The following is a 56,087-nucleotide window of genomic DNA, read 5'->3' as shown; positions in this document are numbered from 1 at the left end:
CGCCTGCCAGAGCACCGGCCTGCCGGCGCTGGCCGACGACTCCGGCCTGATCGTGGACGCGCTCGACGGCGCGCCCGGCCTGTACAGCGCGCGCTATGCCGGCAGCCCGACCAACGATGCGGCCAACAACGCCAAACTGCTCGAGGCGATGCGCGAGGTGCCGGCCGAACGCCGCACGGCCCGCTTCTACGCAGTGATCGTGCTGCTGCGCCATGCCGATGATCCGCAGCCGCTGATCTGCGAAGGCAGCTGGGAAGGCGTGATCCTCGACGAACTGCGTGGCAGCCACGGCTTCGGCTACAACCCGCTGTTCCTGGACCCGGTGCTGGCCCAGACCGCGGCCGAAATGGCGCCGGACCTGAAGAACGCGATGAGCCACCGCGCCAAGGCCCTGCAGCTGCTCAAGCAGAAACTGCCCGCCCTGCTCTGATGTCACACGACCACTGCTCCCACCTGCCCGGCGAAGCCTGCGCCGGCGATCACGATCACGCCCCGCGGCTGGTGACGCCGCCGCTGGCGCTGTACGTGCATCTGCCGTGGTGCGTGCGCAAATGCCCGTACTGCGATTTCAACTCGCACGCGGCCAAGGGCGAACTTCCGTTCGATGCCTACATCGACGCACTGATCCGCGACCTGGACCAGGATCTGCCGCTGGTCTGGGGACGGGTGGTGAGCAGCGTGTTCTTCGGTGGCGGGACGCCGAGCCTGTTCCCGCCCGAAGCGATCGACCGCTTCCTGCAGGCCGCCTCGGCCCGGCTGCGCTTCGCGCCGAACCTGGAAGTGACCCTGGAGACCAACCCGGGCACCGCCGAGCATGGCCGTTTCGATCGTTACCGCGCCGCCGGGGTGAACCGGATCAGCTTCGGGATCCAGACGTTCAACGACGAGGCGCTCAAGCGCCTGGGCCGCATCCACGACAGTGGCGAGGCCGAGCGCGCAGTGAAACTGGCGCAGGACGCCGGCTACGACAACTTCAACATCGACCTGATGTACGCGCTGCCGCAGCAGACGCTGGCCCAGGCCGAGCATGATCTGGAGCGCGCCTTCGCGCTGCAGCCCACGCACCTGTCGCATTACCAGCTCACGCTGGAGCCGAACACCGTGTTCTTCGCGCGGCCGCCGCAGGGGATTCCCGACGAAGATTCAGCGTGGGACATCCAGGAGCACTGCCAGCGCCTGCTGGCCGAGGCCGGCTACGCACAGTACGAAGTCAGCGCCTACGCCAAGCCGGGCCGGCAGAGCCAGCACAACCTCAACTACTGGCGCTTCGGCGATTACCTGGGCATCGGCGCCGGTGCGCACGGCAAGATCAGCAGCGGTGCCGAACAGCACGTGCTGCGCCGATGGAAGCACAAGCATCCGCAGGCCTTCATGGACACTGCCGGCACCCTGGCCTCGATCGGTGGCGACGATGTGATCAGCGCCGAACGCCTGCCGTTCGAGTACATGCTCAACCTGCTGCGCCTGCACGAGGGTTTCGGGCTGAAGGATTTCGAATCGCGCACCGGCCTGGACCGCGCGCAGATCGCCGCGCCGCTGGGCGTGGCCGTGGCCAACGGCTGGATGACCGTCAGCGGCGATCGCGCCACCCCGACCGAACTGGGCCGGCGCTTCACCAACGATGTCGTCGAGCTGTTCCTGCCCTGAAGGCACGACGCCCCCCTGTAGTGCCGGCCGCTGGCCGGCTCCCCACATCCCCCTGTAATGCCGGCTGCTGGCCGGCTCCCCACACGCCCCGGTAGTGCCGGCCGCTGGCCGGCGCCAGACCTCCCGACGGGCCGTTATGGCAGGCATCCGGCGAAACCGTTAGATTCCCTGTTCTCAGGGGAGCTGGAAGCACATCGGATGTCTGCGCCCGCACTTTCGTCGTCCCAGCCCGACATGACGCGCTTTGCGGACGTGGCCGCACCACCGCGCGTGCGCCGCCTGCTGGCCGCGTTGCACGCGCTGGCGGTACAGACCCTCACCACACCGCTCAGACTGACCATCGTGGAACTGGAGCGCGAGCTGTTCCGCGACGCCGAGCGCGCGCGCAACAGCCAGATCCAGGCCGACATCTTCGCCCAGGCCCGCCAGCTGCACGAGGTCAACGCGCAGTTCGGCCCGCGCTTCCTGGACGCCCTCGGTGACCGCCTGGCCACCCTGCGCGGGCCGCGCCATACCCAGCGCATCGTGCCAACCGAGGTGCCCGTGTCGGCGACCGCGCTGACCCTGGTCAACGACACCGACGTGGACCGCGACATCGTGCTGGTGGACATCATCCGCCGCGAGGCCCAGCGCTCGGCCACCGCCCTGCAGCTGCTGGGCCAGCGCTTCGGCGTGCTTGCCGCCGGCCCGGCCTTCGATGTCGATGACCTGCCGTTTGGCCCGCAGGCCTTGTGCCGGATCGTGCGCGAGCTGGGCGAGCAGTTCGCGCTCGGGCTGGAAACACAGCTGGCGCTGTACCGCGTGTTCGACCGCCAACTGCTGGAGCGGCTGGGCGAACTGCTGGAGCGCGCCAACATCCTGCTCGCGCACGAAGGCGTGCTGCCCGGGCTTGTCTACACCCCGTACCTGGCGCGCTCGGCCACCACCCGCCGGATCATCACCGGGCCCGAGCGCGGCCTGCCTGGCGCGCGCGGCGGCGCCGCTGCCGCGCGGCCCTTGACCGCCTGGAACGGCAGCGCCCCCAGCGCGGGCTGGGCCGCGATGACCCAGGCGGCAATGGCGCCGCCGGCCGCGGGGCCGGCCCATGGCATGTCCAACGGCGACGCAGCAGCGCCAGGTCCAGCAGCCGCCGCGTCTGCATCGGCGCCAGCCACCAGTGCCCCGCCTGCGGCGACCGATCTCGGCGCACCGGCGATGTCGGCCCTGCACCAGATGCTCGGTGCCGCCCGCCAGGCGCACGCCGCGGGCACCGTGCCGGGCGGCGATGCCATGGCCGCTCAGGCTGTCGCCGCGACGACCGGCGCGCCCACGCCCGCCGCCGACAACGCGTTTCTCGCCCCGGACGCCCCCCCGGCATTGGCGGTTCCCGCCGAAGCGGTGCATGCCACGCTGGCGCGCCTGCAGAGCCAGGCCATTCCCCCCGGCGGCGGCCGCCGCAGCATGGCCGACCTGCACAACGCCCTGCTCGCCCAGGTCCGCGCCGACCATGGCGCGCACGCGGCCCTGACCGTCAAGGACAGCGACACCTTCGACCTGCTCGACATGCTGTACGGGCAGATCCAGCGCGAGGTGCGGCCCGAGGCCGTGGCCGCCGACCTGCTGACCCGCCTGCAGGTACCGGTCGCCCGCGCGGCCCTGACCGATCCGGCCTTCTTCGTGCGCGACCAGCACCCGGCGCGGGAACTGCTCAACGCCGTGGCCGAGGCCGGTGCCAACTGGCTGGGCGAGGAGGATGTGGACCCGCTGCTGGTGCAGAAGCTCGGCCACGCGGTCGACCAGGTGGTGAACGACTATGACGGCGATGTGGCGGTGTTCGACACCGCCAACGAAGAGATCCAGCAACACTTTCGCGCGCTGGCCCACAAGGCCGAACTGGCCGAGCGTCGTCATGTCGAAGCCGCCCGCGGCAAGGAGCGACTGGAGGCGGCCAAACAGCAGGCCAGCGCCAGCATCGAGCAGCTGTGCACGCAGGCCGCGCCCCCGCGCTTCGTGCAGGCGCTGCTCAAGCAGGCGTGGTCGGATGTGCTGACCTTGACCCTGCTGCGCAACGGCGAAACCTCGCCGCAGTGGCAACAGCGCCAGCAGGAAACCACCCGGATCGCCGAGGTCACCTGCCTGGCCCCGGGCGCAGGCGCGCGCGATGACGCGCTGGGCAACGAGGTCGAGGCCGCCCTGCTGCAGGTCGGCTATCACCAGGATGAAGCGGCCGCGATCGCGCGTCGCCTGTCCACGCCGGGCGGCGAGGACGACAGCAGCTCGCGCACCGAACTCACCGCGCGCCTGCGCGCGCGCACCCGGCTGGGCGAACAGGCCGACGCCGGCGACCCGCGCAAGGTCGCCCCGCTCGCGCGCAGCACCGCAGAAGACGATTGTTACCGCCAGTTGCGCACACTGCCGTTCGGTACCTGGTTCGAGTTCACCACCAACCAGCAGGGCGACGTCCGCCGCCAGCGGCTCTCGTGGTACAGCCTGATCACCGACAACGCCCTGTTCGTCAATCAGCGCGGGCAGAAGGTTGGCGAGCATTCGCTGGACGCACTGGCCCGGCTGATGGCACACGGCCAGGTGCGGATCGTCACCGAAGACAAGGGCCGGCTGATCGACCGCGCCTGGCAGGCCACCCTGCGCACATTGCGCTCGCTGGCCGGCAGCCCCGTGGAGAACGCTGGATGACCACGCCCGATACCCGCCGCGCACCGCGCCGCCAGGTGACCGAGCTGGTGCCCGTCACCGACCTGATGGCCGAGACCGTGATCGGCCGGCTCGGCAATATCTCCGAAACCGGGATGTTGATGCTGGCCTCGGTACCGATGCACGAAGACGCGCTGTACCAGCTGCACTTCGCCATTCCCGGCCCGCAGGGAGAGCCACTGCGGATCGACGTGGGCGTGCACCTGCTGTGGAGCGAGCAGACCCATGCGCCGGGCCAGGCCTGGGTAGGTTTCCGCTTCCTGACCCTGGCACGCGACGCACGCGAACAGCTGCGCCACTGGATCGCCGAGGAAACTTCGGCAGTCTGAGCGCCGGTTCCGGCACAGCGCCCGCGGGCGGATTGCGGCAGAATCCAAGGCTGCATTCCGCACTGCCAGCGAGCTTCATGCCATGAACCAGCCAGACCTCGGCGCCCTGTATTCCCACCACGCCAGCGTCATGCGCCAGCGCGCCGACGAAGCGCTTGCGCGTGGCGGCTTCGATCATCTGGTGATTCCCAGCGGCACCCAGCATTACCAGGCCTTCGATGATCGCGACTACCCGTACGCGGTGAATCCGAACTTCAAGGCGTGGCTGCCGCTGACCAAGCTGCCCAACAGCTGGCTGGTGTACACCCCGGGCCAGCGCCCGAAAGTGATCTTCTACCAGCCGTTCGACTACTGGCACGTAGTGCCGGATGCGCCGAACGGCTGGTGGGTCGAGCATGTCGATATCGAGATCATCCGCAAACCCGACGATGCGCTGGCGCTGCTGCCCAAGGACGCGGCCCGCTGCGCGATTCTCGGCGAGCCGCAGAGCGCGCTGGGCGCGTTCGTGCCGAACAACCCGGCGCCGGTCATCGATTACCTGGACTGGCAGCGCGGCTACAAGACCCCCTATGAAATCGCCTTGATGCGCGAAGCGCAGCGGTTGGGCGTGCGCGGTCATCGTGCCGCCGAGGCGGCCTTCCGCGCCGGCGCCAGCGAATTCGAGATCCACATGGCCTACTGCCGGGCGGTCGGCCAGGACGCCAATGAGCTGCCGTACGGCAACATCATCGGCCTCAACGAGCATGCCGCAGTGCTGCACTACACCGACCTGGGCCGCAGCGCGCCGACCCCGCTGCGCAGCTTCCTGATCGACGCCGGCGCCAGTGCCTACGGGTACGCCAGTGACATCACCCGCACCTATGCGGCCGGCGGCCACGACGAATTCCAGGCCCTCATCGACGCGGTGGACGCGGCCCAGCAGACGATGGGCGCGGGCGTACGCGCCGGGGTGGATTACAAGCAGCTGCACATCGATGCGCACCTGTCGCTGATGGGCATCCTCAAGGACTTCGGGGTGCTCAACGTCTCGCCGGAAGCAGCGTTGGCCACCGGCGTGAGCGCGGCCTTCTTCCCGCACGGCCTGGGCCATCTGATCGGCCTGCAGGTGCACGACGTGGCGGGTTTCGCGGCCAGCGACCGCGGTGGCCGCATCGAGCGCCCGCAGGGTCACCCGTACCTGCGCATGACCCGCGCGCTGGAGCCGGGCATGGTGGTCACCATCGAACCGGGCGTGTATTTCATCGACATGCTGCTGGACGAAGTGAAGCAGGCCGGCCACGGGGCCAGCATCAACTGGGACCGCGTGGACTTCTTCCGCCCGTACGGCGGCGTGCGCATCGAGGATGAAGTGCTGTGCACCGAAGGCGATGCCGACAACCTGACCCGCCCGGTGTTCGCGGCCGCCAGCTGATCCGACATACAGGTGCCGACCCACGGTCGGCACCTGCGCGACATCGCGGTAGTGCCGGCCCCTGAAGCGGATCAGCGCTTGGCCATTTCGTCTTCAATCTCATCGGCACTGCGCGCCAACGCAGCGGTGAGCACCTGATGGCCGTCCTCGGTGATCAGCACATCATCTTCGGTACGAATGCCGATACCGCGCCAGCGCGCTTCCACGCTGCGGTCGTCCGGTGAGACATACAGGCCCGGCTCGATGGTGAACACCATGCCCGGCTCCAACATCCGCGAATCGCCCGCCAACCGGTAATCGCCGACGTCGTGCACGTCCAGGCCGAGCCAGTGCCCGGTCTTGTGCCGATAGAAACGCTGGTAATGCGCTTCGGCGATGTTTTCTTCCAGCGTGCCCTTGAGCAGGCCCAGCCGCAGCAGCCCCTCGGTCAGGGTTTCCACCGCAGCCAGATGACCGGCCTCATAGGCATTGCCCGGGCGCGCCTGCGCCAGTGCCGCGGCCTGCGCTGCGCCGACCAGGTCATGCAGCGCGCGCTGCTCGGCACTGAAACGGCCGTTGACCGGGAAGGTACGGGTGATGTCGCTGGCGTACCCGCGGTACTCGGCACCGGCATCGATCAGGACCAGCTCGCCGTCCTGCGCGCGCGCGTTGTTGTCGCGGTAATGCAGGATGCAGCCGTTGGCACCGGCACCGACGATGCTGCTGTACGCCGCACACGCATCATTGGCGCGGAACACCCGCTCCAGGTCGGCCTGCAGCTCGTACTCGTGGATGCCCGGCCGCGCCGCGTGCATCGCGGCGCGATGCGCCTGCACGCTGATATCGGCAGCGCGCTGCATCACGGCGATTTCCGCCGTGGATTTGAACAGCCGCTGTTCGTGCAGCAGGTGGCCCAGTTCCAGGAATTCATGCGGCGGCTGCGCGCCATGCCGCACCTGCGAACGCACGCGGTTGACCCAGCCGATCAGCTTGAGATCGAACTCGGCATCGCGGCCGAAGTGGTAGTACACCCGCGAGCGCCCTTCCAGCAGGCCGGGCAGGATGTCGTCCAGATCGTCGATCGGGTACGCATCGTCCATGCCGTAGTGCGAGACCGCCCCTTCCTGGCCGGCGCGCGCGCCATCCCAGGCTTCACGGTCGGCGTCGCGCTCGCGGCAGAACAGGATCACCTCGCCATGGCGACGGCCCGGGATCAGCACCAGCACGGCCTCCGGTTCCGGGAAGCCGCTCAGGTACCAGAAATCGGAGTCCTGCCGGAACGGGTAATGCGTATCCAGGCTGCGCACCCGCTCGGCGGCGGCCGGCAGCACCAGGATCGCGTCGTCGCCGGCCATCTCCATCAACTGCTGGCGGCGACGCGTGTATTCGGCGGCGGAGATGCCGGTCAGCTGCCGGATATCCATCTCAGTTCAGGCGCTGCCGATGGCGCGCCGCCATGACGCAGTCGCCGTGCAGGAGCAACACCGCCACGCGGATGAACTCTTCGATCTCGGCCAGCGCGTCTTCGTCATCGTCGTTGCCGCTTTCGAAGTCTTCGCTGGAGGCCTGCGCCAGTTTGGCCAGATCGGTCAGCGCCTCGTCACCCTCTTCGGACAACGCCGGGCGGTTCTGCCCCGAGCCCAGCCCGAACCCGCCCAGGAACGCACGCGCCCAGGTGAACAGGGCATCGGCCTGGGTGGCGGTATCGCTGGCATCGCTGAGCAGCAGTTCAAACGCGAAATCGCGGTCTTCCAGCTGCGCCACGCTGGCATCGAGCAGGCGTGCCAAGGCATCGCCCTCGGCCGGGGTCGGCAGGTTGTCATCGGCCAGCACGCGGGCGGGCCATTCACGCACCGGCGCACCGCCGGCAGACAGCCAGCCGCACAGGCCACCGTGCAGTTCAGCGGCGCTGGCGCCCAGGCCCAGGGCCTGGCTGGCCTGGTTTACGTCGTCGACACTCGGGAGTTCGGTCATCTTGGGGCTACGGTTTGTGAGCGCCACAGTGTACCAATCCACCCGTGTCCGCCGGGTTGCGATGGCCGTCCCCGCGGCCGGCCCCGGCACCCCGGGGGCGACCGCCCCCAGGCCCCGTCATTATTCGCTTGACCGCCCCGTCCGCCCTTGCCTATCGTGCCGGTCATGGAACCCGCCGACGCCATCGCCCAGTTGCAGGCCTTCGCTGCCCGCGTGGAGGCGTTGCTTGAGCGCAACCAGCGCCTGGCCGACGAGAACCGCAGCCTGCGCCATCAGCAGGAACAACTGGTGGCCGAGCGCTCCCAGCTGCTGGCCAAGAACGAGCAGGCCCGCTCCCGGGTCGAAGCGATGATCACCCGCCTCAAATCCCTGGAGCAGCACACATGAGCCAGACCGAACCGGTCAGTGTCCGCATCCTGGACCGTGAATACACGGTGGGCGTGGGCGCGGAGGAACGGGAGAGCCTGACCGCCGCCGCCCGGCTGCTGGACGCCAAGATGCGCGAGATCCGGGGCAGCAACCGGATGGCCGCGGTGGACCGCGTCGCGGTGCTGGCCGCGCTGAACCTGGCCCACGAGCTGCAGCAGCTGCGCGATGAGCACGCCCGCCAGGCGATCGCGCTGCAGCAGACGCTGAGCGATCTCAACCGCCGCCTGGATCGGGCGTTCGACAGCGCCGGGTGATCCACGGGCGTGGTTCCACGCCATTCGATTGCACACCTGCATCGCGTGGTCTTCATCGATCTGAATTGATGTGCAATTCGACCGACGAACGGACTGGTCGAATTGCCCAGGAAGGCTATAATCCTCGTCGCGTTCTCTGCTGTGAACGACGGCGTGTGCAAACATTCGCCTTGTCCCTTAATTACGACCACGGGTGCGCGACGGCGCCGGGAGTGCAAGTCCGCCTTGTAGCGGGAAGCCCGATGGAACCCCAGCGTACCCACTTGAACCCCGGGTTCAAGGTCGTTTCGCATGCATCGTCACGGCGGAGAATGCAATATTCCAGCAAGAGCGGCGTTCCCCTGGGACGTCGCTCTTGTTTTATCCGCTTCCCCCGCACGCTCCGGACCCAGGCATGACCGACCCGCGCTCCGCACTGCGCCAGCAGCTGCGCCAACGCCGCCGCGATCTCCCCGCCGCCGTGCGCCTGGCCGCCGCCGAGCAGTTGGCCGATGCCCTGCTCGCCCTGCCGTTCGCGCCTGCCCAGGGGCATGTTGCCGGGTACTGGGCGATGGATGGCGAGATCGCACTGCACCGCTGGCAGATGCAGTTGCCCGCCGGCCTGACCTACTGCCTGCCGGTGCTGCACGAGCAGACGCTGCGCTTCGCGCCATGGCGCCCGGGGCAGGCGCTGACCGCCAACCGCTTCGGCATTCCCGAACCCGACCTTTCGCTGGACGACACCCTCGCGCCGGAACAGATGGCGCTGGTCGTCGCGCCGCTGGTCGGTTTCGACGCGCAGGGCCGCCGGCTGGGGATGGGAGGCGGCTGGTATGATCGCAGCTTCGCATTCCGCCACCAGCGCCCGGCGCCGCCGTGGCTGGTCGGGGTCGGCTTCTCGGTCCAGCAGGTCGATGACCTGCCGGTACAACCGTGGGACGTCGCGGTGGATGCGATCTGCACCGACGTCTCCACCCTTGTCTGCGTACCGACCAACGGTCGGCACCGACCGTAATCAAAGACTCCGCATGACCGCACGCAAGCGCTACTGGCTGATGAAGTCCGAACCGGACGCCTTTTCCATCGATGATCTGCAGCGCGTGGGCCGCGAGCCCTGGAACGGCGTCCGCAACTACCAGGCGCGCAATTTCATGCGCGATGGCATGAAGGTCGGCGACGGGGTGATGTTCTACCACTCCAACACCAAGGTGCCGGGCATTGTCGGGCTGGCCACGGTAGCCAGCGAGGCCTACCCGGACGACACCCAGTTCGACCCCGGATCCGATTACTACGACCCCAAGGCGACCCGCGAAGAACCGCGCTGGATGCTGGTGGACGTGGCGTTCGAGCGCAAGCTGCGCGACACCATTTCGCTGGACGAGATCAAGCTGCACGCCGATGCGCTGGGCGAAGGGTTCCCGCTGACCGCGCGCGGCAACCGCCTCTCCATCCTCCCGGTGACCGCCGCGCAGTGGAAGCTGCTGCTGTCGCTGGAAAAGCACTGATTCCCTTTCCTCCAAGAGTTGCCCGCCATGTCCGAAGCCAAACGCCTGGCCGCTGAAAAAGCCATCGAATACGTCGAAGACGGCATGATCGTCGGCGTCGGTACCGGCTCCACCGTTGCCTACTTCATCGACGCCCTGGCCAGGATCCAGCACCGCATCAAGGGCGCCGTCTCCAGCTCGGACCAGAGCACCGCGCGCCTGAAGCAGCACGGCATCGAGGTGCTCGAGCTCAACCACACCGGCAACCTCTCGCTGTACGTGGACGGTGCCGACGAATGCGACGGAAACAAGAACCTGATCAAGGGCGGCGGCGCCGCGCTGACGCGCGAGAAGATCATCGCCGAGGCCAGCGAGCGCTTCGTGTGCATCATCGACCCGAGCAAGCAGGTCAAGGTGCTGGGCAGGTTCCCGCTGCCGGTGGAGGTGATCCCGATGGCACGCAGCCTGGTCGCCCGCCGCATCCTGGACATGACCGGCGGCCAGCCGGCCTGGCGTGAGGGCGTGGTCACCGACAACGGCAACGTGATCCTGGACATCCACCACCTGGAGATCACCGATCCGGTCAAGCTGGAGCGCGAGCTCAACCAGCTGCCCGGCGTGGTCAGCGTCGGCCTGTTCGCGCGCCGCCCGGCCGATGTGGTGATCATCGGCGGCGAGCCGCCGGTCGTGATCTGACCCCCGTGGCCGGCGCCCGCGCCGGCTGCCCCCAACGAGGCAATCCCATGTCCCTGTCGCGCCTGCTGCCCCTGCTTCTGCTGCTCACCCTGGCCGGCTGTGCCAGCACCAACGCCCGTCACTGGGTGGAGCTGGACGGCAACCGCTACCACGTTGAACTGGCCACCAATGACGACACCCGCGCCCGCGGGCTGATGTTCCGCGACCAGATGCCGGAGGACCACGGCATGCTGTTCATCCATGAACGCGAAGAGCTGCAGGCGTACTGGATGAAGAACACCAAGATCGCCCTGGACATCCTGTACTTCGATGCACAGCGCCGCCTGGTCAGCCAGCAGCGTGACGTGCCACCGTGCTCGGCCGGTGACCGTTGCCCGCCCTACCCCAGCAGCGAGCCGGCCCGTTACGTGCTGGAACTCAATGCCGGGCAGGCCGAAAAGATGAAGCTCAAGGACGGTACCGAACTGAAGTTCGGCCCCGGCATCGCCGACGGTAAATAAAAGGGACCCGATAAACGCGCCGCGCCCTTGAATCGCGGCGCGTTTGTCGCCAGTCTTGTCCCATGCAGGGGCAGATCACATTGCCGACGTGGGAATCGCTGGCCGAGCTGGATGACGAGGCGCTGCCTTTGTTGCCGACCGCGCTGCTGATCGCCCGGGACGAATACCCGGACCTGGACCCTGCCGTCTACGACGCGGTCCTGCAGAGCCACGCCGACCACCTGCGCACCGAGATCGCCACGATCGACATGTGGCCGCTGAAGATCGCCGCGGTCAACCGCCATCTGTTCGACGAGCTCGGCTACAGCGGCGACCATGGCGAATACTATGACCCGCGCAACAGCTATCTGAACCAGGTCTTCGAGCGCCGCCTGGGCAACCCGATTTCACTGGCGCTGGTGCAGATGGAAGTCTCGCGCCGGCTCGGCATCCCGCTGGACGGGGTGTCCTTCCCCGGCCATTTCCTGGTGCGCCTGCCGCTCAACGACGGCGTGCTGGTGATGGACCCGTTCAACGGCGGCCGCCCGCTCGGCGTGGAAGAACTGCGCGAACGCGCCCGCTCGCACCTGGGCGGTGAAGTGCCCGACGACGATGTGCTGGCACAGATCCTGGACCCGGCCCCGGCGCGCGCGATCCTGATGCGGATGCTGCGCAACCTGCATGGGGTCTATGTGGAACGCGGTGAATGGGACCGTGCCGCGCGCAGTGCCGACCGCCTGCTCAAGCTCGCTCCGGAACAGGACGATGCCCTGCGCGACCGCGGCATGGCCTACCTGCAGCTGGACTACGAGGCGGGCGCGCGCAACGACCTGGGGCTGTACCTCAAGCGCAATGCCAAGGCCAGCGACGCCCAGTACGTGCGCGAGAAGCTGGTCAGCCTGGGTGGCGCGGTGCCGCGCCTGCATTGAAAGGCGCCATGACGCGGCGCCGGCCCGGCCTCAGTCGACTTCGACCATCTCGAAATCGTCCTTGGTCACGCCACAGTCCGGGCACGTCCAGGTATCGGGAATGTCTTCCCAGCGCGTGCCCGGGGCGATGCCCTCTTCCGGCAACCCGTCTTCTTCCCGGTACAGGAAGCCGCAGACAACGCACATCCAGGTGCGGGAGGTGGTGGCGGTAGCGTCGGTCATCGGATAATCACGGCAGGACAAGAGCTGACAGCGCTCATTGTCCCACTCCCGTCGCGCTACCGGTAGCCATTGATGAATCACGCTTCAGCCCCCACGCCGCCCCGCGGCGTCTACCTCATCACCCCCGACGAACCCGATACCGCACGATTGCTGGCGCGCACCGCGCCGCTGTTGGCGGCCGGCGCCACCTGGCTGCAGTACCGCAACAAGACCGCCGATGCCGCCCTGCGCCTGCAGCAGGCGACCGCGCTGCAGGCGCTGTGCGCGCCGCACGGCGTGCCATTGATCATCAATGACGACCCGGCGCTGGCCCATGCCGTGGGCGCCGCTGGCGTACACCTGGGCGGCACCGACGGCGACATCGGCGCGGCGCGCGCCCTGCTGGGCCCCGACGCCATCATCGGCGCGTCCTGCTACGACCAGCTGGCCAATGCGGCACGTGCCGTGGCCGAAGGGGCCAGTTATGTGGCCTTCGGCGCGTTCTTCCCCACCACCACCAAGGTCACCGCCAGCCGTGCCACGCCGGACCTGCTGCGGCAAAGCGCCGCACTGGGCGTGCCGCGGGTGGCGATCGGCGGGCTCAGCCCGGACAATGTGGGTCCCATCATCGCGGCCGGCGCCGACCTGGTGGCCGTGGTCAGCGGCATTTTCGCCGCCCCCGACCCGGTTGCCACCCAGCGCGCCTTCCTCGCCCAGTTTCCGTAAGACCCAGGACACCCCATGAACCACGACCAGTCCCACGCCCTGTTCACCCGCGCCCAGAAACTGCTGCCGGGCGGCGTCAACTCGCCCGTGCGCGCGTTCAAGTCGGTCGGCGGCGAGCCGTTCTTCGTGCAGCGTGCCGATGGCGCGTACCTGTACGACGTGGACGGCAACCGCTACATCGATTACGTCGGCTCCTGGGGCCCGATGATCGTCGGCCACAACCACACCGCGGTGCGCCAGGCGGTCAAGCAGGCGATCGGCAACGGCCTGTCCTTCGGTGCGCCGTGCGAAGCGGAAGTGACCATGGCCGAAACGCTGACCCGGCTGGTGCCGTCCTGCGAGATGGTGCGCATGGTCAACTCCGGTACCGAGGCCACGCTGTCGGCGATCCGGCTGGCGCGCGGCGCCACCGGCCGCACCCGCATCGTCAAGTTCGAAGGCTGCTATCACGGCCACGGCGATTCGTTCCTGGTCAAGGCCGGCAGCGGCATGCTGACCCTGGGCGTGCCGACCTCGCCGGGTGTCCCGGCTGGCCTGAGCGAACTCACCCTGACCCTGCCCTACAACGATTTCGAGGCCGCCACCGCGCTGTTCGCCGAACAGGGCGAGCACATCGCCGGCCTGATCATCGAGCCGGTGGTCGGCAACGCCAACTGCATCCCGCCGCGCGAGGGCTACCTGCAGCACCTGCGCGCGCTGTGCACGCAGTACGGCACGGTGCTGATCTTCGATGAAGTGATGACCGGCTTCCGCGTGGCCCTCGGCGGCGCGCAGGCGCACTACGGCGTCACCCCGGACCTGACCACCTTCGGCAAGATCATCGGCGGCGGCATGCCGGTGGGGGCCTATGGCGGCCGCCGCGAGCTGATGTCGCAGATTTCCCCGGCTGGCCCGATCTACCAGGCGGGCACGCTCAGCGGCAATCCGGTGGCGATGGCCGCGGGCCTGGCGATGCTGGAACTGGTGCAGGAACCGGGCTTCCATGATCGCCTGAGTGCCGCCGCTGCGCGCCTCTGCGCCGGGCTGGAAGCCGCGGCGGCCGAGGCCGGCGTGGCGGTGACGACCACCCAGGTCGGCGCCATGTTCGGCCTGTTCTTCACCGACCAGAAGGTGGAAACCTACGCCCAGGCGACGGCGTGCGACATCACCGCGTTCAACACCTTCTTCCACGCGATGCTGGAGCGCGGTGTGTTCCTGGCCCCCTCGGCCTACGAGGCCGGCTTCCTGTCCAGCGCCCACGACGACAGCATCATCGATGCGACCATCGAGGCCGCGCGCGAAGCCTTCAAGCTCGTCAAAGGCTGATGGGAGGCGGTAGGTGACGACCGTTGGTCGTCACGCCGTCCACCGGCCGGCATCGGCGCTCAGCCGAACAGAAAACGGCCTTTCATCATCGCGAAGTGCCCCGGGAACGAGCAGAAGAACGTGTAGTCGCCGCCCTTGGCCAGCTTCGCGGTCGAGAAGGTGACGCTGGTGGTCTGCCCGCCCCCGATCACCGGGGTATGCGCCAGCACACGCGCATCGCCCTTGGGCAGGTAGCTGTCGGCCAGGGTCGTGCGCATGCCGGCCATCGCCACCGGCTGGTAATCCGCGGTGCGGGTCAGCACCCAGTTGTGGCCCATCGCGGTCGCGGCAAGCTTGCCGGTGTGGCGCAGGGTCAGCTTCACCTGGGTGCAGTCCGCCGCAACCTTGATCTCCTTCTGGCTGAAGCTCATCTGGTCGGTGCTGTCGATGGCGATCGCGCAGACGCGCGCATGGGCGGCCGGGGCCAGCATCAGGCCGGCAAGCAACACGGGGGCAAGCAGTTTCACGGCGATCTCCATCGAACAGTCCACGCGATTCTAGAGTCCGTGCCCACGCCCGGCCTGCGACGCGATGTCGCAGCAAGCGCCCCGACTGCGGTACGGTCAGCGTTGGACCCGGACAAGAGTGCGCGATGACCGATGCCGTGGAGGGGCTGCTGCTGGATTTCGATGGCGTGCTGGTGCGCCATGCGCGGCATTTGCGCGTGCGTCACCTGGCCGCCAGCACCGGCTGCAGCGTCGCACAGGTGCACGCCGCCCTGTTCGATAGCGGCCTGGAGCAGCAGCATGACGCCGGCCTGGACAGCACGCTGTACCTGCAACAGTTGGGCGCGGCGTTGGGCAGCACGGTGAGCATCACGCAGTGGCAGGACGCCCGCATCGCCGCGTCCATGCCACAGGCCGGGGTCATCGAACGCATCGAACAGGTTGCACGCCGCATGCCGATCGCGATCCTGACCAACAACGGCGCGCTGATGGTGGACACCATCCCGCGCATCCTGCCCACCCTGGCCGCAGCGCTGCGCGGGCGCATCCTGTGCAGCGGCGCGCTGGGCGCTCGCAAGCCGGACCCGGCCGTATTCGTGCAGGCGATGGCGCTGTTGGGCGCACGCGCCGGGCGCACGCTGTTCGTCGATGACCTGTTCACCAACGTGCGCGGTGCGCGTCAGGCAGGATTGCGGGCGGAAACCGCCACCGACAGTCGCAGCATCGGCAAGGTGTTGAAGCGGTGCGCCCTGGCGTAGAGCCGACCAACGGTCGGCTCTACCGCTGTTGGTTATCGCGTGGCGATGAAGGACTGCACCGCCGCGCGCAGGCGCTTGAGGCCTTCGGCGATTTCTTCATCGGTGATGTTCAGCGACGGCACGAAACGCAGCACGTCCGGGCCGGCCTGCAGGGTCAGCAGGCCGTGTTCGGCGGCGTGGTCGAGGATGGGACCGGCCTGGCCGGCAAAATCCTTGTCCAGCACCGCGCCCAGCATCAGGCCGCGGCCGCGGACCTGGCTGAACACCTTGAACTCGTCGTTGATCCTGCCCAGCCCATCGCGCAGCGCCTGCGACTGACGGCTGACGTTGTGTGCGATCTCCGGCGAGGACAGCTTGCGCAGCGCCACGCGCGCGACGGCCGCGGCCAGCGGGTTGCCGCCGAAGGTGGTGCCGTGGGCACCGAACTGCATCACCTCGGCCACCTTCGGGCCGGCCAGCATCGCGCCGATCGGGAAGCCGCCGCCCAGCGCCTTGGCCAGGGTGACGATGTCCGGCTTGATGTTGTCCTGCCAATGCGCGAACAACGTGCCGGTACGGCCCATGCCCGCCTGGATCTCATCGAGCACCACCAGCGCGTTGTGCTGGTCGCACAGCTCGCGCACGCGCTGCAGGAAGCCCGGCTTGGCCGGCATCACGCCACCCTCGCCCTGGATCGGCTCGAGCATCACCGCGGCCACATCGCCGGCGGCCATCGCGGTTTCCAGCTGGACCTCGTCGTTGAAGTCGACATAGCGGAAGCCACCGGGCAGCGGCTCGTAGCCTTCCTGGTACTTCGGCTGGGCGGTGGCGGTGACCGCGGCCAGCGTGCGGCCGTGGAAGCTGCCGCGGAAGGTCACGATCACGCGCTGGTGCGCCGGGCGGCCCAGCGAAGAGGCCCACTTGCGGACCAGCTTGATCGCCACCTCATTGGCTTCGGCGCCGGAGTTGCACAGGAACACGCGCTCGGCGAAGCGCGAGGCGGTGACCAGCTCCTCGGCCAGGCGCAGCGGCGGCCCGCTGTAGAACACGTTGCTGGTGTGCCAGAGCTTGCCGGCCTGCTCGATCAGCGCCGCCTTCAGGTCCGGATCGTTGTGGCCCAGGCCGCACACGGCGATGCCGGCGGCCAGATCGATGAACTCGCGGCCCTGGTTGTCCCAGACGCGCGCACCCTGGCCGCGCTCGAGCACCACCTGGCGCGGTTTGTAGACCGGCAGGTAGTAATGCGACAGGGACAACAGCGGATCGGTGGCAGCGGCGGTCATGGCAGTCAGGGGCTCAGGAAAGATCCCATTCTCGCGCTTTGGGCCGGTGGGGCACAATGCGGCCCATGCGACCGTTCACCGCCCCCCAGCTCAACCCCGCCACCGAGACCGGCTGGCGCCGCCAGTGGTTCGACATCATCTACCGCCACGACACCCAGCCCTCGCGCAATTTCGACCTGCTGCTGGTCTACGCGATCATCGCCAGCGTGGTGGTGGTCATGTTCGACAGCGTGCAGCGCTTCCATGCGGCCTACGCCGACTGGCTGTACGTACTGGAATGGGGCTTCACGATCGTGTTCACCGCCGAGTACCTGCTGCGGCTGGTGGTGGTCAAACGCCCACTGCGCTACGCATTCAGCATCTGGGGCATCATCGATCTGGCCTCGATCCTGCCCACCTACCTGTCGCTGTTCATCCCCGGCGCGCAGAGCCTGCTGGTGGTGCGCGCGCTGCGCATCCTGCGGGTGTTCCGGATCCTCAAGCTGACCCGCTACATCGAAGAAAGCGGCGTGCTGATGGAATCGCTGTGGCGCAGCCGCCGCAAGGTGCTGCTGTTCCTGTTCACGGTCATCACCATCACCATCATCGCCGGGACGATGATGTACGTGATCGAAGGCCCCAACCACGGCTTCACCAGCATCCCCAGCAGCATGTACTGGGCGGTGGTGACCATGGCCACGGTGGGCTTCGGCGACATCGTGCCGCAGACCGTGCTCGGCCGCTTCGTCACCTCGGTGCTGATCCTGATCGGCTACAGCATCATCGCCGTGCCGACCGGCATCTACACCGCCGAACTGGCCAACACCATGCGCGATGCCGAGCATGCCGCGCGCCGTGATGCGCGCGGCTGCCCGCATTGCGGGCTGGAAGGCCACGAACCGGACGCCGTGCATTGCCGCCATTGCGGCGAAAAACTGCCACCGGTCTTCAACGTCTGATGCGTGCGGCGGGCCGCCTCGCAGCCCGCCGCGCGATCACTCAACGCGCGCCGCTGGTCCGCGCCAGGCGGTTGCTCATGTCGACCAGGTCGTTGTAACTGACCAGCAAGGCTTCGGCCGAGCCCTGCGGGTTGCTGATCCGCCCACCGCTCTCCATCAGCATCTGCTCGCTGCGGGTATACGGCTTCTTTGACTCGACGCGCTCGATGCGGCGGCCGGCATCGCGGGCCAGTGCATCGGCGGCGCGCTCCACGTGGCCCCACATCGCATCGCCCTTGCCGATCTTGTCATCCTGCGCCTGCTGCAGCAGCGCCTGGAACGCCGCGAGCTGGGTGCGTGCCACCGCCAGATCGGGCGTCTCGCTGTTGAGCAGCTGCGTGAGCTGCTTGCCATCACCGAGGATCTTGATCTGGTAGTACGCCATCGAGCGGCCTTCGGAAGCTTCAATCTCCTTGAGCTGTTCCGCACGCCGTTCGTCTTCGCGCTTTTCCAGCGCGGCATCCAGCGCGGTGCCTGCGTCGAAGAAGGCCATGTAGGCCTTCATCAGCGGGGCATGCTGGCTGCGCATCCCGGCATGGTCATCGCGCAGGTAGTCCTCGCGGCTGTAGTAACGGTCGGCCTGCTCGATCAGGGCGTACAGGTCGACGAACGTCTTCTGGTAAGCGCTCGCCGCCGGATCCAGCTCGGGCTCGGCCGGCGTCATCGCCAGCGCGGCGACCATCGGCGCATTGCACACTTCCACGCGATGCGAGAGCACCGTGCCCGGCCCACGCACCTGCTTCTCATTGCCGGTCGGGCCAGCCTCCGGATCCTGCATCCAGCCGATGTACTGCTGGAAGCCTTCGTGGATCGGCTGTTCAACGGCGTTGAAGCAGGCGATGTAGGCGTTCACCTTTTCCACGCCCTGGGTATCGGCAACGCTGCCCGGGCCCTTGCTGCAGGCGCCGAGCAGGCTGATCAAGGCGATGGCGGCGGCGAGCGGTGCGGTCCGTGTGCGGAATGACATGCATGTGTCCATACGATTTGGGGCCCGCACCATAGCAGCCCGGCCTGTGCAGCGTTTGTCATCGCGCACGCGGCGCGCACCGCGCACGCGTCAATCCAGGAACAGATCGGGCATCAACGGACGCGACGGATCGACGGCATAGCCACTCAGATCGGTGATGCCGGCCTGCGCCAGCACCTCGTCATCGAGCAGGAACTGCCCACTGAAGCCGGCCGCCTCGCGGGTCAGCACTGCGTGTGCGGCATCGGCAAGGATGGCAGGCGTGCGGCAGCCGCCGATGTCCACGCCGGGAATCATGTTGATCGCGTCAGTGGCGATCACGGTACGCGGCCACAACGCATTGACCGCCACGCCCTGTGGGCCGAACTCCGCGGCCAGGCCAAGCGTGACGAAGCTCATGCCCATCTTCGCCAGCGTGTAGCCGGTATGCGGCGCCCACCACTTCGGGTCCAGGCTTGGCGGCGGCGCGAGGGTGAGAATGTGTGGATTGGGTGCCTGCAGCAGGTGCGGCAAGCAGGCCTGCGCGCACAGGAAGCTGCCGCGTGCGTTGACCTGCTGCATCAGGTCGAAACGTTTCATCGGCGTGTCCAGCGTGCCGCGCAGCCAGATCGCGCTCGCGTTGTTGACCAGGATGTCGATGCCACCGAAGGTATCCACGGTGGCGGCGACGGCCGCACGCACCTGGTCTTCCTCGCGGATGTCGCACTTCAGCGCCAGTCCCTGGCCGCCGGCGGCGGTGACCGCCTCCGCTGCGCTGTGGATGGTGCCGGGCAGCTTGGGATTGGGCACCGAGGACTTGGCCGCGATGGCGATGTTGGCCCCGTCCCGTGCAGCACGCAGTGCGATGGCCAGGCCGATGCCGCGCGAGGCGCCGGTGATGAACAGGGTCTTGCCTTGCAGACTGGCCATGCGCGGATTCCTTCGATGCGATTGCAGTGAACCGGCATTATGCCGCCCCGGCGCACACACCGGATTCATGCGCCGCGTCGATACTGGGCGTTCACGTTCTGCATGGAATGAGCGACATGACGGCGATCCGCCTTCCCCTGACCGCGCTGGCGCTGGTACTGGCCATGGCTGCCTGCCAGCCCGCCGGCGACCCGTCCACCGCCCCTGTGCAGGCGGCCGCCACCGTTCCCGGTACGGCCGGCGGCACCTCCCCCTTCAGCGAAGCGGCGATCTGGGACGGCGAGGTGGACGCCTGCCGTGGCCAGGCGCCGGTTGCCGATGATTGCCTGTCCAAGGCGATGCAGGCGGCCAAGGCCAGCCCGCAGGCGATCGCCGCGGCCCATCAGCTGGGCGCGCAGGGGAATCCCGGCTACGTCAGCGCATGGCGCGAGCAGGACGGCGTGGGCATTGCCACCATCGAGTACCCGTTCCGTGCCAATACCAATGAAGGCACGCTGCTGGTCGACAGTGCCGGGCATACCGTGGATGTGGATGCGGATGTCCTGCCGGAGATGTCGCGCGCCGATGCAACGGTCAAGCCCTTCCTTGATGCGCACCCGGACGCCTCACCGTTCGCCCCCGCCGAGGCCAGCGGCAGTGAAGCGCTGCCCAACGGCGGGCTGCGCCTGATCTACAGCACGCCGCTGCGCACCTGCCATGCCTGCGCGGACGAGGGCATGCTGCGGGTCGCCTACGAGTTCGACGCGCAACGCCGCTTCACCGGCAAGCAGATCATCGACCTGCGCTGAGCGCCAGGCATCGGCCCCTGCTACGGCTTGGGGCCCTGCCCTTCGTTGTCTTCCCAGTGCAGGATCCTGCGGGTGACGAAGCGGTAGACCGGCTTGCCGGTGCGGAACCAGAGGTCACGCACCCACGAGGTGCGCTTGAGCAGCCGCTTCTCCACCGGCGTCAGCGACGGCCGGCAGTACATGCGCTTGTGCTTGAGCAGGTGGCGCAGGTCCTCGCGGGCCAGCAGGCGCATCCAGCGCGAGCGCGGATTGCCGATCACCGCCAGCTGGAAATCGATCAGGGCCGGCGAGCCGTCTTCGCGCACCAGCCAGTTGGCTTCCTTGGCCAGGTCGTTGTGCGCGATGCCGTGGCGATGGACCTGCTGCAGCAGACGGCGCGCCGCACGGAAATAGGCCAGGTCGCCATGCGGCGGACGCTGGTACATCGCATCGCCGGCCATGAAGCTGCGGTCCAGCCAGCGCCCGTTCCAGCCCAGCAACCGCGGCGTGGCGGGCATCCCATCCAGATGCGCCAGCGCGCGCGCCTCGCGCCGGGCCAGCCACCATGCCGGCAGGCGCAGCCACCACGGGGTGGCCTCCAGATCACGGCGCACGAAGCGCTGGCCGTCCTGCTCCATCAGCAGGATGCGGCCGAAGCTGTCGGCTTTGAGGGCGGTCGGGGCGGGATCGGCAGGGCGTGTCATGGCGCCATTCTAGGCGGCTGATCGCGTTCATTCACTGCAGATGCCGCACATTGCCCGCCGCTGGCCGGCAGTCAGTCACTTTGCCCCCCCTATAATCCTCCGATGGACTCGTCATGGATCGATGCCACGCTTGCGTGGATCTCAGCTCACCCCGTGCTTGCCGGTGCGGTCATTTTCCTCATTGCCTTCTGCGATGCGGTCATCGTGCTGGGCGCGATCGTGCCCGCGTTGCCGCTGCTGTTCGCCGTGGGTGTGTTCATCGGCCTGGGCCAGATCTCCGGGCCGTACGCGGTGGCCTGCGCAGCGCTGGGCGCGTTTGCCGGCGACGGCATCAGCTACTGGGTAGGCCGGCGCTGGGGGGATCGCCTGCGCGGCTTCTGGCCCTTCAGCAAGTATCCGCAGCTGCTCGACCGCGGCGAGACGATGTTCCGCCGCAACGCGTTCAAGAGCATCCTGGTGGCGCGCTATGTCGGTGCGATCCGCCCGTTCGTGCCGGCCATCGCCGGCATGATGAAGATGCCGCTCTCGCGCTACTTCCAGGCCAGTGGCATCGCCAGCCTGTCCTGGGCGGTGCTGTTCCTGGCCCCCGGCTGGGTGCTCGGCGAGGCGTATGACGCGGTCGCCGCCGTTGCAGGCCGGCTGGTGATGGTGCTGGGCCTGCTCGGCGTGATCATGGGCCTGGTCTGGGCGATCGTGCTGTACGGCTACCGCTGGTCGGCCTCGCGCATGGACAGCTGGCTGGCCATGCTGTTGAACTGGTCGCAGCGCCATCCAACGCTGGGCCGTTACTCGGTGGCGGTGTTCGATCCCCAGCGGCGTGAATCGGTGCCGCTGGCGATGCTGGCGGTGATGCTGCTGCTGCTTGGCTGGGGCTGGTTCGCCCTGTTGATGGCGGTGGTCGCGCATGGCGAACCGCTGCGGGTCGATCTGGCCGTGCACCACGCCATGCTGGCGCTGCGCAATCCGCTGGCCGATTACCCGATGGCCGCGCTGGCCTCGCTGGGCGCCTGGCAGGTCCTGTTGCCGGCCACGGCCGCCGGCATGGGCTACCTGGTCTGGCGCCGGCGCTGGATGGCGGCCGGTCACTGGCTGGCCGCGCTGGCCTTCGGCCTGGCCCTGTGCAAGCTGCTCGGCGCAACCGTGGATGTGGTCCGGCCGCCGGATGCGAGCAGCGGCTTCGGCTTCCCGTCGGTCTCGGTAACGATGGCCACGATCACCTTCGGCTTCTTCGCCGTGCTGATCGCGCGCGAACTGCCCGGCCGCACCCGCGTGTGGCCGTACCTGCTGTCGGGCATCATCGTCAGCCTGATCGGCTTCGCCCGCATCTACCTCGGCGCCCATTGGCTGAGCGATGTGATCGGCGGCATGCTGTTCGGCCTGTTCTGGCTGCTGGTGCTCGGCATTGCGTACCGCCGCCGCTTCAACCGCTCGTTCTGGGTCAAGCCGGTGGCGTGGCTGTTCTACGGTACCTTCGCCGTGGCCGCGCTCTGGTACGCCCCGCGCAACATCCCGGTGAAACTGGCGCGCTTCGAACCGGCGCAGCCGAGCCCGGCGCCGCTGGATGCCCAGGCCTGGTGGACGACCGAGTGGCAGCACCTGCCCTCGCGCCGCAATGAATTCGATGATGACCAGCGCTGGCCGCTGGATGTGCAGGTGGCCGGCCCGCTGGCACCGCTGCAGCGCCGCCTGGAAAGCCAGGGCTGGCGCGTTCAGCCGCAGGCCGGCTGGGAGCAGGCGCTGTTGATGCTCGACAAGTCATCGGACAAGGACAAGGTGCCGGTCCTGCCAGCCACCCTGGACACGCAGGTCGAATCGCTGCTGATGCTGCGCGCCGGCAATGCGCCCAACGAGATGTTCGCGTTGCGCCTGTGGCCGGCACCGGCGCGTCTGTCAGCGCCGGTGGATGAGCCGTTGTGGCTCGGCAGTGCACAGACCCTGCACTACCAGCAGCACTTCAATCTGATCGGGATGTGGCGCCCGATGCGTGGCATCGACCCCTCGCTCAATGCGGTGCGCCAGGCACTGGATGGCCTGCCACAGCAGGTCGACACCCATCCGGATACGCAGATGCCGGTGCTGCGCGTGCGCATGCCCGCGGCCGAATGAGGCAGCGCCGGGATCATCCCGGCCGTTCGTGCAGCGGGGCCTCGCCCCGCGTTACGGCATCCAGTCCAGCAACGCCTGCAGGCGCTGGTGCGGGTCATCGTGCTGCAGCAGCTGCAGGCGCTGCGCATCCTGCAGGGGCAGCAGCTCCGCCAGGCGCCAGCCGACCCAGCTGGCCTGCTCCATCTGCGCCGGGCTGACCGGAGCAAACGCGGCACCGGCCTGTTCGATGATGTGCTCAAGCACGGTCGCCATCAGGGCATGTTCGGGCTGCAGCTCATCGTCGCTGTCGGCCGCACACCAGGTCACCTCGGCAATGATCAGCCCATTGTCGCGCACGCGCGTGCGATCGACATGGAAGCGACGCTGGCCACGCAGGCGCAGCACCAGCACGCCATCGGCGCCCACGTCGAAATCCTCGATCCGCGCCTCCACGCCGTAGGCGGCCGGCACCGCAGGGGCGCCGGTTTCCTCACCGTCCAGGATCATGCAGACACCGAACGCGGTACCGGCGCGGCTGCATTCGCGCAGCATGTCCAGGTAGCGCCGCTCGAACACGCGCAGGCCCAGCGCGGCGCCGGGCAGCAGCACGGTGTGCAGCGGGAACAGGGGCAGTGACGCGGTGTCGGTCATGGCCAGGCTCGCTCAGGACGGCTGCAGCTGTGCCAGGAAGCGCCGCGGCGCGCCGTCGAAGCCACCATTGGACATGAACACCACGTGGTCGCCGGGCATGGCGATCGCGTCCAGGCGCGACAGCAGCGCATCGGTATCCGGCACGGCATACGCGTCGCCTCGCACGGCGGCGATCACGCCGGCCGCATCCCAGGCCAACTCCGGGCGGTGCAGGAACACCACGGCATCGGCACCGTCCAGCGACGGCGCCAGCGCCTGCGCATGCGCGCCCAGCCGCATGGAATTGCTGCGCGGTTCCATCGCCACCACGATGCGGGCTTCACCAACCCTCGCACGCAGGCCCTCGAGGGTGGTGCGGATCGCGGTGGGGTGATGCGCGAAGTCATCGTAGACGGTGACATCGCGCGCCTGGCCGATCACTTCCAGCCGGCGCTTGACGCTGCGGAACGCGGCCAGCGCCGGCATCACCGTGGCCAGTTCGACACCTACCGCATGCGCGGCGGCCAGCGCCGCGAGCCCGTTGAGCACGTTGTGCCGGCCGAGCAGCGACCAGCGCACTTCACCGATGCGCTCGCCGCGATGGTGCACCACGAACACGCTGCCGTCGGCCTCCACCAGTTCGGCGTGCCATTCCAGCGCAGGATCGAAACCGAAGCGCTCCACCGGCGTCCAGCACCCCATCGCCAGCACCTCGGCGAGATAGGCATCTTCGCCGTTGACGATCAGGCGCCCGCGCGCGGGCACGGTGCGGATCAGGTGATGGAACTGGCGCTGGATCGCGGCCACGTCCGGGAAGATGTCGGCGTGGTCGTATTCGAGGTTGTTGAGGATCGCCACCAGCGGCCGGTAGTGCACGAACTTGCTGCGCTTGTCGAAGAACGCGGTGTCGTACTCGTCGGCTTCGACCACGAACTCGCGGCCGCTGCCGATGCGCGCGGACACGCCGAAATCCTCCGCCACGCCGCCGATCAGAAAGCCCGGCTCACGCCCGGCGCTGTGCAGCAGCCAGGTCAGGATGGTGGTGGTGGTGGTCTTGCCGTGCGTGCCGGCCACAGCCAGGGTGTCGCGGCCCGGCAGCACCTGCTCGGACAGCCACTGGGCCCCGGAGATATAGCGCTGGCCTGCATCCAGCACGGCTTCCACGGCAGGGTTGCCGCGCGAGAGCGCATTGCCGATCACCACCTCGTCGCAGTCCGGTGCCACGCTGTCGGCGCGGTAGCCCGGATCCAGGGCGATGCCCAGGCGTTCGAGCTGGGTGGACATCGGCGGGTAGATCGCCTGGTCGCTGCCGCGGACCGTATGGCCCTTCTCGCGTGCCAGCGCGGCCACGCCGCCCATGAAAGTGCCTGCAATACCAAGAATGTGGATCGTGCTCATGCCTGCGATTGTCGCCGATCATCACCGTCGATGGACATCGCCGTCAGATAACTCCTAGTCGAGTATCAGAGAAGTCCATCACGGTGTCAGGGAAATCCCGATAGCGCCGTACTGTGAAGACGGACACAATTCCATGGGCCAGCCGCAGCACCCCATTGGTCCTACTCCCCAAGAGGCCATCCCCAGGGGGGCTCATGCTGCGGGGCTCTGAGCAAGCCCGCTCGCTGGCACCTTCAAACCACACGCCTGGTCCCTTCGGGGGCCGGGCGTGTGTGTTTCAGGCACTGGGCAGCGCACTGCCCGTGCGGTGCCGCCGTAGCGGCACCGACCGGATCAGGCCTGGATCGCGGCGCGGATGCGCGCTTCCACGTCGTTCAGTTCACCCACGCCATCAACGCGTGCGAGCGTGCCACGGCCGGCATAGAAATCCACCACGGGCGCGGTCTGGTCGTTGTAGACCTGCAGGCGCTGACGCACCGATTCGGGGTTGTCATCGGCACGGCCCTGCTCGGCGGCGCGGCCGGCGATGCGCTCGACCAGCAGTTCGGTCGGCACGTCCAGCTGCACGACCGCATCCAGCGGCTGGCCGATCTTGGCCAGCAGGCTGTCCAGCGCATTGGCCTGGGCCACGTTGCGCGGGTAACCATCCAGGATGAAGCCCTTGGCCACATCGTCCTGGCCCAGGCGCGACTCGAGCATGCCCAGCAGGATGTCATCGGACACCAGGTTGCCGGCATCCATCACGGCCTTGGCCTGCTTGCCCAGCTCGGTCCCCGCCGCCACTTCGGCACGCAGCAGGTCGCCGGTGGAAATGTGCGCAATCGAAAGATGTTCCTTCAGGCGCGTCGCCTGCGTCCCCTTGCCCGAACCGGGCGGTCCCAACAGAACCAATCGCATCAACCTGACTCCAACGTGGTAAGAAAATGGAAGGGCGCGCGCCCCGGGATTGTCCACAATCACGCTGCACCGCAATACGCGCACTTTACCCCATACCGGTAATGTCTCTGCAATGTCCTTCCCCCAGACCAAGGTCGCACCATGCCCAACGGTACCCTGCTCTACGCCCAGTCAGGCGGCGTCACCGCCGTCATCAATGCCACGGCCTCGGCGGTCATCAGCACGGCAAGGGCCAAAGGGATCAAGGTCTTGGCCGCACGCAACGGCATTCTCGGCGCGCTCCGCGAGGACCTGATCGACACCTCGAAGGAAACCGCTGCCGCGATCGCCGCCCTCGCCCATACCCCCGGCGGCGCGTTCGGCTCGTGCCGCTACAAGCTCAAATCGCTGGAGGCCGACCGCGGCAGGTACGAGCGGCTGCTCCAGGTGCTGCGCGCGCACGATGTGCGCTGGTTCCTCTACAACGGCGGCAACGATTCGGCCGATACCGCCTGGAAGGTTTCCCAGCTGGCCAAGGCCTTCGACTACGACCTGACCTGCATCGGCGTGCCCAAGACCATCGACAACGATCTGGCCGTGACCGATACCTGCCCGGGCTTCGGCTCGGCGGCCAAGTACACGGCCGTCTCGGTGCGCGAAGCGGCGCTGGACGTGGCCGCGATGGCCGAGACCTCGACCAAGGTGTTCGTGTACGAAGCGATGGGCCGCCATGCCGGCTGGCTTGCGGCGGCCGCGGGCCTGGCCGGCCAGGGCGCCGATGACGCCCCGCACATCATCCTGCTGCCCGAGCGCGCCTACGACGAGGACGCGTTCCTGGCCAAAGTGAAACAGGTGGTCGAGCGCGTGGGTTACTGCGTGGTGGTGGCCTCCGAGGGCATCCAGACGGCCGATGGCCGTTTCGTCGCCGATGCGGGCGGTGGCACCGATTCGTTCGGGCATACCCAGCTCGGCGGCGTGGCCTCGCAGCTGGCGGCCCGGGTCAAGGATGGACTGGGCTACAAGGTCCACTGGACCCTGCCCGACTACCTGCAGCGCTCGGCGCGCCATCTGGCCTCCAAAACGGACTGGGAGCAGGCACAGGCGGTGGGCAAGGCGGCGGTGCAGTTCGCGTTGAAGGGCCAGAACGCGGTGATGCCGGTGATCGTGCGCACCAGCGATAAACCCTATCGCTGGAAAATCGAGGCCGCCCCGCTGCACAAGGTGGCCAACCACGAGAAGAAGATGCCGGCCGGCTTCATCCGCCGCGATGGCTTCGGCATCACCGACAAGGCACGCGCCTATCTCGCCCCGCTGATCAAGGGGGAAGCCCCGTTGCCCTACGGGCCTGATGGGCTGCCGAAGTACGTGACGCTGAAGAACGTGGCGGTGAAGAAGAAGCTGCCTGCCTTCGAAGCATGAGCAATCCGTCGGTGCCGGCCGCTGGCCGGCACCGCGGTGTCCCCGGCAGCGTCCGGGAAGCCGGCCAGCGGCCGCACTACCGGTGCGTGGTCAGGTCAGTTGCAGGCCTTGCCCTCGACCTTCATCTGCGCGGCGAACATCGGCACCTGCGCGATCTTGCCGGCGGCGGCCTGCTTCTTGGCGTCTTCCAGGTAGATGCGCGACTGGCCCTGGCCATCGCGTTCGGGCGTGGTGGTGACCGGCATGCGCCACACGCGCACCACCGCCTGCTGGGCCGGGCAGCCCGCATTCGGCACACGGATCACATCATTGAGTTTCCAGCCCTTGGCCTCGCTGGGCTGCGCCTTGTCGTAGTCCACAAAGCGGGCGCGCGGCTGGCACTGCTCGCTGGTGCGGACCACGGCGAACTTGTACGGCTGCGCGGCCTCGCCCGTGAACACGCCTTCCAGCCGTGCACAGGCTTCGGGGATCTGGCGCAGGGTGTGGGCCGCGCCCACCGCCTGCGGGGTGCCCGCAGCGCGCTGCAGTTCGGGGGTCTCGGCGGCGAAAGAGGACACGGCGGGCAACAGGGCCAGCCACAACAGATGACGGGGGGACATGGCAGGACTCCAACGGCGGGGGAATGGGCCGAGGCTGCCAGTGGGTGGCTGAACGGCGTGGCAAAGGCGGCCCGTCGTCCGGATCTGCGTGGTTGCCGGCCAGCGGCCGGCACTACCCATGCCACTGGTCGGCGCTACCCATGTCACTGACAGTTCGGCCTCACGCATGCGGTTTGTAATCCTTGCTGGCTTGCATCGAGGATTTGCCCGCATACTCGGGCCACCAGGGATTGCTGAACACCGCCACACGCTTGACGACCGGGCACGGTCTGAACGGGTTGGTTCATGGTTGCAGCCCGTTGTGCCCCCGTGTGGAGAAGTTCATCCGTTCACTGGATGTCATTCCATCACCCGGGAGGGGACATGCTGGAACGTTATGGGCTTTCTCTGGCGCTGTTCTGCGCCATCCTCGCGATTCTCTACGGCATCGTGTCGGCACGCTGGATCCTCCGGCAGCCGGCTGGCAATGCGCGCATGCAGGAAATCGCCGCCGCCATCCAGGAAGGCGCGCGCGCCTACCTCAACCGCCAATACCTGACCATCGCCATCGCCGGTGCCGTGCTGTTCGTGCTGGTCGGCATCTTCCTCAGCTGGTACACCGCGATCGGCTTCGCGATCGGCGCCGTGCTCTCCGGCGCGGCCGGCTACATCGGCATGAACGTCTCCGTCCGCGCCAACGTGCGCACCGCCGAGGCGGCCCGCAACGGCCTGAGCGCGGCCATGGACGTGGCCTTCCGCGGCGGTGCGATCACCGGCATGCTGGTGGTCGGGCTGGGCCTGCTGGGCGTGGCCGGGTACTACGCGCTGCTGTTGAAGCTCGGGCTGGATGTCGCGCAGACGCTGCACGCGCTGGTCGGGCTGGCGTTCGGTTCGTCGCTGATCTCGATCTTCGCGCGGCTGGGCGGCGGCATCTTCACCAAGGGCGCCGACGTCGGCGCGGACCTGGTCGGCAAGGTCGAAGCCGGCATTCCCGAGGACGACCCGCGCAACCCGGCGGTGATCGCCGACAACGTGGGTGACAACGTCGGCGACTGCGCCGGCATGGCGGCGGACCTGTTCGAAACCTACGCCGTCACCGTGATCGCCACGATGCTGCTCGGCAACCTGATGATCGCCGAGGCCGGTGCCAATGCGGTGCTGTATCCGCTGGTGCTGGGCGGTGTCTCGATCATCGCCTCGATCGTGGGCGCGCTGTTCGTCAAAGTGAAACCGGGCGGCTCGATCATGGGGGCGCTGTACAAGGGCGTGATCGTATCCGGGGTGCTGGCGGCGATCGCGTTCTACCCGATCACCACGCAGTTGATGCCGGACAACGCGCATGGCGCGCTGAACCTGTATTTCTGCGCGTTGATCGGGCTGGTGCTGACCGGGTTGATCGTGTGGATCACCGAGTACTACACCGGCACCCAGTACAAACCGGTGCAGCACGTGGCGCAGGCCTCCACCACCGGGCATGGCACCAACATCATCGCCGGGCTCGGTGTCTCGATGAAGTCCACCGCCCTGCCGGTGATCGCGGTGTGCGTGGCGATCTGGCTGGCACACTATTTCGGCGGCCTGTACGGCATCGCCATCGCCGCCACGGCGATGCTCTCGATGGCCGGGATGATCGTCGCACTCGATGCCTACGGCCCGATCACCGACAACGCCGGCGGTATCGCCGAGATGGCCGAACTGCCGCCGGAGATCCGCGACATCACCGACCCGCTGGATGCGGTCGGCAACACCACCAAGGCGGTGACCAAGGGCTACGCCATCGGCTCAGCGGCCCTGGCCGCACTGGTGCTTTTCGCTGATTACACGCATAACCTGCAGGCCGCCAATCCCGGCGAGACCTTCGCCTTCGATCTGTCCAACCATGAAGTGATCATCGGCCTGCTGATCGGTGGCCTGATCCCCTACCTGTTCGGTGCGATGGCGATGGAAGCGGTGGGTCGCGCGGCGGGTGCGGTGGTGGAGGAAGTGCGCCGCCAGTTCCGCGAGATTCCCGGGATCATGGAAGGCACCGGCAAACCGCAGTACGACCGCGCGGTGGACATGCTGACCCGCTCGGCGATCCGCGAAATGATCATCCCCTCGCTGTTGCCGGTCGCCGTGCCGGTGGTGGTCGGCCTGCTGCTCGGGCCGCGTGCGCTCGGTGGCCTGCTGATCGGCACCATCGTCACCGGCCTGTTCGTGGCGATCTCGATGACCACCGGCGGCGGCGCCTGGGACAACGCCAAGAAGTACATCGAAGATGGCCATTTCGGCGGCAAGGGCAGTGAGGCGCACAAGGCCGCGGTGACCGGCGATACCGTCGGTGATCCGTACAAGGACACGGCCGGCCCGGCGATCAACCCGCTGATCAAGATCATCAACATCGTGGCACTGCTGCTGGTGCCACTGCTCTGAGGCAGAACGGGCGCGCTGGCCTCGTTGGCCGGCGCGCCCAAGGGGTGTTCTCCTGCCGCGCCTCACCGCCGCCGGATGAAGAACGTCACCGGTACCATCACCTCCACCGGATCACCGGCCACCTCGGCGGGCGGCGGCGGCAGCGGGCTGCCGCGGCGCACCGTGGCCAGGGTTTCCTCATCCAGCAGCGGATGGCCGCTGCTCTGGCCCAGGCGGATGTTGGAGGCGTTGCCCTGGCGGTCCACCGAGAAGCGCACATAGGCCACGCCCTGCTGGCGCAGGCGCTCGGCCTGGCGCGGATAGCGGCGGTACTGTTCCAGATGGCCGAGCAGCAGCCCCTGCCAGGTGACCGCCGCGTTGCCCTGGTGGCCGGCCACGGTCTGCGTGGCAGCGTAGCGTTCGGACGGGCGTGCGGAGACATCCGGCGGTGCCAGCGTCTGATCGACGTTGTGCGGGTCGGTCGGCTCCTCTTCGCGCGGCGTCTGCCGACGCAGCACGTCCTGCGCGTCCGGGGTGTCGGCCGGCGGCAGGTCGATCTTTGGCACCGGCGTGGGCTCGGGCCGATGCTGTTCGTGCTGCAGCGGCCCGGGCGGCATCTCCTTCGGTGGCGCGGACGGCGCCTCAGGCACCGGCGCCAGCTCCACCATCACCGCTTCCACGGGCGTGTCGCTGGCCAGCACCGGCGCACGGTGCTGCCACCACAGCGCGCCGCCGATCAGCGCGCCATGCACGGCCAACACGAGGGCCAGGCTGCCCACCCAGCGCAGCGTCGCGGCGGGGTCGCGGCTCATTCGCGGCGCTGCTCCAGCCCGACCAGCGCGATCCTGCGATACCCCGCCGTGCGCAGGGCATTCATGGTCCGCATCAGATCGCCATAGGGCACCGCCTGGTCGGCGCGCAGGTAGATGCGCTGCTCGTGGTCACCGGCAGTCAGCCGCTCCAGCGCAGCTTTCAGGCCATCACGGCCCACCGGCACGTCGTTGATGCTCAGTGACAGATCGGCCTGCACCGAGAGGAACACCGGTTCGCCATCGCGTGGCTGCGGCTGCGCAGTGCTGGCCGGCAGGTCCACCGGCGTGTCCACGGTGGCCAGCGGCGCGGCGACCATGAAGATGATCAGCAGCACCAGCATGACGTCGATGAAGGGCGTGACATTGATCTCGTGGCTTTCTTCCAGCGCGTCGTCGTCGTGGCGGGCGGTCTTGATGGGCATGGCCGGTCCTCAGCGCGCGTCGTGCACGGCCGGCGCCTTGCCAAGCCGGTCCAGATCGCGCGAGACCAGTTGCTGCACGCCCGCGGACAGATCCCCCAGCAGGCCGCGGATACCGGCCAGCACGCGGGTGAAGTGGTTGTAGATCACCACGGCGGGAATCGCCGCGACCAGGCCCAGTGCGGTGGCAAGCAGCGCCTCGGCGATGCCCGGTGCGACGACGGCAAGATTGGTGGTGTTGGCATGGGCGATGCCGATGAAACTGTTCATGATTCCCCAGACCGTGCCGAACAGGCCGACGAACGGCGCGATCGCGCCGATGCTGGCGAGCAGGCCCACGCCGGTGCGCAGCTGGCGCGCATGCGCCAGTTCGATGCGTTCCAGGCGCGACGCGACGCGCTCCTTGATCCCGACCGGATCATGCGCGTCATGCGAGAGGCGCAGCTCGGTGCGGGCGGCATCGATCAACGCATGCGCGACGCCCTCGTCCAGCAACGGCTGCGTCTGCGGCGCCGGCAGGTGCGCGGCCTGCAGCAGCAGCGCACGGGCCGCGCGCAACGTCGTGCGCTGCCGCGCCAGCTCCCAGGTCTTGGCGACCAGCACGGTCCAGGTGGCGATCGAGGCGAGCGCCAGCCCGATCATCACGGCCTGCACCACGCCATCGGCGGCCTGGTACATGCCCCAGGGAGTCAGGTCATGCGGCAGCGCCGCCACGGTGGCAGGAAGAGCGATGGGCAGGGTCATGGGCGGAGTCGTCGGTCAGGGCATCGCGGCGCGTGACAGGGCCGGAGGCAGGCAAAGGGGGGAGGAATATCGGGGGCGAAGCGGTGGAAATCAGTGCGGGGCGGACAGCACGTTCAGCGCTCCGACGGGCGATCCGGCGTGGCCGATGGCCGCGGCGCGGGCCGTGACAGCACATAGGCCGCGCTGGCGGCGAAGAACAGGCCGACGCCGAGCAGCAGCGGCCAGGACGGATGCGCGCCCCAGCAGAACATGACGAAGCCGAACGCCATGCCGGCGCCGGCAAAGGCCTTGCCCTTGCGGCTGATCGCGCCCTGCTCGCGCCACAGGCGCAGCGGTGGGCCGTAACGAGGATGCTCGAGCAGCCGACGCTCGAACTTCGGCGAGCTGCGCGCGAAGCAGCCGACGGCCAGGATCAGAAAGATGGTGGTGGGCATCACCGGCAGCAGGGCGCCGATGACGCCCAGCGCCACCATGATCCAGCCCAGGCCGAACCAGAGCCAGCGCATCACGGGTGGCCGTGGCGGTCCGGCACGGCGGAGCTGTGCCGAGCGGTGCTCATGCGAATTCTTCCTCGACATGACCGTGCACGCTGCGGAAAGCGGCATCGGCGGCATCGATCACCTGTTGTTCCTGCGCCTGGGTGAGCGCGACGCCGTCGAGCGCGGCGGTGAACGCGCGCCAATGGCGGGCCGCGCCATCGGGATGTGCGGCCAGGTGGCGCGCGCCGAAGTCACTGTCCAGGCCGAGCCTGGCGGCCATCTTGTACAACACGGTGCCCCCCAGGTTGGAGCCTTCGGCCACATACAGCCAGCCGAGCGCGGCCGGCAGCGGCAGGTCGCCATCCAGGCCGGCGGATGCCGGCAGTGGCAGGGTCTGTTCCAGATCGGCCAGGTCGCGGGCGATCAGCGGCAGCCGGCGGCGCTCGTCCAGGTCAGGCAGCAGCGCGTCCAGCGCGGGGTTGCCATACAGCGCGTCGATGTCGCGGTGAAAGCGGAACTGCACGCGCACGAATTTCGCGAACAGGTCGCGGCTGGCGAAGATGTCGCCGGCCATGATGCGCTTGTCCAGCGCGCCGTGGCTGTCACGGGTGGCGGCCTTGAGGCGTTGGCTGCGGGTGGCTTGGGGAGTATCGATGACGATCATGGCACTGCTTGGATGGGGAAGTGGGGCGCGGTTCTCTGTTGAAGACGTCTGTCACGGCTGCAACCCCAAGCCCATTGTCGCGTGGGGAGCGTTGCGGCCGTCACATGCCACCGTCACGGCCTTGCCCCGATAATACGGGCCACGCCCTGCCACTGGAATGACACGATGATCACCACCGAACCGCGCATGACCAATCTGTTCCTGCAGCTCGGGCTGGAGGCCAGCGAGGAGGCGATCGCCGCCTTCATCCGCGACCACCAGCTCTCCAACGATATCCGCCTGATCGAAGCGCCGTACTGGAACGACGGGCAGCGCCAGTTCCTGACCGAACAGCTGCGCTCGGATGCCGAGTGGGCGATCGTGGTCGATGAGCTCAGCGAAGCCCTGCACGCCGATGCGACCGCGCAGGCCAACGCCGGCTGAGCGATTACGGGCATCTGATGCCGGCCGGCCCCGGATGGGCAGGCTGGATGCACGACAGGGGCCGGCCATGCCAGCCCCTGTCGTGTCCAGATATCAGTAGCGGTAGGTCAGCGCCATCCGCACCGTCCGGCCCGGTGCGGGCATCACGCCCAGCGCCAGCGGATCGAGATAGTAGCGGTCGGTCAGGTTGTCTACGTTGAGGTCGACCGCGAACTGCTCGCTGGCCTGCCAGCTGGCGAACAGATCCACGATGGTCGCCGGGCGGTACAGCTGCTGGATCGCCGACAGGCCCACGTTCCATTCCTTGTCCAGCGTGCTGATCGGGCCGGCGTTGTGGATCACCCGGGTGCCGAAGCTCAGGCGCTGGTCGAACAGGCGCGAGCCCAGGGTCAGGTTGACGTTGTAGCGCGGCGGGTTCTGGGTGTTGCTGTAGGACCCTTCGAAGCCACCATCCACGCAGTCCGGCGTGTTCTTCAGTTCCTCGATCTTCCGCTGGATGCCGTAGGCACGACGCTCGGCGGCGATGTCCGGCGCGCAGGTCTTGGCCTGAATGTAGTAGTGCGCGGACAGATCGGCGAACACCATGCCGCTGTCATAGCTGGACTGGAACTCCACGCCGGAGACCTTGAAGCGGTCCACGTTGCGGATCAGCCCGGCCGACAGGGTGCGGTAGTCGCGGGTGATCAGATCAGCGATGCGCGTGTTGAAGTAGGCCAGCTTGAAGCCGGCCTGGTCGCCCTCGGTGAACAGGCTGTGGCGCACCGTGCTTGCACCCACTTCCCAGGTCCCTGCCCGTTCCGGCTTGAGCTCACCGGTCGGCTTGGCCGCGGTGAACAGGCCCAGCGTGGTCTCGAACAGGCTCGGCAGCTTCACGCCCTCGGCGTACTTCACGTACACCATCGTGTCTTCGTCGAAACGGTAGGCGACGCTGGCACTGGGCATGAAGGCGCTGTCGCGCCGACGGATCGGCTGCGACCAGGTCCAGCTGACCGGCACGCTCAGATCTTCGGCATCATCGGCGTCGTAGAAGTTCCAGCCGGTGATGTCAGCCACCGTGCCCTTCTCATACGGTGATGCCAGCAGCGAGGCTTCGGTGAACTGGCCGTTGGCATCCGGATACCAGTTGAGCATGGCGATGCGCTTGGCGCGCCATGCCGGCAGATCGGGGTTGCCGTCCAGCAGCTGGGTGTAGCGGTACTGACCGATCACCCCATACGTTTCCGGCGTGGCCAGGCGATTGCGGTCGTGCACGTTGACGCGGTTGTAGCGGCCACCGACCACCACTTCCCAATGCTCGTCCGGCTGCCATTTGACCGAGGCCACCGCGCTGTATTCCTTGCGCTCGGCGTTGCGCAGGAAGCGGTTGTTGACCAGGTCGTCGTGCATGACCGGCGAGTGCGGGCCCGGGCCGACATCCTCGTCGCTGAAGGACAGGCCGTAGTCCAGCGTGAACAACCCGGCGCGACCGTCCAGATGCGTGGTGTTGCCCACATCGAAACCGAGCCGGGTCTGGGTCAGCTCATTGCGGTAGGCATCCTTGTAGCCCGGGTCGGTGTTGAACGAGGGGCCGTCGTACCACTCGGTGCGGCGATCGAAGTACCACGGGGTGATGCCGGTCAGGCCGTTGTACATCAGGCTGTCGGCGTCGGTGTACCAGAGGTTGGCCTTCAGATCGATCCGCTCGTTGTCCGGGTTGAAGCGGTAGCGCAGGTTGTAGGCATCCATGTCGACATGGCCCGGGTCCCACTGCGGCACGCGGTCGCGGTCCACGCGGATGATCTGCGAGGCCATGATCTCGCCGGCGGTGCCTTCATAACGGCGGTAGCCCGCTTCCAGCGTCTGCTCATCGTCGATGCGCCAGGTGCCTTTGAGCAGGAAGGACTCCGAGCGCGCTGAGGTGTTGAACACTTCGGTATCCGGCGGATTCAACGGTGCCAGCGTGCGTCGGGTCTGTGGGAAGTCGTCGTAGCCGTGCTTGCCCGAGAAGTAGTTGCCGTTCTCCCGCCATGCGTAGGCGGCGACCAGGTCGAAGCGATCCCAATGCTTGGCGGTGGCGATGTTGAAGAACTGGCTGCCCAGCGCGCTGCGGTCGGTGCGCGGTGCGGCGTCGTAGGCGGGCACGTTGTTGGCGCTGGCATTGGCCATGCCGGTGCGCACGCGCAGCCCGGCGTCACGGCCATCGCGCAGCACGTCCTCGATCTTCAGCGTTTCCATCTCCACCACGCCGCCGATGCCGCCGGAAGCGTTGACGCCCAGGCTCGGCCCCTTGGTGATGGTGATGTTGGAGATCAGGTCCGGATCCAGATAGGTGCGTTGCGACTGGCCTGCGTAACCCCGGTAGGTATCCATGGTCGACTGCCCGCCGTCGATGATCACCGGAATGCGGCTCTGGCCCTGGATGCCGCGGATGTTCACGTCCAGCGCGTTGGCGGTGCGCGGATCGCCGGCGGTCACACCGGCCACGCCCTTGACGATGTCCGAGGTGGAGGTGCCGCGAAAGCGCTCGATGGTGGTGCGGTCGATGTAGGCGCTGGAACCGGCGGTACGGTACACGTCCAGCGCGCGCTCGGCGTCGCTGCCGCCCTCGATGCGATCACCTGCCACGCTGAGCGCATCGGTGACGATCAGGCCGTCGTCGTTGCCGGCCACCCGTGCGCGCTCCAGCGTTACCGCTTCCGGCCCGACCTGGCGCATGTTCAACCCACTGCCCTGCAGCAGGCGCAGCAAGGCCGACGGTGCATCCATCTGCCCGGCCACCGCCGTGGAGGTCAGGCCTTCGGCCAGTGTTGCCGGATAGGCGACCTGGACACCGGATTGCCGCATGTAGGTGCGCAGCGCGTCGGCCAGCGGCTGGGCGGGAATGTCGAAACGCAGCGTGGCCGCAGCGGAGGCCGGGCTGGACTGGGCCAGGGCCGGCAGTGCCGGCGCGGTGGCCAGGCCGGCGCTGAGCAGGGCGATGCAGAGACGTGACGGGCGCAGGCGATGCCCCGCGCGGGTGGAAGTACGCATGAAAAAACCTGTCGAAAGATCAGTGCCGCAGAGGCGGGTCATCCGCACGCAGGTGCGGATGCAGCGGACGTACGTGGCGGCGGCGGGTACGTTATGCCGGGTAAGACGAACGAACAGGTCGCTGCCCCAAGACCAATGCGCCGCCCCCGACTGGACGCACGCCACGCCGCCTCCGCAGCAGGCCGCCGCGCTACGGGTGGGTGGCCGGTGCCACGATCGCCACGCCCATCGGCAGGCGGGTCACGCTCAACCCGGCGCTGACCGCCAGGGCGTCCAGGGCCTGCTCCGGCCGGTCGATGCGGAAGGCCGCATTGATCGCGGGCAGACTGGCCAGATCCCCGCGCACGAAGGTGGGCCCGGACCGATAGCGCGCGATGCGCCGCACCGCCTCTTCCACCCCGGTTGCGTCGAGCAGCAGTTCGCCCTCACGCCAGGCCGCGATCCTGTCCAGCGCGACGTCTTCCTGCCGTGTGACCCGCCCACCCGGTGCGAAGCGCGCACGCTGGCCCGCGTCCAGATAGGTCCAGCCCCCCCGATCGGCCGCTGCGACCCGGACCCGGCCCTGCGCCACGACGGTGTCCACGTGGTCGCCTTCGCGTGCGACCGCGAACGCCGTTGAAATGTCCTCGATCACCCCGCCCTGCGCATCCACCTGGAATGGGCGCGCCGCGTCGGGTGTCACCTGGAACCACGCTTGGCCGCGCAGCAGCGCGATGCGCCGCACCTGCCCGTCGTAGCGGATGGCGATGGCGCTGTCGGCGTCAAGCACGGCGCGGCTGCCATCGGGAAGCACCACGGAGTGGATGGCCGTGCCGCTGCGGTGATCGGCCTGCAGCCGCAACCAGGCCTCCGGCGCCACCCAGGCCAACGCCAGCAAGGCGGCCGTGGCCGCGCCAACGGCGGGCCAGCGCAGGCGGCGCGGCGGCCGGCGGGCCACCACCGCCGGGGCCGGTTGCGGCCCGAGACTGCGCCACAGCTGGCGTTCGTATTCGAAGGTGCGCCGGTTGTCCGGCTCGGCCAGCCACTGCTCGAAGGCCTGCATCTGCCCGGGCTCGACCGCACCGGAGGCCAGCCAGGCAATCCAGGCGCGGGCCTGGACGGCAGCAGGGTCGGACGGTGGCAAGGGTCGGGACATCGGAGGCTGTTCGTGCGGGCTCATGGCTGGCAGTGGGTGCGCAGGCGCGCGCGGACGAAGAAGAGGCCGGAAGGGTCGGCATTATGATCAAGACGGATGGGAAACGGGCTTCCCCAAGCCCGGATGCGTGCCGCTCAGCGCCCGCTGCGCGCCCAGGCCAGGCGCTGCAAGGCGCTGCGCACGTGGTTTTCGACGGTCGTCACCGACACGCCCTGGCGCTTGGCGACCTCGACCTGGGTCATGCCCTGCAGGCGGTTGAGGCGGAAGATCGTGCGGGTCGGCTCGGGAAGATGTTCGGCCGCCGCCAGCACGCGCTGCAGTTCGTCCTGCGCCATCGCCTGCTCTTCGGTGGAGAGCACCTCGTCCGGCCCCCACAGGTAATGCTCGGCCAACAGGCGCGTGCGTCGCGTGCGCTCACGGCCGTGGTCGGTGGCCAGATTCGCCGCCAGCCGATACAGGTACGCCCGGGGGTTGCTGATCGGCTGGCCGCCGTCGACACCCCGGGCCTTGAACCAGATTGACTGGATCACATCCTCCGCGCCGCCATCACTGCCCAGAATGCGCTGCACCAGGCGCAGCAGCGCCGGGCGTTCGCGTATCAACAGCTCGGTGAGAGTGGTGGCGTTGGAGGACATGGGCCAGTGCACAAAGCGGGACCGCAGGGAGACGGCAATCCGTAAGGCGCGGCATGTTACTCCGCAAATGAGAATGAGTCACGTTTGGCCATGCCTCATGCCGGTCACAGGCATCCGGTCAGCCCTTCGTAGAGATTGGTCGTGGTGCCGGGCAGCCGCACGTGCAGTGGATCGTCCTGTTCCAGGGCCTGGAGCAGTATCGGCAGGGGCGTCCTGGCGGCCAGCGGGACGGGGCAGGCCCAGCTGCGCGCATCGACGATGATCCGCCCGCTCGATCCATCCACCTGCGCGGTGCTGCCGGTGAACGTCCATACGCACTCCTCCACGCCGCCATCGGCGGCGTTGACCGAACAGCGGAAACGCAGTGACTGCAGGTTGTGATACTCCCCTTCGCAGAAGGTATCGCCGCAGACCTCATCGAAGCCGCGGACCAGTCGCGTTTCCAGCGCGAGGAAGCGCTCCCGGCCGGTGGCCGGGGTCGGATAGCTGCGCGCATCGATGAAGGTCTCCGCAGTGGCGCCCCCTGCCGGGAAGCTGGCGGCTGCAAGTACAAGCGCGACGCTCGCGAGGAAGCGGTTCATGGGTGTCTCCTGTGGGACGCGGCAAGCGAACCGCCTTCGCCGAGGCAGCCGAGAAGCGCGTCATGGACCGACCGGCCGGTACCCGGCAGCGGCAGGATCAACGCGTCACGACGCCCCAGGGCGGCATGCAGGGCCTCCACCGGCGTGTGCGGGGCCAGTGGCACGGCGCACGCCCAGGTACGGTTGTCGGGCATGACCTTGCCGGTGGCGGCGTCCACCTCCAGGTTGCCGGCCGCAATGACCAGCGCGCATTCCGTCACGGTGCCTGTGGCCGCGTGCACCGAACAGCGGAACTGCAGCAGGACATGGTTGGCATGCGTTCCCTGGCAATAGGTGGCGCCGCACAGGTCATGAAACTCCCGCATCAAATGGCCCTGGAGGGCGTAGAAACGGTCCCAGTTCGCCTCCTTGTAGGGAAAGTCGACCAGGTCCACGTACGGTCTGGACGAGGCATGGGCCGCGGCGGCCGGGGCCACCAGGCAGAGTGCCGCCGCCATCGAAAGGCCGGCCATCGGGGTCATCCTGAGCATCGCCAGGCTCGGAGTGGGTTCCACGCCATGATCGCCAGCGGCGCCGGGCCCGGCCATCAGGCCTCAACCCAGCGCCGCGTCGGGATGAAAGGGGCAGCTGTGTGGCGATTCTTCCCTGCCTGGCAGACCGATTCGGCGCCCCGGCGGCCAGGCCGCTGCACGTTGGCCGGCAAAGGCATAAAATGGCGGACTTTGCGCCCTACCCCCTCTCAGCTGGAGCACACCCATGGGTCTGGAACTCGTTTCGCCGGGCAAGAACCCGCCGGAAGAAATCAACGTCATCATCGAGATCCCGAAGGATTCCGAGCCGGTGAAGTACGAAGTGGACAAGGAAACCGGCGCGATCTTCGTCGACCGCATCCTCTCCACCCCGATGCGCTACCCCTGCAATTACGGCTACGTGCCGAGCACCCTGTGCGGCGACGGTGATCCGGCCGACGTGCTGGTGGTGCTGCCGCTGCCGCTGGTTCCGGGCTCGGTGGTGCGTTGCCGTCCGGTCGGCGTGCTCAAGATGAGCGATGAGGCCGGCAGCGACGAAAAGATCCTGGCCGTGCCGATCTCCAAGGTCTTCAGTGGCTATGCCCACGTGGAAGACATCGAGCAGGTGTCCAGCCACTGGCTGGAGCGCATCGGCCACTTCTTCGAGCATTACAAGGACCTGGAAAAGGGCAAGTGGGTCAAGCTCGATGGCTGGGGCGGCGCCGCCGAAGCCAAGAAGATCCTGGTCGAAGCGCACCAGCGCTACCTCGGCAACATCGCCTGAGACTGACCGGCATCGCTCCGGCACCGCCTGCCGGAGCGATGTGCATCACGTTTTTCCAATGCGGCACATCACTATTCGTGCCGGATTGGGTACATTGCGTCTCTTCACACCGTCCACGGTGCGTTTCACCGTGGTCAGCCAGGGGACCGTGTCGTGCGCATTCTGCTTGTTGGGGACGAAGCCAGCCTGTCGGCTGAGCTGTTGGAATTCATTGCCGATCTTGGGGAAGAGTGGCAACCGCTGACCGCCGCCGATGGCCAGAGCGCCATGGGCATCGTTGCCGGCTCGCCGGTGGATGCGGTAATCGTGTGCCCGCAGTTGCCCGATCTCAACGCCACCACGCTGCTCGGCCAGATCCGCACGCTGCGCCCTGAGACCATCCGCATCGCACTGGTGGATGCCGAGCACGGCAACCGCCCGCCGCCGGCGCGCCTGATCGGTGTCGCCCACCGCTTCCTGCCGATGCCGCTGGCCCCGGAAGTGCTGCTCGAAGCGCTGACCAGCCTGGAAGAGCTGCGCGAACTGCTCGACAGCGCGCGCCTGCGCAGTGCCATCGGCCGGATCGAGAAGCTGCCCTCGCCACCGCACCTGTATCTGTCCCTCACCCAGGCGCTGGAACACGACGACGACACCAATACCGCCGACGTGGCCAAGCTGGTCGCGGCCGACCCGGCCATCGCGGCCAAGGTGCTGCAGTTGTCCAACTCGGCGTTCTTCAACAGCGGCCGGATCATTTCCGACCTGCGCACCGCCGTGACCCGACTGGGACTGTCGACCCTGCGCGACCTGGTGCTGGCCAGCGAAGTGTTCTCGGCCCAACCGCTGTCCGGTGCCGAGCGCAACTCGCTGCAGCAGCGCGCACTGCTGGCCTCGCGCCTGGCCGCCAAACTGCTGCCCGATTCCAGCGCCGAACTGGGCGCCACCGCGGCCCTGCTGGCCGACATCGGCCTGCTGCTGCCGGGCGTGCGCAACGAGCGCACCCCGGAAGACGTGGCCGACAATCGCCCCGGCCATGCCGAGGCGGGCGCCTACCTGCTGGGGCTGTGGGGCCTGCCGATGCCGATCATCGAAGCCGTGGCGTTCCACCTGCAGCCGCATCGCTCCACCACCCGCAGCTTCTGGGTGACCGGTGCGGTCCACGTGGCCCTGGCGCTGATCAACGGCGACCCGGTCGACGAGGAGTATCTGCAGCGGGCCGGCGTGCTAAACAAGCTCCCGCAGTGGCGCGATCACGCCAACGCACTGATGGGGCTGGTGGCCAGCGACGCCTGAGTGTACGGCGGAGCATGCTCAAAGGATGGCGCGCCCCGTGGCGCGCCATCGTCGTTTCAGCGCTGCGGACAGGCGTCCAGCACGCACAGGCGCCACAGGCGCTCGCACATGGCGGCCGAGCCACCGTCGGCGAGGCATTCGATGCGGACGTCTTCGCAGTAGCGCCCTCCCGCGCAGATGATCAGGCCGGGCGACGCACTGGCCGCGGTCGCCAGGGAGGCAAGCAGTACAGCGGAAATCTTCTGAGCGAGCGTCATTTTCATATCGATCTCTCAATCGTCCACGATTGGACCGATTGACAGTATCAACTGCATTTCCGCTCGAATTGTGAGGCGGATCACCGTTCGCTGAAACTCAGACTTTCCCTACCCCACAACGCAAAGAGGGCGGACCTTGCGGCCCGCCCTCCTTTTTTTACGCCATTGCTTCGATGGATCAGAAGCGCTGGGTGTACTTCAGGTAGTAGAACCGACCGATGTCGAAGCCGCCGTAGTAGGAGAAGCTCGAGTTCGGCTGGCTGTACATCACCGGGCCTTCGTGGTTGAACACGTTGTTCGCGCCAGCCGAGATGGTGGCATCCCACGGGGTGTTGTAACGCACCTGCAGGTCATGGAACGTGTTCGAGCCGGTGTTGCGCACCGGGATCGCCAGCGTGTAGGCCGAGGAGTAGCTCGGGTTGTTGCACTCCGGACCGCCTTCGCGATCGTAGGCGCACTCTTCCTTCAGACCGGAGTAGTAACGCATGCCCCAGTTGACGCCGAAGTTGCCCAGGCTCCAATCGATGTTCAGGTTGGAACGGACGCGGAAGTTGCCGCCCCAGTCGCCCGTGCCCCAGCCGGTGTGCTGCTCGACGGCGGTTTCAGCTTCGTTGTCGCGCTTGTACTCGAGGTAGTCCACATAGGTGGTCTTCCAGTCGATGACGATGTTGCCGAAGGACAGTTCCGGCAGACGGTAACGGATACCCAGGTCGTAACCTGCGGTTTCCTGGTAGCCGCCGTTGATCAGCGTACGGGTCACGTCGACGACCTGGCCCGAATCGGTGTCACGGGTGACACGGTCACAGGCGTTGGCGTTGTTCAGCACGTAGCACTGGTTGAGGATCGAGGTGACCGACTCGGCCGCGATGACGTTGTCGATGCGGATCTTCCACCAGTCCAGGCTGACGTCCAGGCCCTGCACGAAGTTCGGGCTGTACACCAGGCCGACGGTCCAGGTCTTGGAGGTTTCCGGCAGCAGGCCGTCATTGGAACCGGACAGGTACGGGTAGTTCGACTGTGCGCCCGGGCCGGTGGCATCGATGCCACCGGACGCTTCCTGACGGAAGTTGGCCGGCACGGCGCCGCCGCAACGGGCAGCGACGTCGGGGTTGCGCACGGCAGCACCGAAGAAGGTGTCGCACGGGTCGGTGTACTTGTCGAAGCTCTGCGAGGTGCCACCGTACAGGTTGGCCACGGTCGGCGCACGGAAGCCGGTGGCATAGGTGCCACGGACCAGCAGGTCGTCGATCGGCTTCCACTTCAGGCCGAACTTGGAGTTCACCGTGTCGCCGAAGGTGTTGTAGTCCGAGTAACGGCCGGCCATGTCGACCGACAGTTCCTTGGCGAACGGCAGATCGGCGAGGATCGGCACGTTCAGTTCCAGGTAGAACTCGTCCAGCTTGTAGCCACCGGCGGTCGGCGCACCGGCCAGGTCGGTGCTCAGGCCCGACTGCAGCAGTGCATCCGGGTTGTACTCGGCGTCTTCTTCGCGGTGCTCGTAGCCGGTCGCGAAGGACAGGTCACCGGCCGGCAGGGTCACGATGGCGCCGCTCAGGTTGGCGCTGTAGACCTTGCTGGTGGTCAGCGAGGTATCGTGGGTCGGCAGGAACAGGTACTTCTGCAGGTCCGGGTTGGACAGCGAACCGTCGGCGGTGGAGCCGTACGGCAGCAGCGGGTTCCACGGGGTGCAGCCGGCGATCGGAGCAGCGGCGGTACCGCACTGGGCGATACCGTTGGCATCCAGGTAGGACGGGCCCACGGCATTCTTCACGTTCGGAATGAACAGGTTGCCGGTGCCGGTCTTGACGCCCTTGTTGCGGTTGTAGACGTAGCCCACATCCCAGTCGAAGTACTTGTCGGCGAACTCGAACGAGCCTTCCAGACCACCACTGAAGCGGAAGGTGTTGAGCTCGGACTTGGTCTGGCGCGGCACTTCCCACGTACGACGCATGAAATCAACGTCGGTATCGAGCGGGTTGAAGACGCTGTCGCCGGACATCTGGGTGTCGTAGGCGGCCGAACGGTACGGGTAGCCGGCGATCTGCTGCAGCGCTTCGCGTTCGGTGTACAGGACGCTGGCGGTACCGCGGATGTTGTCGGTGAAGTCGAACTGACCGTTGGAGAAGACCGAACGACGCTTGATGCCGGTCGACAGGTACATCTGCTGCGACGGGTTGGACAGATCGGCGTTGCCCAGCTCGTGGTAGTCGCCGAAGTTGTTCGAGGCGCCGCCCGGGTTCAGGACGTAGTTGCCATCATCGGTAACCAGCACGCCCTTTTCGGTGATCGCGCTCCAGCCGTTGGTGTCGTCGTCGGTCGGAACCGGATGACGATAGCCGTTGGCAGAGGCGCTGTAGCGACGGTTCTTGGCCAGAACCGGCTCTTCTTCGCTGTACTCGGCGCCAAGGGTGATCGAACCGCGATCGCCGGTCTGGCCGTAGACGAAGTTGTAGGTGGTCTTGTCGCCGTCGCCCTGGCCGTACTGGCCCTTGTAGACGCTGGCTTCCAGGCCGTCGAAATTCTTGCGGGTGATGATGTTCACCACGCCGGCGATCGCGTCGGAACCGTAGATCGCCGAGGCGCCGTCGGTCAGCACTTCGATGCGCTCCACGACCGAGGTCGGGATCGAGGCCAGGTCGGTGTAGCCGCCGGAGCTGACGCCCATGCGCTTGCCGTCGAGCAGCACCAGGGTGCGCTCCGGACCGAGGTTGCGCAGGTCGACGTACTGGCCGCCGACTTCTTCGCCCGAGGACAGCGCATCGGCGCGGCTGATCGCCGGCGAGCCGGTGGCCGACAGGTTCTGCACGATGTCGGCGACGCTGGTGAAGCCCTGCTTCTCGATGTCGGCGCGCTGCAGCGCGATCACCGGCTGCGCGGTTTCAGTGCTGGCCTGACGGATACGCGAACCGGTGACCTGGATGCGGTCCAGGTCGGTCGTGCCGCTTGCTTCCTGAGCCGAAGCAAAGGCCGGCGTCAGGGCAAGCGCAATGCCGGCGGGCAGAAGGCCCAGCCGCACTGCGGGAGTACGAAAATTCATTTATCTCTCCGAGGTACGTTAGTAGCGTGTTAAAAACGCCTCGGAAAGTTACGATTGCGTTGCAATGAATTATTTGCGGGAGACAACCGAAGACTTTGCCGAATCTGGCGAGAGATTCGCACCGGCCTCACGATAGCGTGACGCAGACAACCCGAAGCGGGCCCGAAACGCCCGTGCGAAGCTGCAGCAGTTGTCAAATCCGCTGGCGGCCGCCACTTCGCCCACCATCATGTCCGTATCGCGCAGCAGATCGGCGGCCCGCTCCAGGCGCAGGCGCGCGGACAGCGATTGCGGACTCTCGGCATACAGGCTCTGGAACGTCTTGGACAGGTACCAGCTGGAGAAGTTGGTCAGCTCGGCCAGCTCCCCGATACGCACCACCCGGTGGCTGTTGCCCTCAAGGTACAGGCGCGCGCGCTGCATGCGTCCAAACACCTGGCGCTTGCGGCTGCGGGAGCGGCCCGGGCAACGCTGCACGCCGGTCGCCATGCCCTGCTGCAGGGCCGCCAGGTGCAACAGCACCGGGCGCAGCGCCTGGGTCGGGTGGCCGCTGGCCAGCACATCACGCCACAGGCGCAGGGCGACACGGGCATCGCTGCGGCTCATGCTGCCGCGGCCGGCGTAGAGGCTGCAGTCGGTAAGCTCACCCAGCGCGCGCAGTGCGTCCGGGGCCAGGCTCAGGCCGATGCACAGGCCATCGCGACCGGCCTGGACCATCGGGCGGGATTCCTTTTCGAAGGCGATCCACTCACGCTGGCGCAGCCGGAAGCGCCCCTCTTTGGATTCCACCCATGCGCTGCCGCGCAGCTGGATCCAGACCGTGAAGGTCGTGCCAGGGCTCTGCAGGCTGCCCAGGCGGGCCACGCCCAGGCAGGTTGGCAGGGGACCGTCATCGACGACCTTGTCCAGAGAGAGCGCTTGACCGCGATCGGCCAGGGAGAGCTGACGCATGACGACACCGTGAGTTTGCCTTTGCTGGCCTGCAGTGTTGCCAAATCAGGCCACTGCCTCAGGAAGTCCTGGCGAGATTGATCCGAATTCGAGGCGAGAACCTTACGAAGAACTTACGAAGGGTCTTTCGTCTTGAAAATCATGGACTTGACGAAGCCGGGGAACAGCGACGGGACGCGTTCGGGAAGCGACATCACGCCAATGTCCGTGCCGTCGGCCACGGCCAGCGCCAGGTACAGCGCTTCGCCGCCCGGGCCCGCGCTGAATCCATTGCTGGCACTCAGCCGCTGTGCGTCCAGGCAGTGCTCCTGGTCGGCGACCGGCTGTGCGATGCGCGTGAACACGGTCGCGCAATCGGCACGGTTGGACAGGTAGTCGATGCTGCCCTGCGCCGATACGGTCCAGGTGCGATAGCGCCAGCGCGTGGGCCGGTCTTCACTGATCTGGCGGATGCTGCCCGGCGTCAGGGCGGCATCGGCCTGCCACAGCCCCCCGGCCGAGAGGCGGGTGAACAGCACACGTTCGCCGGCGATGTCATAGCGTGCCTGCGAGACGCCCTCGATGCTGCCGAGCAGGCGCCATGGCGTCACGCTGCGATCGAACAGGGACAAGCGCATGCGTTCGTCACGGTCGCGCTCCACCACCAGCAGCTGCTGCCCATCCCTGCCGTACAGCGCCTGCAGCGGCTGCCGTACCGGCACGGGCAGGCGCACGGTCTGCTCATCGCGCGGAGACACCTCATAGATGCCGGGGTTGGCATGTTCATCGCGGCCCAGCACCAGTACGCGTTTACCGTCGTGCGACCAGTCGGAGGACTGGCGTGCCTCAGGCCGCAGCCCTTCGATCGGACGCAGCGAATCCGGCCGCTGCATGTCGGCCCACCACAGCGCGTAGCTGCCCGAACGGTCCGACGAAAACACGATCTGCTGGCCATCCGGCGACACCATCGGCTGCGCATCGCGTCCACTGGAGGGGAACAAGCGCTCCGGTGCGCCCAGCCCCCCGGCCGTCACCGGAACCCGGAACAGGCCGAACTGCGGGCGGCGGTGCACGAAGGCGAGCATGTCGCCGGTGCGCGAAACGGTCGGCGACTGCGCATCGTCCAGGCCGACATCCCGCAGCACGCGGGTGTCGGTGTCCAGTTCATACAGGCGCGATTCGCTGTCGACGCGGCGGCCGAACACGAGGTGGCGGCTGTCGCTGCGCCAGGCCCAGCCACGGATCTCCGCCGAATCGTCGGTCAGCTGCTCCGGGGTGCCCCCTTCGGCAGGCATCCGCCACAGATCGCCGATCTGGGGATTGCGGACGAACACGATCCAGCGACCGTCCGGCGAATAGCGTGGCGCGTATTCGAAGTTGTCACGGCCGAGATCGTAATCAAGCGACTGCCATCGTCCGCTGGCGATATCCAGGGTGCGGATACCGCGCTGCGCATACCGGCCGGACAGCGAGCCGAACACCAGACCCCGCCCATCGGGCGTCCAATCGAAGCTGAGCAGTTCGGTACCGTCGCACCGGGTGACATGGCGCACTGCGCCGCCGGTCGCGCTGGCGATCAGCACTTCGCAACTCTCGGCAGGGCCGAACCGGGCGAACGCAATCTCACGACCGTCGGGCGACCAGCTCGGGAACCGGTCGGACATTCCCTTGGGAGGCTCGACCAACAGGCGTGCAGGCGTATTGCCGGAGGTCTGCACTTTGATGACGCTGCCCGGGCGGCTGGGCACATCGGCCTCATAGGCGATCTGCGATCCATCCGGGGACAATGTGGGATACGTCTCGAACCCTGCCGTTGCGGTAATCAGCCGGTAAGGCCGCTGCGGGCTGCCGATCACCCGCGTGCCATCTTCCACCGCCGCGTCCACCGCCGAGGCGGGCGGATCGCGCTGCATCAGCATTCCCGCCATCACCAGCAGCGCCACCAGCATCGCCATGCCGACCGCCACCACCGCATAGCGACGCAGGCGACGCCGACGGCGTTTGATCGGGTCCAGCTCGGTCAGCACCGGCGGCAATGCCGCAGGCACTTCAGCCACGGTGAGCACGCTTGCGGCCGGCTGCTGGAGGTCAGGCTCGATCAGCAGTGCAGGCGCGGCATCCTCGACCACGCTGACGGCCACCAGAAGCCGGTAACCGGTCTTGGCGATGGTTTCGATATAGGGCGCGGCCGCGTCATCATCGCTGGCGAACGCCTTGCGCAGCTGGGTCACCGCCTGGGTCAGCACGTCGTTGGTCGGCAGGGTATCCGGCCAGACCTCCGCGAACAGTTCATCCCGGGTCACGACCGCGCCCGGCGATCGCAGCAGCATCCTGAGCACGCCCAGCGCCTTGGGTGTGAGCCGACGTGGGCGACGCATGCCTTCGCTCATCACTTCCCGCGAGGAGAAAGTGACGATGAAGTCGCCGATTCGAATCACATCGGCGGAGGGGCGCTCACTGTCGTTGCTGATCATCCAGAACACGTGGAAATGCAAAAAAACCACTGGAATTCACGCGATCGTCACAATCGATACAGCCAGACGAACCGCCAGATTCCGCACACGCCATCGGCGCAAACCGCAAAAACACCAAGGCGCGCGAATACTAGCCTATGCCGGTTAACCACGCCTATGCGCGCGGGTGACGACAGGCTCTCTCTCGCCGATGAATTCACATAAATCGCCTCACCATTCGCGCCTTCTGGCGCGAATTTTTTATCCTGGATTCAGTTTCGTGCACGCGCCAACATGGTCAGCCCGACGAGCCGCGAAACCACCAGGGCGACGTACATCACGCCTGAAAACTGCTCCAGCATTACCAATGCACGCGCTTGGGAATGGATCGGCACGACGTCGCTCAACCCCACCCCGGACAACAAGCTGAAGCTGAGATAAAGCAGCTCCATCCAGGTCCTCAATTCGCTCTCGCTGGTCGCCACGAAACTGCCCGGGTACCACTGCTGGCAGACCGCGAACGCGAAGGCGAAGGCCCAAGCCAAAAGCGTGAACGTGGCGCCCGCAGCGAACAGTTCGTCACGGGTCACCTTGTGGTCCTGCAGCATGTAGGCGATCAGGCTGCCGGCCGTATAGAAATACAGCAGGCATTCGAGCAGCTGTGCGGTGGTCACCAGTGCCGGGCGCTCCAGCAGGGCGCCTGCAATGGAGAACACCACCGAGGGAATCGCCAGCACCAGCGCCACCCACATTCCAAGCGGACTGCGCCGCACTACCCACAGCGCCAGGCCGAGCACGGCGATGCCGAACGCGCCGAACAGCGCGCGGCTGGCGCCGGCCTCGTCCATCGCGGGGTAAAGCAGCACGCCCAGCAGCTGCACGGCCAACAACCAGGCCGAGGGATGCCGGCGCGCGATGGCCAGCCATTTGGTGCTGCGTGCTATCGCCATTGTGGTCCCCCACCCCTGCCTGGTCGCGCCGAGCTTAGCCGGAATCGTGCGCGCGCCGGATGATGGCCGGGACGGCGCGCCCGCCCCGGCCGATGCGTTACTCCTGCCGATACACCTCTGCGCCCAGATCGCGGAACTGTGCCGACTTCTCAGCCATGCCGACCTCCAGCGCCGTGCGCTCATCCAGGCCCTGCCCCGCTGCATAGTCACGCACGTCCTGGGTGATTTTCATCGAGCAGAAGTGCGGGCCGCACATCGAGCAGAAGTGGGCCAGCTTGTGCGCGTCCTTGGGCAGCGTTTCGTCGTGGAACTCCTTGGCCTTCTCCGGGTCCAGCCCGAGATGGAACTGGTCTTCCCAGCGGAATTCGAAGCGTGCCTTGCTCAGCGCGTTGTCACGCACCTGCGCGCCGGGATGGCCCTTGGCCAGGTCCGAGGCGTGCGCGGCGATGCGGTAGGCCATGATGCCGTCGCGCACGTCCTGGCGGTTGGGCAGCCCCAGGTGCTCTTTGGGCGTGACGTAACAGAGCATCGCCGTGCCGTACCAGCCGATCATGGCCGCGCCGATCGCACTGGTGATGTGGTCATAGCCCGGGGCGATATCGGTGGTCAGCGGGCCGAGTGTGTAGAACGGCGCCTCACCGCACTCACGCAGCTGCTTGTCCATGTTTTCCTTGATCAGCTGCATCGGCACGTGGCCGGGGCCTTCGATCATGGTCTGCACGTCGTGCTTCCAGGCGATATTGGTCAACTCACCCAGTGTTTCCAGCTCACCGAACTGCGCCGCGTCGTTGGCGTCGGCGATGCACCCCGGGCGCAGGCCGTCGCCAAGCGAGAAGGTCACGTCGTAGGCCTTCATGATCTCGCAGATGTCTTCGAAGTGGGTGTACAGGAAGTTTTCCTTGTGGTGTGCCAGGCACCACTTGGCCATGATCGAGCCGCCACGCGAGACGATCCCGGTCACGCGCCCGGCGGTCAACGGCACATAGCGCAGCAGCACACCGGCATGGATGGTGAAGTAGTCCACGCCCTGCTCGGCCTGCTCGATCAGCGTGTCGCGGAAGATGTCCCAGGTGAGTTCCTCCGCGCGGCCATCGACCTTTTCCAATGCCTGGTAGATCGGCACGGTGCCAATGGCCACCGGCGAGTTGCGCAGGATCCATTCGCGGGTCTCGTGGATGTGCTTGCCGGTGGACAGGTCCATCACGGTGTCACCGCCCCAGCGGATCGCCCAGACCAGCTTTTCCACTTCCTCGGCGATGCCCGAGGAAACCGCGCTGTTGCCGATGTTGGCGTTGATCTTGGTGAGGAAGTTGCGGCCGATGATCATCGGCTCGCTTTCCGGATGGTTGATGTTGTTGGGCAGCACCGCACGGCCGCGGGCGATTTCATCGCGGACGAATTCCGGCGTGATGCGCGCCGGGATGGATGCGCCGAAGGCTTCGCCGGGATGCTGCCTGAGCAGCGCGGCATCGACAATGGCCTCGATGCGCTGGTTCTCTCGGATGGCGACGAATTCCATTTCCGGGGTGATGATGCCGCGGCGTGCGTAGTGCATCTGGGTAACGTTGGCACCGGACCGCGCGCGCCGTGGCTGCAGCCGCGACGGGAAGCGCACCGCATCCAGGCGCGCATCGGTTTCGCGGGAGCGGCCAAATGCCGAGCTCAGGCCATCGAGCACATCAGTATCGCCCCGCTCGGCCACCCAGCCGGCACGCAAGGGCGGCAGCCCCACGGAGAGGTCGATCCGCGCATTCGGATCGGTATACGGGCCAGACGTGTCATACACGGTGACCGGCGCGTTCTCTTCCCCACCAAACAGGGTCGGCGTGCGGGTCAGCACGATCTCGCGCATCGGCACCTGCAGGTCGCTGCGTGAACCCGGCACATGGATCTTGCGTGAGCCGGGAATCGGGCGCGTGACCGATTCGGACAATTGCTGGGCCTGCTGCTGCAGGGAGGAAAGCGCTGCGTTCATGACGTCGTCCTGGATCGGGTTCCGCCCGGGAATGGGCGGAACGGACGAAGCGGCGGCGCACGGCAGACGCAACACGGGCGGTCTTCGGGCGGGGCAGCCCTACGGCGCAGTGCATCAGCAATTGCGAAGCTTCCCTACGCCGGTATCAACCGGATCAGGTTCGAAGGGACTGTCTCAACCTTGGCCACTGGGCCGCGGTACCCCCGCTTCGGGGCGAATTAGAGCACAAAGCGAAGACCGTCAGCGCGCTGGGGCGGACCAACCAAGCTGCTTGGCCCTGGGTGTGAACAAGGCGCCGACATCTGATGCACTACGATGCTGCAGCGCGGTATGCGGTGCGATCAGGGGTAGCGTCCCGATCACGCGCGCATTGCGCATTGTTCGACGCCATTGACGACCGTACTGACCGGCCTCGACCGGCTTGATCCGCCCCAGTCGTTGCCGCCGTGCCGCTGGAGATTGCAAGCCTCGGCTCGCCCCTACTGATCGGAGACACGCCTGCATGGTGTTCCGCATTTCCATCGCACTGGTCGCACTGCTGGTGCTGATCGCCGGCCTCGCGCCGGGCCCCTTCAACGAGGTCGTCCAGAGCGGCCTGTCCACCATCATCCGCAGTACCGGCTGGCTGTACCTGCTGGTGGTGTTCATCACCCTGTCGTTCCTGATGTACCTGGCCTTCGGCCGCTTCGGTTCGCTGCGCATCGGCGGCGAAGACGCCGAACCCGACTTCTCCAACGCGAGCTGGATGTCGATGCTGTTCGCGGCCGGCATGGGTATCGGCCTGGTGTTCTGGGGCGCGGCCGAGCCGATCTCGCATTTCGTGAAGCCACCGGAAGGGTTGGCCCCGCAAAGCATGGAGGCGGCGCGCGCATCGATGCGCTATGCGTTCTTCCATTGGGGCCTGCATCCCTGGGCGATCTACGCCCTGATCGGCCTGGCGATGGCGTGGTTCCAGTTCAACCGCAACGGCCGCGGGCTGATCAGTGATCTGCTGCAGCCGATCATCGGTGCGCACCACCGGGGCTGGATGGGCACTGTCGTCAACGTCGCTGCGGTGGTCGCCACGGCGATCGGTGTGGCAACGACGCTGGGCTTCGGCACGATCCAGATCGCCGCCGGTCTCGAGCGCGTGTTCGGCATCCAGGCCTCGGTGCCGGTGCAGCTGACCATCATCGCGGTGGCGTTCGTGCTGTACATGGCCTCCACCACCAGCGGCGTCAACCGTGGCATCAAGTGGCTCTCCAACTTCAACCTGGGTCTGGCGGCGGTACTGCTGGCGCTGGTGATGGTGCTGGGGCCCACCGGTTTCATCTTCGATACGTTCACTACCACGATCGGCTCCTACCTCAACTCGCTGGTCACCATGAGCCTGCGCATGTCGCCGTTCTCGGGCAGCACCTGGGTGGCGGACTGGACGATCTTCTACTGGGCCTGGTGGATCGCGTGGGCGCCGTTCGTGGGCTCGTTCATCGCCCGCGTCTCGCGTGGGCGCAGCATCCGCGAGTTCGTGCTGGGCGTGGTGATCGCACCGAGCGTGCTGGGCTTCCTGTGGTTCTCGGTATTCGGCGGCACCGCGCTGTGGTCGCAGATCTTCGGCCACGTGGACCTGGCGCAGGCGCTGGGCAATGGCTACGAGACGGTGCTGTTCACGATGTTCGACAGCCTGCCGATGCCGATGGTGTTGTCGGCGATCGCGCTGGTGCTGTTGATGATCTTCTTCGTGACCTCGGCTGATTCGGCGGTGCTGGTGCTGGCGACGATGTCGACCGAGGAATCCGGTGATCCGCCGCTGGCACGCCGGATGGTGTGGGGCGTGGCGATTGCGTTGATCGCGGGCGTGCTGCTGTTGGCCGGCGGCCTCAATGCGCTGCAGGGGATGATCACGATCGCGGCGCTGCCGTTTGCGTTGTTGATGTTGGCGGTGATGTGGTCGTTGTACCGGGTGCTGGACATGGAGCATGCGCTGCAGCGGCGCCGTGCGCAGCGTGCGCGGCGGTTGATGGATGAGTGGATCGAGCGGGAAATCGCGGCGCAGGAAGAAACGCGCGATGAGGCAGCTCGGGCGCCTTGAGCTGAACGCTTGAAGCATCCCGCCTTCCGGGCTATCGGTGGGCGGGGCGGGTGGGTTGCAGTGAGAGGAGCCACGCATGGCGTGGCTCTACCGCTTCGGCCATGTGCGCATTTGCCATGCGCACGCCCCCCCCGAAGCCCCGAAGCGTCCTGCTCTACGCTCTGCTCTGCGCTAGTGCCGACCAACGGTCGGCACTACGGAGTGCGAGAAAATCAGTAACCCGCCGCCTGCCCATCCTTGCGGCTTTCCGACGCCCCGTAATACACCCCGGTCTCCGGATCACGCAGGATCGCCTGATACCCGCCATACGGGCCATCCGCAAAAACAACACGGTGGCCCTTGCGCATCAGCGCCCGCACCGTCTCATACGGGAAGCCCGTTTCCAGATTCACTTCGCCGCCATCGCTCATCGCCGTCGCCTGGCCGGTCGGCTCGGTCGAGCCCTCGTGCTGGATGCGCGGCGCATCGCCGGCCTCCTGCAGATTCATCCCGAAGTCGACCATGTTCATCACGATCTGCGCATGGCCCTGCGGCTGCATCGCACCGCCCATCACCCCGAAGCTCATCCACGGCTTGCCATCCTTGGTGACGAACCCTGGAATGATCGTCTGGAACGGACGCTTGCCCGGTGCATACCCGTTCGGGTGATCCTTGCGCAGCACGAACATCTCGCCACGGTCCTGCAGGATGAAGCCCAGGCCCGGAGGCGCCATGCCGCTGCCCATGCCGCGGTAGTTGGACTGGATCAGCGAGACCATCATGCCGTCGGCATCGGCCACGGTCATGTAGATCGTGTCGCCTTCCTGCAGCTGCTTGGGCGTGCCCGGCTGCACTTCGCTCAGCGCCTTGTCCATCGAGATCAGCTTGCGGCGCTCGGCGGCGTAACCCTTGGAAATCAGCCGGTCGACCGGGGCCGGATGGAACGCCGGGTCGGTGTAGAAGCGCGCGCGGTCGGCGAAGGCCAGCTTCTTGGCCTCCACGAACAGGTGCACGTGTTCGGGTGAGCCAAAGGGAATCCTGGAGAAGTCGTAGCCTTCGAGCACATTGAGGATCTGCAGCGCCGCGATGCCCTGGCTGTTCGGGGGCAGTTCCCACACGTCATAGCCACGGTAGTTGCTGCTGACCGGCTCCACCCACTCGCCATGGTGGCTGGCCATGTCGTCATAGCTCAGGTAGCCGCCGTTGGCCTTGAAGTAGGTGCCGATGGTGCGGGCGATGTCGCCCTTGTAGAAGGCATCGCGCCCGCCTTGGGCGATCTGCTCAAGGGTGTGGGCCAGGTTCGGGTTCTTCCACATCTCGCCCTTGCGCGGGGCATGGCCGTTGATCGTGAACTGCTCGGTGAAGCCAGGATACTTGGACAGTCGCGGCACCGAGCGGTCCCAGTAGTAGGCGATGACCTCGGCGACCGGGTGGCCTTCGCGGGCGTAGCGGATCGCCGGGGCCAGGTTGTCGGCCATCGGCTTGCGGCCGAAACGGTCATGCAGGGCGAACCAGCCGTCCACCGCGCCGGGCACCGAGACCGGCAGCGGCCCGGTGGCGGGGATTTCCTTCAGGCCGCGGCGCTGGAACTCGGCCAGGGTCAGCGACTTCGGCGAGCGGCCCGAGCCGTTGTAGCCATACAGCTTCTCGGTTCTGGGGTCCCAGACGATCGCGAACAGGTCGCCACCCACGCCATTGCCGGTCGGCTCCATCAGGCCGAGGGCAGCATTGGCGGCGATCGCGGCATCCACGGCCGAGCCACCGGACTTCATCACCTCCAGGGCGATCTGCGTGGCCAGGGGCTGGGAGGTGGCGGCCATCGCGTGCGGGGCAATCACCTCCGAGCGGGTGGCAAAGGTATGGCCGGTGATCCGGTCTGCGGCGATCGCCGCGGCGGGCAGCGTGGACAGCAGGGCGGCGGCGAGCAGGCCGCGGGCGAGGCGTGGGGACACGGGGGAATTCCTGAAGGGTGGTAGCGACATCGATGGTGGCGGCAGATGCCCTGTGATGACATCCCACAATGGTCATGTACCGGGGTGGAAATCGGCCCCGGATCCGCGCAATCGACAGCGCCAAAATACTGAATTCCGGTTCACCGGAACGCTTTCAGCCGCAACCATCCTTGTCTGGCGGGGCATTGCGGTGGATGCAGACGAAACCGATGGAAATTGTCCTGCCAGGGTTGACACCGCCAAAACCCGTGTGGTTTTCTGGATCTCATGTTGCAGCGCACAGCCACCCGCGAATCCA

At 67.4% G+C, this 56,087-nt stretch carries 53 protein-coding genes, 1 other RNA gene and 1 riboswitch (1 of these 55 only partly in view); of the genes, 25 read left to right on the top strand and 29 right to left on the bottom strand.

Annotated elements, in window-relative coordinates; all coding sequences use genetic code 11:
- The 5 genes from rdgB to pepQ all read left to right on the top strand — a co-directional run.
- Nucleotides 1-430 carry the 3' portion of an RdgB/HAM1 family non-canonical purine NTP pyrophosphatase gene (gene rdgB / locus ORK51_RS08625; protein ID WP_019183864.1) on the top strand. The gene continues 164 nt to the left of window position 1, outside the view, so only the last 430 of its 594 coding nucleotides appear in the window; its start codon lies off the left edge, out of view; the stop codon is at nt 428-430.
- The gene (hemW, locus tag ORK51_RS08620) at nt 430-1,647 is read left to right on the top strand and encodes a radical SAM family heme chaperone HemW (protein WP_266084732.1); all 1,218 of its coding nucleotides are present in this window, start codon (nt 430-432) and stop codon (nt 1,645-1,647) included. Before rdgB ends, hemW begins: the two co-directional genes overlap by 1 nt.
- 198 nt (nt 1,648-1,845) lie before the next feature.
- Complete coding sequence (locus tag ORK51_RS08615) at nt 1,846-4,320, top strand: DUF1631 domain-containing protein (protein WP_266084731.1); 2,475 nt, start codon at nt 1,846-1,848, stop codon at nt 4,318-4,320.
- Entirely contained in the window at nt 4,317-4,667 is a 351-nt protein-coding gene (locus ORK51_RS08610) for a PilZ domain-containing protein (protein ID WP_266084730.1), read from the top strand. The genes ORK51_RS08615 and ORK51_RS08610 overlap by 4 nt, the downstream gene beginning before the upstream one ends.
- 82 nt (nt 4,668-4,749) lie before the next feature.
- Nucleotides 4,750-6,078: a Xaa-Pro dipeptidase gene (gene pepQ, locus ORK51_RS08605; protein ID WP_266084729.1), complete on the top strand. Its 1,329-nt coding sequence runs from the start codon at nt 4,750-4,752 to the stop codon at nt 6,076-6,078.
- A gap of 71 nt (nt 6,079-6,149) precedes the next feature.
- Here pepQ and ORK51_RS08600 read toward each other — a convergent pair whose 3' ends face one another.
- Nucleotides 6,150-7,475, bottom strand: coding sequence for an aminopeptidase P N-terminal domain-containing protein (locus ORK51_RS08600; protein ID WP_261997337.1), 1,326 nt, complete (start codon nt 7,473-7,475; stop codon nt 6,150-6,152).
- A 7-nt stretch (nt 7,476-7,482) separates the two neighbouring features.
- Entirely contained in the window at nt 7,483-8,031 is a 549-nt protein-coding gene (locus ORK51_RS08595) for a UPF0149 family protein (protein ID WP_019183858.1), read from the bottom strand.
- A gap of 165 nt (nt 8,032-8,196) precedes the next feature.
- Here ORK51_RS08595 and ORK51_RS08590 point away from each other — a divergent pair, with 165 nt between their 5' ends.
- The 8 genes from ORK51_RS08590 to ORK51_RS08555 all read left to right on the top strand — a co-directional run bounded on the left by ORK51_RS08590 (nt 8,197) and on the right by ORK51_RS08555 (nt 12,281).
- Nucleotides 8,197-8,418: a TIGR02449 family protein gene (locus ORK51_RS08590; protein ID WP_019183857.1), complete on the top strand. Its 222-nt coding sequence runs from the start codon at nt 8,197-8,199 to the stop codon at nt 8,416-8,418.
- Nucleotides 8,415-8,714 (top strand): cell division protein ZapA, encoded by a 300-nt coding sequence (locus ORK51_RS08585; protein ID WP_019183856.1) that lies wholly within the window; start codon nt 8,415-8,417, stop codon nt 8,712-8,714. The genes ORK51_RS08590 and ORK51_RS08585 overlap by 4 nt, the downstream gene beginning before the upstream one ends.
- Nucleotides 8,715-8,844: 130 nt before the next feature.
- Nucleotides 8,845-9,029: non-coding RNA, 6S RNA (ssrS, locus tag ORK51_RS08580), on the top strand.
- A gap of 79 nt (nt 9,030-9,108) precedes the next feature.
- On the top strand, nt 9,109-9,708 hold the full coding sequence (locus tag ORK51_RS08575; RefSeq protein ID WP_070425836.1) for a 5-formyltetrahydrofolate cyclo-ligase: 600 nt from the start codon (nt 9,109-9,111) through the stop codon (nt 9,706-9,708).
- Between the two features lie 13 nt (nt 9,709-9,721).
- Nucleotides 9,722-10,198, top strand: a complete 477-nt coding sequence (locus ORK51_RS08570; protein ID WP_261997243.1) for an EVE domain-containing protein — start codon at nt 9,722-9,724, stop codon at nt 10,196-10,198.
- A gap of 27 nt (nt 10,199-10,225) precedes the next feature.
- Entirely contained in the window at nt 10,226-10,873 is a 648-nt protein-coding gene (gene rpiA, locus ORK51_RS08565) for a ribose-5-phosphate isomerase RpiA (RefSeq protein WP_261997244.1), read from the top strand.
- Between the two features lie 47 nt (nt 10,874-10,920).
- Nucleotides 10,921-11,373 carry a DUF192 domain-containing protein gene (locus ORK51_RS08560; protein ID WP_070425839.1) on the top strand — a complete coding sequence of 151 codons (453 nt, stop codon included), beginning with the start codon at nt 10,921-10,923 and terminating at the stop codon, nt 11,371-11,373.
- Nucleotides 11,374-11,435: 62 nt separating this feature from the next.
- Complete coding sequence (locus ORK51_RS08555) at nt 11,436-12,281, top strand: SirB1 family protein (RefSeq protein ID WP_019183851.1); 846 nt, start codon at nt 11,436-11,438, stop codon at nt 12,279-12,281.
- Nucleotides 12,282-12,311: 30 nt separating this feature from the next.
- On the opposite strand, the gene ORK51_RS08550 is transcribed toward ORK51_RS08555, so the two are convergent.
- Nucleotides 12,312-12,503 carry a rubredoxin gene (locus ORK51_RS08550; RefSeq protein WP_266084728.1) on the bottom strand — a complete coding sequence of 64 codons (192 nt, stop codon included), beginning with the start codon at nt 12,501-12,503 and terminating at the stop codon, nt 12,312-12,314.
- A gap of 72 nt (nt 12,504-12,575) precedes the next feature.
- Between ORK51_RS08550 and thiE the strand changes: the two genes are divergently transcribed.
- Both thiE and hemL read left to right on the top strand, forming a co-directional pair.
- Nucleotides 12,576-13,208, top strand: coding sequence for a thiamine phosphate synthase (thiE, locus tag ORK51_RS08545; protein WP_070425840.1), 633 nt, complete (start codon nt 12,576-12,578; stop codon nt 13,206-13,208).
- Between the two features lie 15 nt (nt 13,209-13,223).
- Nucleotides 13,224-14,513: a glutamate-1-semialdehyde 2,1-aminomutase gene (hemL, locus tag ORK51_RS08540; protein WP_266084727.1), complete on the top strand. Its 1,290-nt coding sequence runs from the start codon at nt 13,224-13,226 to the stop codon at nt 14,511-14,513.
- A gap of 59 nt (nt 14,514-14,572) precedes the next feature.
- Here the strand turns inward: hemL and azu are convergent, their stop codons facing one another.
- Nucleotides 14,573-15,031 carry an azurin gene (gene azu, locus ORK51_RS08535; RefSeq protein WP_070425842.1) on the bottom strand — a complete coding sequence of 153 codons (459 nt, stop codon included), beginning with the start codon at nt 15,029-15,031 and terminating at the stop codon, nt 14,573-14,575.
- Nucleotides 15,032-15,144: 113 nt separating this feature from the next.
- Here azu and ORK51_RS08530 point away from each other — a divergent pair, with 113 nt between their 5' ends.
- Nucleotides 15,145-15,756, top strand: coding sequence for an HAD-IA family hydrolase (locus tag ORK51_RS08530; protein WP_266084726.1), 612 nt, complete (start codon nt 15,145-15,147; stop codon nt 15,754-15,756).
- Nucleotides 15,757-15,788: 32 nt separating this feature from the next.
- On the opposite strand, the gene ORK51_RS08525 is transcribed toward ORK51_RS08530, so the two are convergent.
- Nucleotides 15,789-17,018 (bottom strand): acetylornithine transaminase, encoded by a 1,230-nt coding sequence (locus ORK51_RS08525; protein WP_266084725.1) that lies wholly within the window; start codon nt 17,016-17,018, stop codon nt 15,789-15,791.
- Nucleotides 17,019-17,083: 65 nt separating this feature from the next.
- On the opposite strand from ORK51_RS08525, the gene ORK51_RS08520 reads away from it, so the two are divergent.
- Nucleotides 17,084-17,956: an ion transporter gene (locus ORK51_RS08520; RefSeq protein WP_266084724.1), complete on the top strand. Its 873-nt coding sequence runs from the start codon at nt 17,084-17,086 to the stop codon at nt 17,954-17,956.
- 40 nt (nt 17,957-17,996) lie between these two features.
- Here the strand turns inward: ORK51_RS08520 and ORK51_RS08515 are convergent, their stop codons facing one another.
- Nucleotides 17,997-18,962 (bottom strand): YiiG family protein, encoded by a 966-nt coding sequence (locus ORK51_RS08515; protein WP_266084723.1) that lies wholly within the window; start codon nt 18,960-18,962, stop codon nt 17,997-17,999.
- A gap of 90 nt (nt 18,963-19,052) precedes the next feature.
- Complete coding sequence (locus tag ORK51_RS08510) at nt 19,053-19,871, bottom strand: SDR family oxidoreductase (RefSeq protein WP_070425847.1); 819 nt, start codon at nt 19,869-19,871, stop codon at nt 19,053-19,055.
- A gap of 116 nt (nt 19,872-19,987) precedes the next feature.
- Here ORK51_RS08510 and ORK51_RS08505 point away from each other — a divergent pair, with 116 nt between their 5' ends.
- The gene (locus ORK51_RS08505) at nt 19,988-20,659 is read left to right on the top strand and encodes a hypothetical protein (RefSeq protein WP_266084722.1); all 672 of its coding nucleotides are present in this window, start codon (nt 19,988-19,990) and stop codon (nt 20,657-20,659) included.
- Nucleotides 20,660-20,679: 20 nt separating this feature from the next.
- Here ORK51_RS08505 and ORK51_RS08500 read toward each other — a convergent pair whose 3' ends face one another.
- Entirely contained in the window at nt 20,680-21,342 is a 663-nt protein-coding gene (locus ORK51_RS08500; protein WP_019183840.1) for a phosphotransferase, read from the bottom strand.
- A 102-nt stretch (nt 21,343-21,444) separates the two neighbouring features.
- Here ORK51_RS08500 and ORK51_RS08495 point away from each other — a divergent pair, with 102 nt between their 5' ends.
- Nucleotides 21,445-23,448 (top strand): bifunctional DedA family/phosphatase PAP2 family protein, encoded by a 2,004-nt coding sequence (locus ORK51_RS08495; RefSeq protein WP_070473560.1) that lies wholly within the window; start codon nt 21,445-21,447, stop codon nt 23,446-23,448.
- 51 nt (nt 23,449-23,499) lie between these two features.
- Here the strand turns inward: ORK51_RS08495 and ORK51_RS08490 are convergent, their stop codons facing one another.
- The 3 genes from ORK51_RS08490 to ORK51_RS08480 all read right to left on the bottom strand — a co-directional run bounded on the left by ORK51_RS08490 (nt 23,500) and on the right by ORK51_RS08480 (nt 26,352).
- A complete protein-coding gene (locus ORK51_RS08490; protein ID WP_261997251.1) occupies nt 23,500-24,078 on the bottom strand; it encodes an LON peptidase substrate-binding domain-containing protein in 579 nt (192 codons plus the stop codon).
- Between the two features lie 12 nt (nt 24,079-24,090).
- Nucleotides 24,091-25,455 (bottom strand): UDP-N-acetylmuramate:L-alanyl-gamma-D-glutamyl-meso-diaminopimelate ligase, encoded by a 1,365-nt coding sequence (mpl, locus tag ORK51_RS08485; RefSeq protein WP_070425851.1) that lies wholly within the window; start codon nt 25,453-25,455, stop codon nt 24,091-24,093.
- 333 nt (nt 25,456-25,788) lie between these two features.
- Nucleotides 25,789-26,352 (bottom strand): adenylate kinase, encoded by a 564-nt coding sequence (locus ORK51_RS08480; RefSeq protein ID WP_019183836.1) that lies wholly within the window; start codon nt 26,350-26,352, stop codon nt 25,789-25,791.
- A 141-nt stretch (nt 26,353-26,493) separates the two neighbouring features.
- Here ORK51_RS08480 and ORK51_RS08475 point away from each other — a divergent pair, with 141 nt between their 5' ends.
- Entirely contained in the window at nt 26,494-27,750 is a 1,257-nt protein-coding gene (locus tag ORK51_RS08475; RefSeq protein WP_261997254.1) for a 6-phosphofructokinase, read from the top strand.
- Nucleotides 27,751-27,845: 95 nt separating this feature from the next.
- Here the strand turns inward: ORK51_RS08475 and ORK51_RS08470 are convergent, their stop codons facing one another.
- Complete coding sequence (locus ORK51_RS08470; RefSeq protein WP_070425853.1) at nt 27,846-28,349, bottom strand: hypothetical protein; 504 nt, start codon at nt 28,347-28,349, stop codon at nt 27,846-27,848.
- A gap of 363 nt (nt 28,350-28,712) precedes the next feature.
- Here ORK51_RS08470 and ORK51_RS08465 point away from each other — a divergent pair, with 363 nt between their 5' ends.
- Nucleotides 28,713-30,740, top strand: coding sequence for a sodium-translocating pyrophosphatase (locus ORK51_RS08465; RefSeq protein ID WP_019183833.1), 2,028 nt, complete (start codon nt 28,713-28,715; stop codon nt 30,738-30,740).
- A gap of 62 nt (nt 30,741-30,802) precedes the next feature.
- On the opposite strand, the gene ORK51_RS08460 is transcribed toward ORK51_RS08465, so the two are convergent.
- From ORK51_RS08460 to ORK51_RS08440, 5 genes are all read right to left on the bottom strand, one after another.
- The gene (locus ORK51_RS08460) at nt 30,803-31,531 is read right to left on the bottom strand and encodes an energy transducer TonB (protein WP_070425855.1); all 729 of its coding nucleotides are present in this window, start codon (nt 31,529-31,531) and stop codon (nt 30,803-30,805) included.
- Nucleotides 31,528-31,953 carry a TonB system transport protein ExbD gene (gene exbD / locus ORK51_RS08455; RefSeq protein ID WP_266084721.1) on the bottom strand — a complete coding sequence of 142 codons (426 nt, stop codon included), beginning with the start codon at nt 31,951-31,953 and terminating at the stop codon, nt 31,528-31,530. The genes ORK51_RS08460 and exbD overlap by 4 nt, the downstream gene beginning before the upstream one ends.
- A gap of 9 nt (nt 31,954-31,962) precedes the next feature.
- On the bottom strand, nt 31,963-32,694 hold the full coding sequence (gene exbB / locus ORK51_RS08450) for a tonB-system energizer ExbB (RefSeq protein ID WP_261997256.1): 732 nt from the start codon (nt 32,692-32,694) through the stop codon (nt 31,963-31,965).
- Between the two features lie 113 nt (nt 32,695-32,807).
- Nucleotides 32,808-33,200 carry a YbaN family protein gene (locus tag ORK51_RS08445; RefSeq protein WP_046274323.1) on the bottom strand — a complete coding sequence of 131 codons (393 nt, stop codon included), beginning with the start codon at nt 33,198-33,200 and terminating at the stop codon, nt 32,808-32,810.
- A 49-nt stretch (nt 33,201-33,249) separates the two neighbouring features.
- Nucleotides 33,250-33,837 carry a biliverdin-producing heme oxygenase gene (locus ORK51_RS08440; protein WP_266084720.1) on the bottom strand — a complete coding sequence of 196 codons (588 nt, stop codon included), beginning with the start codon at nt 33,835-33,837 and terminating at the stop codon, nt 33,250-33,252.
- Nucleotides 33,838-34,002: 165 nt separating this feature from the next.
- On the opposite strand from ORK51_RS08440, the gene ORK51_RS08435 reads away from it, so the two are divergent.
- On the top strand, nt 34,003-34,260 hold the full coding sequence (locus tag ORK51_RS08435; RefSeq protein ID WP_019183827.1) for a DUF2789 domain-containing protein: 258 nt from the start codon (nt 34,003-34,005) through the stop codon (nt 34,258-34,260).
- Between the two features lie 93 nt (nt 34,261-34,353).
- Here the strand turns inward: ORK51_RS08435 and ORK51_RS08430 are convergent, their stop codons facing one another.
- The 5 genes from ORK51_RS08430 to ORK51_RS08410 form a co-directional block, all read right to left on the bottom strand.
- Nucleotides 34,354-37,269: a TonB-dependent receptor gene (locus tag ORK51_RS08430; protein ID WP_266084719.1), complete on the bottom strand. Its 2,916-nt coding sequence runs from the start codon at nt 37,267-37,269 to the stop codon at nt 34,354-34,356.
- A gap of 190 nt (nt 37,270-37,459) precedes the next feature.
- Nucleotides 37,460-38,404 carry a FecR family protein gene (locus tag ORK51_RS08425; protein ID WP_266084718.1) on the bottom strand — a complete coding sequence of 315 codons (945 nt, stop codon included), beginning with the start codon at nt 38,402-38,404 and terminating at the stop codon, nt 37,460-37,462.
- A 134-nt stretch (nt 38,405-38,538) separates the two neighbouring features.
- Entirely contained in the window at nt 38,539-39,039 is a 501-nt protein-coding gene (locus ORK51_RS08420) for an RNA polymerase sigma factor (RefSeq protein WP_046274129.1), read from the bottom strand.
- Between the two features lie 104 nt (nt 39,040-39,143).
- Nucleotides 39,144-39,620 carry a hypothetical protein gene (locus tag ORK51_RS08415; protein ID WP_261997259.1) on the bottom strand — a complete coding sequence of 159 codons (477 nt, stop codon included), beginning with the start codon at nt 39,618-39,620 and terminating at the stop codon, nt 39,144-39,146.
- Nucleotides 39,617-40,132, bottom strand: a complete 516-nt coding sequence (locus ORK51_RS08410) for a hypothetical protein (protein WP_266084717.1) — start codon at nt 40,130-40,132, stop codon at nt 39,617-39,619. The genes ORK51_RS08415 and ORK51_RS08410 overlap by 4 nt, the downstream gene beginning before the upstream one ends.
- A 244-nt stretch (nt 40,133-40,376) precedes the next feature.
- On the opposite strand from ORK51_RS08410, the gene ppa reads away from it, so the two are divergent.
- Together ppa and ORK51_RS08400 are read left to right on the top strand one after the other, a co-directional pair.
- Nucleotides 40,377-40,913 (top strand): inorganic diphosphatase, encoded by a 537-nt coding sequence (ppa, locus tag ORK51_RS08405; RefSeq protein ID WP_019183821.1) that lies wholly within the window; start codon nt 40,377-40,379, stop codon nt 40,911-40,913.
- A gap of 153 nt (nt 40,914-41,066) precedes the next feature.
- Entirely contained in the window at nt 41,067-42,185 is a 1,119-nt protein-coding gene (locus tag ORK51_RS08400; protein ID WP_070425860.1) for an HDOD domain-containing protein, read from the top strand.
- Between the two features lie 56 nt (nt 42,186-42,241).
- Here the strand turns inward: ORK51_RS08400 and ORK51_RS08395 are convergent, their stop codons facing one another.
- The 6 genes from ORK51_RS08395 to thiC form a co-directional block, all read right to left on the bottom strand.
- Nucleotides 42,242-42,442: a hypothetical protein gene (locus ORK51_RS08395; protein ID WP_237393565.1), complete on the bottom strand. Its 201-nt coding sequence runs from the start codon at nt 42,440-42,442 to the stop codon at nt 42,242-42,244.
- A gap of 178 nt (nt 42,443-42,620) precedes the next feature.
- A complete protein-coding gene (locus ORK51_RS08390) occupies nt 42,621-45,479 on the bottom strand; it encodes a TonB-dependent receptor plug domain-containing protein (RefSeq protein WP_026069877.1) in 2,859 nt (952 codons plus the stop codon).
- A gap of 69 nt (nt 45,480-45,548) precedes the next feature.
- Nucleotides 45,549-46,430 (bottom strand): helix-turn-helix transcriptional regulator, encoded by an 882-nt coding sequence (locus ORK51_RS08385; RefSeq protein WP_019183817.1) that lies wholly within the window; start codon nt 46,428-46,430, stop codon nt 45,549-45,551.
- A gap of 113 nt (nt 46,431-46,543) precedes the next feature.
- The gene (locus tag ORK51_RS08380) at nt 46,544-48,883 is read right to left on the bottom strand and encodes a winged helix-turn-helix domain-containing protein (protein WP_266084761.1); all 2,340 of its coding nucleotides are present in this window, start codon (nt 48,881-48,883) and stop codon (nt 46,544-46,546) included.
- 251 nt (nt 48,884-49,134) lie between these two features.
- Nucleotides 49,135-49,812, bottom strand: a complete 678-nt coding sequence (locus ORK51_RS08375; protein WP_019183815.1) for an ion channel — start codon at nt 49,810-49,812, stop codon at nt 49,135-49,137.
- A 97-nt stretch (nt 49,813-49,909) separates the two neighbouring features.
- Nucleotides 49,910-51,787, bottom strand: coding sequence for a phosphomethylpyrimidine synthase ThiC (gene thiC, locus ORK51_RS08370; protein ID WP_266084716.1), 1,878 nt, complete (start codon nt 51,785-51,787; stop codon nt 49,910-49,912).
- Nucleotides 51,788-51,900: 113 nt separating this feature from the next.
- A riboswitch (TPP riboswitch) is annotated at nt 51,901-52,002 on the bottom strand.
- Nucleotides 52,003-52,289: 287 nt separating this feature from the next.
- Between thiC and ORK51_RS08365 the strand changes: the two genes are divergently transcribed.
- Nucleotides 52,290-53,858: a BCCT family transporter gene (locus ORK51_RS08365; protein ID WP_019183813.1), complete on the top strand. Its 1,569-nt coding sequence runs from the start codon at nt 52,290-52,292 to the stop codon at nt 53,856-53,858.
- Between the two features lie 212 nt (nt 53,859-54,070).
- On the opposite strand, the gene ggt is transcribed toward ORK51_RS08365, so the two are convergent.
- Nucleotides 54,071-55,789, bottom strand: a complete 1,719-nt coding sequence (gene ggt, locus ORK51_RS08360; protein WP_266084715.1) for a gamma-glutamyltransferase — start codon at nt 55,787-55,789, stop codon at nt 54,071-54,073.
- Nucleotides 55,790-56,087 lie beyond the last annotated feature (298 nt).

It is taken from the genome of Stenotrophomonas sp. RIT-551 (assembly GCF_026241915.1).
In the GTDB taxonomy this organism is placed as follows: Bacteria; Pseudomonadota; Gammaproteobacteria; order Xanthomonadales; family Xanthomonadaceae; genus Stenotrophomonas; species Stenotrophomonas bentonitica_A.
This window is presented reverse-complemented; position numbering and strand designations above follow the sequence as displayed.

Coding starts and splice junctions, on each gene's coding strand:
- hemW (WP_266084732.1), top strand. CDS start 430: ATGTCACACGACCACTGCTCCCACCTGCCCGGCGAAGCCTGCGCCGGC.
- ORK51_RS08615 (WP_266084731.1), top strand. CDS start 1,846: ATGTCTGCGCCCGCACTTTCGTCGTCCCAGCCCGACATGACGCGCTTT.
- ORK51_RS08610 (WP_266084730.1), top strand. CDS start 4,317: ATGACCACGCCCGATACCCGCCGCGCACCGCGCCGCCAGGTGACCGAG.
- pepQ (WP_266084729.1), top strand. CDS start 4,750: ATGAACCAGCCAGACCTCGGCGCCCTGTATTCCCACCACGCCAGCGTC.
- ORK51_RS08595 (WP_019183858.1), bottom strand. CDS start 8,031: ATGACCGAACTCCCGAGTGTCGACGACGTAAACCAGGCCAGCCAGGCC.
- ORK51_RS08590 (WP_019183857.1), top strand. CDS start 8,197: ATGGAACCCGCCGACGCCATCGCCCAGTTGCAGGCCTTCGCTGCCCGC.
- ORK51_RS08585 (WP_019183856.1), top strand. CDS start 8,415: ATGAGCCAGACCGAACCGGTCAGTGTCCGCATCCTGGACCGTGAATAC.
- ORK51_RS08575 (WP_070425836.1), top strand. CDS start 9,109: ATGACCGACCCGCGCTCCGCACTGCGCCAGCAGCTGCGCCAACGCCGC.
- ORK51_RS08570 (WP_261997243.1), top strand. CDS start 9,722: ATGACCGCACGCAAGCGCTACTGGCTGATGAAGTCCGAACCGGACGCC.
- rpiA (WP_261997244.1), top strand. CDS start 10,226: ATGTCCGAAGCCAAACGCCTGGCCGCTGAAAAAGCCATCGAATACGTC.
- ORK51_RS08560 (WP_070425839.1), top strand. CDS start 10,921: ATGTCCCTGTCGCGCCTGCTGCCCCTGCTTCTGCTGCTCACCCTGGCC.
- ORK51_RS08555 (WP_019183851.1), top strand. CDS start 11,436: ATGCAGGGGCAGATCACATTGCCGACGTGGGAATCGCTGGCCGAGCTG.
- ORK51_RS08550 (WP_266084728.1), bottom strand. CDS start 12,503: ATGACCGACGCTACCGCCACCACCTCCCGCACCTGGATGTGCGTTGTC.
- thiE (WP_070425840.1), top strand. CDS start 12,576: ATGAATCACGCTTCAGCCCCCACGCCGCCCCGCGGCGTCTACCTCATC.
- hemL (WP_266084727.1), top strand. CDS start 13,224: ATGAACCACGACCAGTCCCACGCCCTGTTCACCCGCGCCCAGAAACTG.
- azu (WP_070425842.1), bottom strand. CDS start 15,031: ATGGAGATCGCCGTGAAACTGCTTGCCCCCGTGTTGCTTGCCGGCCTG.
- ORK51_RS08530 (WP_266084726.1), top strand. CDS start 15,145: ATGACCGATGCCGTGGAGGGGCTGCTGCTGGATTTCGATGGCGTGCTG.
- ORK51_RS08525 (WP_266084725.1), bottom strand. CDS start 17,018: ATGACCGCCGCTGCCACCGATCCGCTGTTGTCCCTGTCGCATTACTAC.
- ORK51_RS08520 (WP_266084724.1), top strand. CDS start 17,084: ATGCGACCGTTCACCGCCCCCCAGCTCAACCCCGCCACCGAGACCGGC.
- ORK51_RS08515 (WP_266084723.1), bottom strand. CDS start 18,962: ATGTCATTCCGCACACGGACCGCACCGCTCGCCGCCGCCATCGCCTTG.
- ORK51_RS08510 (WP_070425847.1), bottom strand. CDS start 19,871: ATGGCCAGTCTGCAAGGCAAGACCCTGTTCATCACCGGCGCCTCGCGC.
- ORK51_RS08505 (WP_266084722.1), top strand. CDS start 19,988: ATGACGGCGATCCGCCTTCCCCTGACCGCGCTGGCGCTGGTACTGGCC.
- ORK51_RS08500 (WP_019183840.1), bottom strand. CDS start 21,342: ATGACACGCCCTGCCGATCCCGCCCCGACCGCCCTCAAAGCCGACAGC.
- ORK51_RS08495 (WP_070473560.1), top strand. CDS start 21,445: ATGGACTCGTCATGGATCGATGCCACGCTTGCGTGGATCTCAGCTCAC.
- ORK51_RS08490 (WP_261997251.1), bottom strand. CDS start 24,078: ATGACCGACACCGCGTCACTGCCCCTGTTCCCGCTGCACACCGTGCTG.
- mpl (WP_070425851.1), bottom strand. CDS start 25,455: ATGAGCACGATCCACATTCTTGGTATTGCAGGCACTTTCATGGGCGGC.
- ORK51_RS08480 (WP_019183836.1), bottom strand. CDS start 26,352: ATGCGATTGGTTCTGTTGGGACCGCCCGGTTCGGGCAAGGGGACGCAG.
- ORK51_RS08475 (WP_261997254.1), top strand. CDS start 26,494: ATGCCCAACGGTACCCTGCTCTACGCCCAGTCAGGCGGCGTCACCGCC.
- ORK51_RS08470 (WP_070425853.1), bottom strand. CDS start 28,349: ATGTCCCCCCGTCATCTGTTGTGGCTGGCCCTGTTGCCCGCCGTGTCC.
- ORK51_RS08465 (WP_019183833.1), top strand. CDS start 28,713: ATGCTGGAACGTTATGGGCTTTCTCTGGCGCTGTTCTGCGCCATCCTC.
- ORK51_RS08460 (WP_070425855.1), bottom strand. CDS start 31,531: ATGAGCCGCGACCCCGCCGCGACGCTGCGCTGGGTGGGCAGCCTGGCC.
- exbD (WP_266084721.1), bottom strand. CDS start 31,953: ATGCCCATCAAGACCGCCCGCCACGACGACGACGCGCTGGAAGAAAGC.
- exbB (WP_261997256.1), bottom strand. CDS start 32,694: ATGACCCTGCCCATCGCTCTTCCTGCCACCGTGGCGGCGCTGCCGCAT.
- ORK51_RS08445 (WP_046274323.1), bottom strand. CDS start 33,200: ATGCGCTGGCTCTGGTTCGGCCTGGGCTGGATCATGGTGGCGCTGGGC.
- ORK51_RS08440 (WP_266084720.1), bottom strand. CDS start 33,837: ATGATCGTCATCGATACTCCCCAAGCCACCCGCAGCCAACGCCTCAAG.
- ORK51_RS08435 (WP_019183827.1), top strand. CDS start 34,003: ATGATCACCACCGAACCGCGCATGACCAATCTGTTCCTGCAGCTCGGG.
- ORK51_RS08430 (WP_266084719.1), bottom strand. CDS start 37,269: ATGCGTACTTCCACCCGCGCGGGGCATCGCCTGCGCCCGTCACGTCTC.
- ORK51_RS08425 (WP_266084718.1), bottom strand. CDS start 38,404: ATGTCCCGACCCTTGCCACCGTCCGACCCTGCTGCCGTCCAGGCCCGC.
- ORK51_RS08420 (WP_046274129.1), bottom strand. CDS start 39,039: ATGTCCTCCAACGCCACCACTCTCACCGAGCTGTTGATACGCGAACGC.
- ORK51_RS08415 (WP_261997259.1), bottom strand. CDS start 39,620: ATGAACCGCTTCCTCGCGAGCGTCGCGCTTGTACTTGCAGCCGCCAGC.
- ORK51_RS08410 (WP_266084717.1), bottom strand. CDS start 40,132: ATGGCCGGCCTTTCGATGGCGGCGGCACTCTGCCTGGTGGCCCCGGCC.
- ppa (WP_019183821.1), top strand. CDS start 40,377: ATGGGTCTGGAACTCGTTTCGCCGGGCAAGAACCCGCCGGAAGAAATC.
- ORK51_RS08395 (WP_237393565.1), bottom strand. CDS start 42,442: ATGACGCTCGCTCAGAAGATTTCCGCTGTACTGCTTGCCTCCCTGGCG.
- ORK51_RS08390 (WP_026069877.1), bottom strand. CDS start 45,479: ATGAATTTTCGTACTCCCGCAGTGCGGCTGGGCCTTCTGCCCGCCGGC.
- ORK51_RS08385 (WP_019183817.1), bottom strand. CDS start 46,430: ATGCGTCAGCTCTCCCTGGCCGATCGCGGTCAAGCGCTCTCTCTGGAC.
- ORK51_RS08380 (WP_266084761.1), bottom strand. CDS start 48,883: ATGATCAGCAACGACAGTGAGCGCCCCTCCGCCGATGTGATTCGAATC.
- ORK51_RS08375 (WP_019183815.1), bottom strand. CDS start 49,812: ATGGCGATAGCACGCAGCACCAAATGGCTGGCCATCGCGCGCCGGCAT.
- thiC (WP_266084716.1), bottom strand. CDS start 51,787: ATGAACGCAGCGCTTTCCTCCCTGCAGCAGCAGGCCCAGCAATTGTCC.
- ORK51_RS08365 (WP_019183813.1), top strand. CDS start 52,290: ATGGTGTTCCGCATTTCCATCGCACTGGTCGCACTGCTGGTGCTGATC.